Source organism: Nostoc sp. (assembly GCF_036918015.1).
Lineage (GTDB): Bacteria > Cyanobacteriota > Cyanobacteriia > Cyanobacteriales > Nostocaceae > Nostoc.
The window spans coordinates 115,343-173,013 of the sequence record NZ_JBALEO010000069.1 but is presented as its reverse complement, the minus strand read 5'-3'; the positions used below and the strand labels follow the sequence as shown (position 1 = coordinate 173,013).

Below are 57,671 nucleotides of genomic sequence, written 5' to 3'. Positions count from 1 at the left end.
AAGTATTTAATTCAAATCCCTGGATGACTCCCTCAAACTTGTTTCTCAATAAAGAATTAATTACAGGGCTGCCATCTCCTGAACCAAACTCCACAATAGATTCAGAATTTTGGCAATTTCTGATCACAAAACTTTCTAAGCAATTTGAGTAGAAATTAGATTCTTCAGGACAAAAAAAGATATCTTTCATTTGACTAAAATTCAAAGTGTAAGGTATAATCAATTTACTAGGAGGTTATTTATTACCTTGCATTCAGGCAATAAAAACTGTTCCTTTAGCAAAGGGTTGCTAAAGAAATTTGTTTGCAGGAGAATTAGCAATAAAATGACTTAAAATGTCAAATTAAAATGCTAAGAATAACCTGCTATTTATAATTTTTGGGATTGCTCATAGGAGTAAAGCGGCTTATTCTGCTTCGCGTATCGATCGCACAACAGCACCAGACGCGCGATCGCCCATTTGTTTCTCCTGGTCATAGCCAAGCAGCAGTTCCCACGCATCATTGGGATACCGTTCTGCCAAAGACAAAGCTACATCATCTAACATCCAACGACCGTGCCGTTCATCTTCCTTAATGTGTAGTTCCCAATAACCCATCGCCGCCTCTGATAGTTCCAATCGTTGCGCCGCCGTCAGATAGTTTTTATAAGTCGCAGGGCCAGCCACCTCAAAATATGTCAACGCGCCACTGTAACGTAGGAAATAGCGTTTGCGATCGGTAGTTAGAAAGTTATGATTATCGCAAGCTAAGACTTCCCAAGGCACTAAATCGAAGTATCCTTCCGGTTCAGTGTTCATTCCAAACTCAGCCAACATTTGAGCAAAAAATGTCGAGTGCTTGCGGGCTAAACGACCATTGCCGTACTCTTCTAGTAGTACTCGCACCAGCGTACACTGGATTTCATTAGCAGCACCACCCAATACGTAGCAAAGACGACTACCTTCAACCAAACCATCAAAGGAGCCGATCGCTAGCAAGTGACGATAACCAGCTTCAGTCATTTCCTCACGAATGTAGCGGCTATTCTCCGACAAAGGCGGATTTAAATCGGCAGATGCACGCTCAATTAAAGCTTGTTTTACATCCAATTGTTGCAGTGCAGCCACATCGATTTGTGCTAGTTCCCACTGTTGCCAAGCAGCTTCAATTTTGTCACGGCAAGAGTGCAAATATAGCGATCGCTCATTGGTATAATGCTGCAAATCGTCGTACCAAAACAGCTTCAGTCGATTAATTCGATAAAGTATCCGTTGCAGAAAACGGTGAGCCTGTTCATCAGAGCGATCGTTTTTATAAGCAGCCTCAATTGCCATAGAGAGTGATTGTTCAAACTCACCAGCTATTGAAGGTTTTGCATTCAATTTATTATCCAAATCCTCCATTGCGAGCAATTCTATAAATTGCTCCTCAGCACGGTCGTACTTAGTAATTGTTCTTTCTTTAGTTTGCGTGCTATTTTTCGCAGCCTCAGTCTTAGGAAATATAACTAAATTGCTTTGCATGGAATCTTCGGTACTTTGGAAAAGTGAGAAATTATTTTCACCCCTAATATCTAGGTTTCCACACCAGTAGCTTTCTGTACCTCTTTCCCTGGTTATAAAGAAAAATTAAGTTTCTAAGGAATGGGCAGTGGGAAGAGGCAGTGTTTCGACTACGCTCAACAACCGAGCAATGAAGCAGAGGGGAAAAAGTAATTTTTTATTCTCCCCCTGCTCCCCTACTCCCCTGCTTCCCCTGCTTCCCCTGCTTCCCCTGCTTCCCCTGGTTCCTCTGCTCCCCTGCTCCCCTGCTCCCACTACGGCACTCCCTTCTGTTCCTCAATCGCCTTACTGGGCGGAATCTGCTCAAGAGGAATCAGTGCTTCGATCACCGACTTCACAATTGGCGCGGCGACAGTAGAACCATAAGCACTTTCTCCTTTTGGCTCATCCACCAGTGCAAACACTACATAGCGAGGAGATTCCACGGGTAAAATAGCCACGAAACTAGTCATTCTCGCACCTTTGATGTATCCGCCATTGGGACTAGCTTTTTGGGCTGTACCAGTTTTACCAGCAATGCGATATCCCGGAATTTGTGCCGGCTTACCGCTGCCTTGAGTAACAACAGTTTCCATCATTTCCACAACCTTTTGAGTTGTTGCGGTTGAAAAAATTTGGCGGGGGATAGTATGAGTAGGTGAATCATGCATCTGCCCTTTGCTATCAATCAACCCGCGAACTACATGGGGTGTAACTAACTTACCGCCATTAGCTAAAGCACCGTGCATTTGCACTAGCTGCAAGGGTGTCATCGAAAAGCCTTGTCCAAAGGAAGTAGTAGCTGCTTCAATTGGCGAAGCGATAAATTCTTCTTGACTTTTGAGCCTTCCGCCGACTTCAAAAGGTAAATCTGTATCAACTTTTTGTCCTAGCCCTAAGCGTTCTAACCAGTTGTAGTAAATTGAAGGCTTTAAACGTTGGATAATTTGCACCATGCCAATATTGCTAGAATATTGCAAAATCTGAGCGATGCTGATTCGCCCATTACCATTATTCATCGCATTTTTGATGGTGTAATTAGCGACTCGAATCGAACCGGAGTCATTAAACATATCATCTGGTTTGATGATGCCATTTTCCAGAGCGATCGCCACATTCAAAGGCTTAAAAGTCGATCCCGGTTCATAAAGATCCGCTACTGTCCAGTTTTTAAATAGTGAAATATTAGCTTTAGCATATTCATTAGGATTATAAGTAGGCTGAGAAACGAGGGCGAGTAAGGAACCATCCAATGCATCCATGACAATTACCGCTCCACGTTTGGCGTCAAACTTCTCCATCTGTTGTTTGAGCGCAATCCGAGCAATTCGTTGTAGACGGCTATCGATAGTGAGTTGTAATCGCAAATCGTCAAAATGCAAAAAACCTTCGGGCGCCCGATCCGGCATCAAGACCCCATTTCCCGACCGACTGAGCCGCACCGTTTGCACGGGACGTTCTAGCAACTTCTCTTGAGAGTATTCCACACCAGCTTGACCACGGCGGTCAACATTCACATAGCCCACCACATCAGCAACCAAATCGTCTGGTGGGTAAAATCGGGAGTATTTTTGAGTCCACTCCAGGCCATTTAAGCGCAAAGAGATGACGCGATCGATAATTTCTTCTGGTAAGGCTGGCGCAAGTATAATTCCGCTTCTTTTGCTTTGAAAAGTTTTCACCAATTCAGCAGTATCTTTTGCCAAAATTGGCGCAAGTCGCTCTGCCATATCTTCATTAGACTTATCAAACAGCTTGGGATGAGCGTACAAAGTATATACAGGACGGTCAATAGCCAACAAATCGCTATTGCGATCTACCACTGGGCGACGGGGCATAAAAGGTCGCACACTCACCATTTGCTGGTTGCGTGCATACTCAGTTAACTTTGGCCCCTTGACAATTTGGAGATTATACAAGTTAATAGTCAACCCCAACCCTGAAACCATTAATATGCCCCAAACAATGAACAGTCGGGACTTAGTGTTGGATGTTTGGTCTTGTATACTAGAGGCTAATTTTTCCAAAAGCCCTCGTTTATCACCCTTGTCTTTGTGTCGCCCTGTAAATTTTGAATTCCGAAACTTTCGGAATTTTGTTTTCTTTGGTGACTTCTGCATTAGGTTTGTCCTTTGTCCTTTGTCTGTTGCCTTTTGTGATTAACCAGAAGTCTCAGTCCTAATGACTAATGACAAATGACAAATGACTCTTAGAGATTAGTATCCCAGTGGCGAGAGTGTTTGCGGTAGCGTTTCAGAATTTGGCGTTGTGTTAGGCGATGCTGGTTTAGGACTCTGAGATGCTGGAGGCAAGAAAATCATTCCTTCAGGAGTTGGCGATACCAGCCCTGCTGTTGGTTGTTCTGCTTCATTAGCCATTTTATTTTTCAGCGTCGCGTTGGTTGTCGTTAGCAGCCGTTCATGACGTTGGAGGTTTTGCAGTCTGCGATATGACTGACCCCAAAGCTCTTGAGAATAGACTGTCCAAGCATAAACAGCAAGTGTCGATGCTACTAACAAGAACGCCACAACTGACGAATAACGATGAAAGGTATACAAGCGCAGCAACCACAAAGGTAAGGCTCCAGAATTAGGCATTGTGGGAAGCCCAAGAAAACCTACCCCCAGAGTCTTTTGGTTCCCATTCAACTGCTCATTGAGATTTGGTAATTGTTGTCTACCCAACTGTTTCCCTGATTTGGCTATAACTGCCTCATTTGTGGGAGAAACCGCTAATTTTTTTGAGGAACGCTGTTGTTTTTGAGAGGATAATGGTGTAGAAGCGCTCTGTGCTGCTGACTCCATACGCGGAGACCGTCGCCTTCCTAAAGAAAGGATAGAATCTCGCCGGAACCAATTACCCCTTGTAGAAACAGTAGATTTACGAGCAACTACCATAAATTTTTAAATTTTTTTAGATGGGAAATACTGCACTTTAGATTGATTGTCTGTTTTTGCTCAGGTTTAAATCACCTTCTGTGCAACAAGCACACATAACAGACTATACCCTTTTAACTTTTCTGAGAGTTAGCTGTATCAATGTTTGCAATCAGCGATTAGAAACTGGACAGCCTACCTTTTAGGTATCGCACCTAAAGTATGGCAACCTCACGTAGCAAGATGCAATACTCTGTGAAAAAAATAAAATTTTTTGCTATCATAGCTCCGTTTGCTAAATAAGTTGGTATTTTTCGTTTTGCTCCTGAGTTAAGAGAAACTAATCAGGATACGTAATTCCAAAAACAATACCCCAAAGGATTGTTTTTTTTTAATATGTAATCTCGCAGAATTTAAAAAAAGCAATAAATACGGTATCGTATTCAACAGGCGAAAAATTGTTCTAGCCACAATTGGTGAAAGAGGAGTTATGAAAACAAAAATCTTTGGTTTTGCTCTAATGTTAAGTCTGGCTGCAATTCTTGGGGCCTGTGAAGGTGGTGGTGATGGTGCTGGTACTGCTACCCCAGCTGCTACAGGTGAACCAACTGATGCACCTGCTAAGACTACTCCTGCCGCTACCCCCGCAGCGACTCCCGCAACTACTCCCGCAGCGACTCCTAAATAAGGCATCTTAAACTTTAGTTTAAATCGCACCCAGAACTACTTAGTGACAACATTCCTCACTACATAGCTCGAATTAATTGGGTTCGCGAAAAAGCCTCATTTTTATGCTGGTTTATCAGAGCCTAGAGTTTGCTCGAAATATCAACGAAGTAGGGCAGGAAGTAGAGGACACTGGTAAAGAGGGTTATGTCCTCTACCAAGTGTCCTTCTGAAAGTCCCGCCCGCTCAAACCTTGTTCTCAGTCCAAGGGAGTTGAGTGAATCTAAGCTATATTGTAGGCAGATACTTCCCTCATTTAGCATTTTAAATTACTTATATTACTGAGTTTTGAGAGGGTAAAATAATTTATCGCGATCGCTGGCAATTGCTCTTGAGCATTCCTGTAGTCTATTCCGTATCAGGAAAGACCTGGTTATCTCCCTTGATGTTGCCAGATTTTTATTGGGAAAATTTGGGCATGAGAAAAACAGATTTTCATCCTGCGTTGTGAAGGTAGTTCGGGAAATGAGGAGAGTTAAAACGAGAAAATCTATAAAGTTACTGAGCTTAATTGTAATTACTGTAACTTCGATTGTTTTAAGTAGCTATTGGAGATCGGCAGCAATAGCATTACCGCCACCAGAAGATACACCAGAAGAAATATTACGGACAAAGATTATTATAGAAGCGCGATCGCCTATTGATGGAAGACTCCTAACAGCTGCCGAGTATATCCAATTGCAAGCCCAGCTGCAAGAAGTCCCGCCACCAAAACTAGACCCCAAAATTCGAGAACAAATTTTCTTGCTTCGCTTACGTAAAACCTTATTCCAGTTTTTTCCATTTTTAAATTTTTGATAAATTCGTCATTAGTCATTTGTCATTCATCCTCTGCCCAATACCCTTCAATAGTCACCAGTTATGTTAGCGGATAGCTAACGGAACTCGTAACTGTTTTGCCCTATGCCCAATGCCTCATGCTCAATACCCCATTCTGATGTAGGATAACGGTGGCGACAAAATTGCAAATAAATGTAAAGAATATATATAGATATTAAAAAAGTAGATTTAGTCAATCACGTTATTTCACTTAGGTAGCTTCATGTCCATGACCACGATCGCCCCTGAACAGGTTAACAGCATCGTTTGGAATCAGCATAACGATCCCTTTGAAATACTAGGTTCTCATCCCATAGAACAAGACGGCAAAACTGTCTGGGCTGTGCGGGCCTACTTACCAAATGCAAGTGCAGCATGGGTCGTTCTTCCTGAACAACGTAAAGAATACCCAATGCAAACGGTGCACGATCCTCACTTTTTTGAATGCACCATTGAAACTGCCGAACTGGCAAACTACCAGTTACGGATTAAAGAAGGAGAACATGAGCGTGTCATTTATGACCCTTACGCTTTCCGTTCTCCCCGCTTGACAGACTTTGACTTGCATTTGTTTAGTGAAGGCAACCATCACCGGATATATGAAAAATTGGGAGCGCACCCCACGGAAATAGACGGTGTTAAAGGTGTTTATTTTGCCGTTTGGGCACCTAACGCTCGTAATGTTTCATTGTTGGGAGATTTTAATCTCTGGGATGGACGTAAAAACCAGATGCGTAAAGGCCCCACCGGAGTTTGGGAATTGTTTATTCCTGAAATTGGTGTAGGAGAGTCTTACAAATATGAAATCAAAAATTTTGAAGGACACATTTACGAAAAATCCGATCCCTACGGTTTCCAGCAGGAACCCCGTCCAAAAACAGCATCCATTGTCACTGATTTAGATACTTACAGTTGGAGTGATGAAGAGTGGATGGAAAAGCGGCGTCGCACTGAACCGCTAACTCAGCCAGTTTCAGTTTACGAAGTGCATTTAGGCTCTTGGTTACACGCTTCGAGTGCAGAACCAGCGAAACTCCCCAATGGTGAAACGGAACCTGTAGTTGTTGTTTCGGAACTGAAACCGGGCGCACGCTTCCTTACCTACCGAGAACTAGCTGACCGACTCATTCCTTATGTCAAAGAATTAGGATACACCCACATAGAAATGTTGCCCATTGCGGAGCATCCCTTTGATGGTTCTTGGGGTTATCAAGTAACTGGTTACTATGCCCCTACCTCCCGTTTTGGCAGCCCCGAAGATTTCATGTATTTTGTTGACAAATGTCACGAAAACGATCTAGGGGTAATTGTAGATTGGGTTCCTGGTCACTTCCCCAAAGATGGCCATGGTTTAGCTTTCTTTGATGGTAGCCACCTGTACGAACACTCTGACCCCCGCAAAGGCGAACACAAAGGATGGGGTACTTTGGTGTTTAACTACGGTCGCCATGAAGTCTGTAATTTCTTAGCAGCAAATGCCCTTTTCTGGTTTGATAAGTACCACATTGACGGGATTCGTGTCGATGCTGTTGCCTCGATGCTCTATAACGATTATTGCCGCGAACCAGGAGAATGGCTACCCAATCAGTACGGTGGCAGAGAAAACCTAGAAGCAGCAGATTTTCTGCGTCAGGTAAATCACATTATCTTTAGTTATTTCCCCGGTATTCTCTCAATTGCGGAAGAATCTACTTCCTGGCCAATGGTATCTTGGCCCACCTATACAGGCGGACTGGGCTTTAACTTGAAGTGGGATATGGGGTGGATGCACGATATGCTGGATTACTTCAGCATGGACCCTTGGTTCCGTCAGTTCCACCAAAACAATATCACCTTTAGTATGTGGTACAACCACAGCGAGAACTTCATGCTGGCTTTGTCTCACGATGAAGTGGTGCATGGTAAGAGCAATATCATCGGCAAAATGCCGGGGGATACATGGCAGAAGTTAGCTAATGTGCGTTGTTTATTTAGCTATATGTTTGCTCACCCAGGCAAGAAAACCATGTTTATGAGCATGGAGTTTGGGCAGTGGAGTGAGTGGAATGCTTGGGCAGATTTGGAGTGGCATTTATTACAGCATGAAGCCCACCAAAAGTTAAAAACGTTTTTCCAAGAGTTGAACCATCTCTATCGTTCTGAGCCAGTTTTGTATACCCAGGATTTTGCTGAACCGGGGTTTGAGTGGATTGATTGTAGCGACAATCGCCATAGTGTAGTTTCCTTCATGCGTCGCGACAAGGATTCTGATGATTTTGCGATCGTAGTTTGTAATTTTACACCACAACCCCATTCTCACTACCGTATCGGTGTACCGCAAAAGGGATTTTATACCGAGTTGTTCAATAGTGATGCGCGTCAGTATGGCGGCAGTAATATGGGCAACTTAGGTGGTAAATGGACAGATGATTGGTCTTTGCACAGTCGTCCTTATTCTCTGGATTTATGTTTGCCACCTTTGGGTGTGTTGATTCTGAAGTTGGATAAGAAGAAGACTGCTGAGGTAATTGGATAACAATTTGGGGTGGGGTAATGCCCATAGGTGTCAACTTAACGCTAAACCCGCTTGGTGACAACGTTTTGCCCTCACCCCCAGCCCCTCTCCCCAAGGGAGAGGGGAGCTAGACATTCAATTCCCCTTCTCCCTTGGGAGAAGGAAGGGATTAGGGGATGAGGGCGTGAGGGATTTGCAAAATGCCTGTCCGGTATAGTTTTCGGCTTGAGTTGACACCAATGGTAATGCCCACCCTACACAAAATTTCACCTATTCACAGTTACTCAACCCGGTTCTCTAATAGACTCTGTTGAAATTAAATATGCATTATTACCCTTGTAGAGATGTAGCAGTGCTACCATCTCTACATTCTTTTATATAGCGATTTATTAACTTGCGATCGCTCTGCATTTCCCCGTGGAATTATACTTAGTACTCAGAGTAAGCACAACTACTGAAGGCTGACAGTAGCTAGTTGCTAAGTAATAATAAATCCATCTGTCGATAGATGCACTTTTCTACTGAGACAAAGTTTTGCGATGCGATCGCGCTATGCAAGTATTGGGTAGCGGGGGATATGGCTCAAAAGCCAAAATTTTGTATAGTACAAATGTATGATTTGTTAGCCCTAATCCTAGATATTTTATAATAATTCTCATGACACAGATTAAGCCTGAAGTAAAGCGCACAGAAGAATTGCGCCAGTTATTGCAACAAGCAAGCTATGCTTATTACGTCCTAGATGCTCCAATCATGGAGGATGCAGTCTATGACCAGCTATATCGAGAATTGCAACAACTAGAAACTCAATATCCAGAATTGACAGCACCCGATAGTCCGACTCAGCGCGTGGGTGAGAGGCCAGCAACACAGTTTACCTCGGTGCGGCACAATATCCCCTTGTACAGTCTAGAGAATGCATTCAATATTGATGAGTTACAAGCATGGGATCAGCGTTGGCGGCGACAAGTACCGAAAATAGATGCAGTGGAATATGTCAGTGAACTGAAAATTGATGGTTCTGCTTTGGCTCTTACTTACCAAGATGGCATTCTAGTTAGAGGCACAACTAGAGGTGATGGGGTGACGGGTGAAGATATCACCCAAAATGTGCGGACAATTCGCTCAATTCCCTTACGTTTGAATTTTGAAGGGTTGGAAATTCTCGAAAGGGTGGAAGTGCGAGGTGAGGCGTTTTTGCCGTTGGAAGTATTTAAACAAATCAACGAGGAAAGGCAAAAAGCCAGCGAGCAATTATTTGCCAATCCCCGTAATGCCGCAGCTGGTACACTCAGACAACTAGACTCCCGCATTGTCGCTAAACGGCGGTTAGATTTCTTTGGCTACACCCTGCACATTCCTGGTAGAGATGACACCAGTATTGCTAATACGCAATGGGAAGCATTGGAGTTGTTGGAAAAGATGGGTTTTCGAGTCAACCCCAATCACAAACGCTGTGCTTCGATCGCAGAAGTGGCAAAATATTACGAATACTGGGATACGGAACGGCTGAATTTACCCTACATGACTGATGGGGTAGTGGTGAAGCTGAATTCTTTTAAACTTCAGGAACAGCTAGGGTTTACGCAAAAATTCCCCCGCTGGGCGATCGCTTTGAAGTATCCAGCCGAAGAAGCACCTACCCGTGTAGAAAATATTGCTGTAAATGTTGGCAGGACAGGGGCATTAACGCCATTAGCCGAGATGCGCCCGGTGCAACTAGCGGGAACAACAGTTTCCCGTGCGACTTTACATAATAGCGATCGCATTACTCAATTAGACATCCGCATTGGCGATACTGTCATCGTCCGCAAAGCTGGAGAAATCATTCCAGAAGTACTGAGGGTAATCAAAGAACTCCGTCCCGCTGACACCGAACCCTTCGTTATGCCCACTCATTGCCCAGTCTGCGGCCAATCGGTGGTGCGAGAATCAGGTGAGGCGGTGACTCGGTGCGTCAATGCTTCCTGTGCGGCGATTCTCAAAGGTTCCATTGAACATTGGGTAAGTCGTGATGCCTTAGATATTAAAGGCATGGGGGAAAAGCTGGTGTATCAACTCGTTGATAAAGGTTTGGTGCATTCCGTTGCCGATTTATATGACTTGACAGCAGAGAAATTATCTGCATTGGAAAGGATGGGGAAAAAATCGGCGGAGAAATTAGTGGATGCGATCGCTCAATCAAAAAATCAACCTTGGTCAAGGGTATTGTATGGTTTAGGCATCCGTCACGTTGGCAGTGTAAATGCTCAATTATTGACTCAGAAATATTTCACTGTAGACCAGTTAGCGGCAGCAAAGCAATCAGATATTGAAGGAATTTACGGTATTGGTGCTGAAATTGCCCAATCTGTGTACCAGTGGTTTCGGATTGATGCTAACCAAAGGTTGATAGAACGCTTGCAAGCAGAAGGATTGCAATTAACTGCCACCGAGGAAACAAAAATAGTTGGGGATGGTAATCAAAAGTTTGCAGGTAAAACTTTTGTAATTACGGGAACATTGCCAACCTTAAAGCGGGATGAAGCAAAAGCTTTGATTCAAAAAGCTGGGGGAAAAGTAACTGATTCAGTGAGTAAAAAAACAGATTATTTAGTTTTAGGAGAAGATGCCGGTTCCAAGTTAGAAAAAGCAATTTCCTTGGGAATTACGCAGTTAAGCGAGGCGCAATTCTTGGAGATGCTTGAAGATTGAAATAAGGTAAAAGCCTGGAAAGCATCGGATGATTCTCGTAAGGGCAATTTATCAATTGCCTCTACTAAAATTAGGGTAAGTTATTCGGGTCAATACCCTGTGATTGCAAATAAGCAATCAGTCGTTCTTTTTGCTGGCGTTCTTGTTCAGCGCGTTGGCGTTCTTGTTCGGCGCGTTGACGTTCTTGTTCAATCTGTTCTACAGCCCACGGTAACAAATTACCATCTCGATCCCACCAGCGCAACCAATAACCAGTGCGACCTTCTTTTGTTCCTTGCCAAGTTCCCAAAAATAAGCCCATTACATCAATCCAATTACGACCATTTTCATCTGGTTGCTTTAACTCATAGCGCTTATTTTCTAGTTGATAATATTCTAATAAGCCGCCATAAGGTTCAAAAATCACGTAGATGGGAATCTGCAAAATTTGCTCGTAGAAAAACCATTTTCCTGGTGGATAAGTTCGCTTGACCGAATATTCTCCACCCTCAGTATCAGATAGAAATTCGATAGCGATCGCCGGAATATCTCCTTCTAAATTGGGTGTATAACTTTTGCGGTTAGCCACCACTTCATTAACCGACGGCACATAAACCCAGTCTGGTGCTTTGGCAATAAATTGCTCGTTAATAGTGGCACAAAGACCAAAGTTTGAAGCTATCAACATCTGGGGTTGAATGAATCCACTGATTTCTAGGCTTTCACGCAAAGCACCAGCCAAAAGTGGTTGACCGGTATTCTCCACTGGTTCATCCTCTAGTTGAAAATCTTTGGGCAAGGCTTCCCAAGAGATTACCAGTTCTGTTGGTGATTTGGCTTGGCTGAGTTGGGTTGCCATAAACACAGCATGAATTTATTCTCGATCTTATCGCAGGCGATACTAGGAGCAAAAAAAGGGGCAGAAAACCCACCCCCCTATTTAACCCTACAGTTTACACACAAGTCTTTTAAAGTTGCTGTGTAAGTAAGGTAGGGTGGGTTAATTTTTGTAGATCAATGCAATAAAGGTGCAAGTCAATGCAACAAAGGTGCAGGTCGATGCAATAAAGGTGCAGGGCTATGCAACGAAGATGCAGGTCTATGCAACAAAGGTGCAGGGCTATGCAACAAAGGTGCAGGGCTATGCAACAAAGGTGCAGGGCTATGCAACAAAGGTGCAGGGCTATGCAACAAAGGTGCAGGTCGATGCAACAAAGGTGCAGGGCTATGCAACGAAGATGCAGGTCGATGCAACAAAGGTGCAGGGCTATGCATCAAAGGTGCAAATCAAGAGACTTGTGTGTATAGCGTTTACTAATCACATGAGGTACATCATAGTCCCCTCCTTGCTTGCGGGGAGGGGGTTGGGGGTGGGGTTCTTGTATCTCACACAACTGAGAACCGCTATACACCGTAGCTATTTAACTAGGAAACTGAAAATTCTCTAAAGCAGTACTTTAGCTAAAATCGGTTCCACACTCTTTGAAATCTCTGGCACATACACCTGTGAAACGTAGTCGGCAATCATTCTGTCAGTGTTGAATAATGGCGCATTAGTCTTAATGGATGTTTTCATCATCTGTACCCAACGGTGGGGAATGCCTTGGGCATCTTGGTCATAGTATAGAGGAACGATTTCTTCTTCTAACAGCTGATAAAGCGATCGCGAATCAATCCCATCTTGCAATTCTTGATCGCTAGTATGAGCATCTTCACCAATTGCCCAACCGTTAATTCCTTTACCATCGGGCCCTGTTTGGTAGCCTTCGCACCACCAGCCATCCAAAACGCTGCAATTAAGACCCCCGTTAAAACAGACTTTTTGTCCACTCGTCCCAGATGCTTCCAAAGGACGACGGGGATTATTTAACCAAACATCCACACCTTGCACCAATTTTTGACCAGTGTAAATGTCGTAATCTTCTATAAAGGCGACTCGGTTGATAATCCCAGAATTGTGACACCACTCCATCAAGCGTTGGATAATCCGCTTACCTTCTTCATCGGCTGGGTGCGCTTTCCCGGCAAAAATAATTTGTACTGGACGTTGGGCATTACCAAAAATCTTCAGTGCGCGCTGGGCATCACGCAAAATCAGATCGCCGCGTTTATAAGGGCTGAAGCGTCTGGCAAATCCAATGGTCAATACATTGGGATCGAGTAATTTTTCTGTTGCTTGAATGAGTTCATGATTTTCGCCACGCAACTCCCGTGATTTCTTCACCTTATAACGGGTGAAAGCAATCAATCGTTCTTTGAGGATGAGATGCCGCGACCACAATTCCTCGTCAGGAATCTCGTCAACTTTAGCCCACATTTTGGGATCGACGGCGCGATTTTGCCAGTCTTCGCCCAAATATTCGTTATATAAGTCACCTAACAAAGGTGCAGTCCAAGTTGGTGCATGAACGCCATTGGTAATGTAACCAATTGGTACTTTGTCTTCCGATCGCTGCGGATAGAGAACTGTCCACATTTTACGAGAAACTTGACCATGCAATTCACTCACGCCATTACAAGCACGCGACATCCGCAATGCTAAAACGGTCATGCCAAAGGGTTCCCAAGGATCGCCCAGTCGTCTTGCACCCAATGCCAAAAATTGCTCGCGAGAAAGTCGCAATTGCGGCCAATAGCTGGCAAAGAAAGAATCTATTAAATCGGGTGAGAAGACATCATGACCGGCGGGAACGGGGGTATGGGTGGTGAATACACAACTATTCCGCACCTTGGCTTCGATGTCGTAGAAGGATTTACCAGTCCGCTCAATTTCTAAGCGGGCAATTTCCAAGGTGCAGAATGCAGCGTGTCCTTCGTTGAGGTGATAGACAGAAGGTGCAATTCCCAAGGCGTGTAGGGCGCGAACACCGCCAATTCCCAAAACGACTTCTTGGGCGATGCGGGTTTCCAAGTTGCCGCCGTATAGGTGTCCCGTTAGCCAACGGTCAATGGGATCGTTATCATTGCGATCGCTATCTAATAAATATAAGGTGACTCGCCCAACTTGCACTCGCCAGATTTGCACTTTCACAACCCGTTGGCGAACTTGTAACTCGATAATTATCGATTCCCCTTGCTCATTTTTAATTAACTCCAAGGGCATATGGCCAAAGGGGTTGTCAATATAATAATCTTCCTGCCAACCTTGGCGGTTCAAGCGTTGCCGAAAATAACCTTGGCGATACAACAAGCCAACACCAACCAACGGCACACCCAAATCTGATGATGATTTTAGATGATCCCCGGCGAGAATTCCCAAGCCGCCAGAGTAGACGGGTAGAGATTCATGGATACCAAATTCGGCGCAAAAGTAAGCAATGGGGCGCAATGCAGATACTTGCGGTGCAACTCGACTGACCCAAGTATCTTGCTGGTTGATGTATTGGTCAAACTCACGCGCGAGGGCGGATATCTGCTTTAAGTAAAATGGGTCTTCTGCTAATTGCGTCAGACGCTCATAACTTGCCGACTCTAAAATCGCTACTGGGTTATGTCCACAGCGTTCCCATTCTTGGGGATCAATGCTTTGAAATAGGGAGATGCGATCGCCACTCCAACTCCACCAATAGTTATAAGCCAAATCTGCCAAACGCTTGAGCGGCAAAGGTAACTTTTCACTCAAGTGTCGTGCTGCGGTGATTGCACTGCTATTAGCCATACTAAATCTATGTCCTCGCGCTTAACTTTTTCTCTATGTATCGGGAACTGGGGAAGAAGCAAGGGAGCAGAGTTTTCTCTTCTGCAAGAGCAGCAACCTCCCTATCTCTTTTCAATGCCCAGTTCCCTTTATTTCCTCTTCAGGTTTATCAAGAAAAGCAGAGGGCAGTTCTTGCCTCACTTCTCTACGAGAGGCTGCACTTCTCTACGAGACGCTCCGCGAACGACTACGCTCAGTGACCACCTGCCACCTGCCTCCTGCCTCCTGCCTCCTTCAAAACACCGGAGCCTTCACTTGCTGAATTCTCCCCTGAAGTCGGAACAGTCTCTCGACATCAAACCTTATCCAAGTAAATGGTTTTTATTGTTTTCGTCTTTTAAAAATTATCTCTACTTTTGGGGAGATTTAATATTTTTTTCTATCAAATTCGTTGACATTATTTTACTTTTTTTATTTTATTGTAAATATTTATTTACAATTTTACAATCAGCAACTAAAGTTATTTATATGTCTTGATAATAGTCAATTTTTAATTACAGATATTTGCAGCATAATAATGCTTTTTATCCGACAATCACAGCAATGATGCCGTTATCCACGATAAAACTCATATCTGTTAACGAATAATTAAAAATGACTTATAAAGTGGCAAAATATGTATCTGAAGATTCACTTTTTGTAAAAGCTCTTAATTGCCCACCATCAATTAGAATAAATTTGAATATATAAAAATATTAAGATAATTCCGAGAAAAATTTTGTTTTGTTAACAAAAACAATGCAGTTGAATCGAAGTAATTTCCTCAAATTTCTGATCCAGTCAGAGCCAGGAAAACCAGCAATATCCAACGGCTTACGAGCTGCCTTCGCGTTTGGAGTTCCGATGCTAATTGGGCAACTCATTAACCAAAGAGAAAGCGGACTATTGGTTGGTTTAATGGCTCACTTTGTCAACTTAGCGAATGTTGGTGGCCCTTACCAAATTAAAGCTAAGGCGATGGTACAGGCTACTTTGGGAATAGCTGTTTCAGTATTTGTGGGTACTCTAGTCGCTCAAGTTCCGGTACTAGCTGTAGTGCTGACATTACTCTGGGGACTTGCTTCCGGTTTTGCGTCACTATATGGTAATGCTGGTGCCAATGTCGGCCTAGTGGTAGGGATATCATTTATTACCACGATCGCACAGCCAGGAAACTTGGAAGTTGCACTCGTGCGATCGCTGCTATGTCTAACCGCAGGTGGATGGGCGATGCTACTCTCCCTAGTAATGTGGCCTTTTAGACCTTACGATCCCATACGGCTAGCTTTGGCTGACTGCTTCAGTGCGATCGCCAACTACATTCACGCATTTGTAGGTAAAGTAGCAACAACTGAAAATATTCTCGAAATTAGAAAAGCATTAGAGACAGCACGCACTGCTTTAGGTACATTACGGATTGGACAGTCGTCTCGGAGTTGGGTGAATGAGCCATTTTTGCTGCTAATTCAGGATGGCGATCGCTTGCTTGGTTTAGTTATTGCCTTAACAGAATTACTAGAAACTCACTTCCAACAACAGCAATATCATACAGTCCAGCAATTAGTAGACGATGCACTCGCAGAAATATCAGTCATTCTTCAAGCCATAGCGAAAGTCATATCTCGCAAGCCTGCTAGCATCGACTTGGGAAATCTCAAGCGCATCTCTGAAGCACTGAAAGAACAAGAAAGTCTGCAAAGAAAAGCAATTGCTGGGAGTGAAACCGACTACACAACCCTCGTTGCTTTCACTAACTTGGTGCTGACGCTCAAAAAGCTGATCGAACAATTGCAATACACGGCTCAGACAGCTAAATCTCTGGCAGATCGCAGCAAAATGAGTCAACGAGATATAGATAGACTGCTTTTATTTGAAGAAGAACAGCGATCGCTCTTAAGTTTACTCAAAGAAAACCTCACCTTAGACTCAGCAATCTTTCGCCATGCTCTCCGCATTGGTGTGAGTCTAACTGTAGGCGTGATATTATACAGCGTTACCAATTTACCAATGGGCTATTGGGTAACACTGACAATTATATTAGTCCTGAAACCAAACTTGGGTGCAACTTTCAAACGGTTTTTCCAGCGAGTTGGCGGCACAATCTTAGGAGCTGTCTTAGCTGCTATCTTACTTGCAACCATCACGAGTAAGCCTGTATTAGACATCATTATTCTGCTGACAGTATTTTTTGGTGTTTCCCTAATCGCTTTCAACTATGGGTATTCAGTGATTTTCTTCTCAATATTTGTCTTACTGATTATCGATATTGGTCATCCTATTAGTTGGCAACTTGCTGGCTTTCGGGTGTTGAATACATTAATTGGGGCAGGACTGGCTTTTGCGAGTCATTACTTTTTATGGCCAAACTGGGAACGCGATCGTTTACCCAGTCAAATCGCCACAGGGCTACGAGAATGTCACAAATACTTTCAGGATGTGATGGCTGTTTACCAAGGTATAAAGGAGCGTGACTCTAGTATTATCAGTCAACGGCGACAAACTGGACTAGCAATTGGCAATGCCCAAGCCTCCTTCCAAGGATTGCTGCGCGAACCCCAAATGCACCAAGAATTAGTAGAACCAGTAATGACGCTACTGCTGTATATGGGACGTTTTACTAACGCCGTAACAGTTCTGGCAGTACATCTCGAACATTTCCGAGGAACAGTGCCACTCCCGGAATTAGAAACCTTTGTCCGCCAAATTTCACTAGTGTTAGAGCAGTTAGCTGATTCAGTACAGCAGGAAATTCCGCCACCGCCTTTACCTGACTTGGAAGAAACACTGCAAAAAATCCAGCCGCACCTGCAAGCACTGCGTACAGCCAGGATAGAAGAGTTAGCCGTCAATCAAGGACATACACCGATTCGTCAGGCAGTCATTGATTACAGCATATTAGATTTGGAGATTGACCAGATTGTGCGACGGTTGACTGCTATGCACTCAGCGATGGTACGGCTAACATTAGCTAATTAAATTTCAATATTTCTTTGTTTCCAGTAATTCGGTTTGCGCTTACCATGCGCGATTGCAATAACCCAAATCACTTCTTCAAGCACGGTATAAAAAATCAGATAGGGAAAACGTTGAATAGCATAACGACGTATTCCTTCAATCTTGTGTGGGGTTCCTAAATTGGGGTTTTGCTGAATTTTAAGAATAACTTTTTCCACTTCCGATAGTAAATCTAGTCCCAAGCCTACTTTTTGAGCTTCATAGTAAGCTATTGCAGCATCAAGCTCCTTACTAGCTTCGGTGTGGATAACAATAAACTTCACGAATACTTTTCTCGTAACTCAGAAAAAACTTGAGATGATGGTTGTCCAATAGCTGTTTTGCGATTAATATCCTCCAACCGTTGGGTTAATTCCGTATCCCAAGCACTTTCTAGATTATCATCTATACCCTCATCTAGAGAATGAATTAAAAAGTAGGCAATTTCAGCACGTTCTTTTGCAGAAAGCTGAGAAAGTTCGAGTTTAAGTTTTTCCGCAGTTTCACTCATGCTTTGGAGTCTCCCCAATAATTCTAATTATAGGTTCAACTCTAAGATCGCAACTGCTTTGTCAGCACGTAAGCACTTAATGCAAGTGGTCATAGCAGTCAAGTGTTCGGTAGAAAAAGACGATAGGATTCGCTATCCATCAAAATTCTGAAACCTAGCCACATCAGCACGAAGGGGAAAATCTTGCCAGCATAACGGCTGAGTACTAAAGCGATACCAGGCAGACGAGTCAGATTATAGGACATAAACAGCCAGCAGCAAACAATGAAATAGCAAACTGGTACGATCACAGTAAGATTTTGGATTGAGCTAGTCGCAAACAGGGGGATATAGATCCCAAGATTGTTGCCACCGTTGGCAATTGTTACCGAGGAGACGCGATAGGTTTGGGGATCGCGAATTACGTCCCAGAGCGATCGCTTTCTGGAATCAAATCCTTTAAATTTAGAGTTTCTTTTCAGATTGGCTGACTTATCTTCGGCTGAATCATCCTTATTCAGGTTGAACAAATTGTTTAAGCCAATGAGTATCGGCAGAATCCCCAGTAAACCAGTCCAAGTTGACGGAATTGCTAGACCCAGGAAGAAACCAACGAAACTTACTGCCACTAATGCCGTGAACCCGATAATTTCACCAACCACAACATGCTGAGGACGAAAAGTCCGATTAACCTCACTGAAGAAGGCAGTCAGATAAATATTGTCGTCAAACGTTGTTGCCACAGCCGTAGCTAGCCCAATCTGAATTGTTGCAAGTAACCAATCCATCACCACTCCTCACTCAACACCTAATCTGATGAACGAAACTAGCGATCGCCTAACCTAATAAATCAGCGCCACAAAATCGAGAAAGATTAATCTGATAACGCGAGTTTCGCGCATCAAGTGTGACTCTACTTCTTATTTATTCAACTTAGTTATAATACAAGAATTACGTAGCAAAATTACTAATAGTGGCGCTGGAACATTATGCTACGCTTCTCTTAAATGCCTCAATCTATACATATAAAATATTTGTGTAAGTCCTAATAATATATAATAGGAATTACGCCTTGACAAGAAATACCAAATAGGTGTGATTTTAAAAACCATACTGTAGGAGTAATTCATGAATTCCCCCCTAAAGTGTGGGTGTATTCATCATCAAAAAATGATGAATAAAAGCCTGAAAAAAACTATTTTAGGAAATGCATACCACGATCAATTTGTACAGTGCGTAAGTAATATATAGTAAATAACCCCAAAAAGTCTAACATTCTGGTTGTATTCTCGTATATAACGCGCCATTCATTGCAAGCATCAACAAAGGAGTAATTATGATTAGCCGTTTGATTGACTTTGTGCGTAGATGCACAGGTCAAAACATCTTACGGTCGTTCAGATCAGCCACTCGTAGCTCGGCTACCTACAGGTTTACAGTTCGATTTTTCCTCGGACTTGTCTCGATTTTGGTGTTAGCTCTAGTTTTTAACGGTCATGCTGTTGCCAGTTCTGAATCTAGCAATCAGCTCTCCACTCTCATGAATCAGTTTAAACTACCCAAAAGCTCCACAATCCAGTTAATGGAAACCGTGGGACTGTTTACGGGGGGCATAATTTTCTGTGTAGTTTTGGATCGCTGGTTTTCTAACCGTTCCGATCGCTCTAACAATACGCCCTTAGCAGAGCAAGCGCGGCGGCTCAAGCAACTCAAAATCGGATATCCAGAAGGGATGACAAATCTGGAAGTTCTCCGCGCTCAAGGCTTGCTCGAAACGCGTTTGCAACCTTATGGGCTGAGTGTCACCTGGACAAGCTTTTTATCAGCCTCTTCTCTGATAGAAGCACTCAGTAACGGCACGATTGACTTCTGCGGTGGCGGCGGCACGGCCAGCATCTTCTCTCAAGCGGCAGATCATGTATTTGTGCGGGTGGCTAAGGAAAAATATACCGCTCCCAAAGGTCAGGCGATTCTAGTACCGGAAGATTCGCCGATTCAGACGCTAGCAGACCTCAAGGGTAAAAAAATTGCTTTTGACAAAGGCTCAAGTGCCCATTATGTGCTTGTGCGATCGCTGGCAAAAGTCGGCCTCGATTTTAGTGATATTGAGCCAGTTTATTTAACACAACCGGAAGCGCTACCGCGATTTAGCCGGGGTGAAATCGATGCTTGGGTGGTTTGGGTTCCCTACACAGCTACTCTTGCTCGAAGCGCTTATCCAGGGCGATCGATTGCAGACCTAGAGAGCATATTTGGTGACAAAGCCTCTGTGGAAGTTCCAACCTATTACTACGCGATTCCAGAGCTGGTACGCGACTATCCCGACCTGCTCAAGGTGATTTTAGAAGAAGTAAACGAAGCTGGAGCTTGGGCTAAGAGACAGGAATTAGAAGCAGTTCAACGAATGGCAGAACACCATGAAATCGATCCATCCATCGTTGGAACTTTACAGCAACGTAGTGCCGAACGCGCTATTATCCCGATTGACGACCAATCGCTGACTGCTCTACAGCATCAGGCAAATATATTTAGAGATTTAAATCTGATTCCTGAGCGGGTGAATGTGAAAGATGGAACTTACAGTTTGCAGACTAAGCAGAATTGGACTTATTAATCTGACACTGACAATAATCGTTACGTTTTTAAACGCAAAGGGACGCTAAGGAAAGCGCAGAGGTACGCAGAGTTTTTTTAAGCGAATTCTATTTTTGCTTGCTCGATGAGAGAGTTTATCTGAGCCGAATGCTTACCTTGTAAACCTAAATTTAAAGTTCTTGACGTGTTGGACGGATGATGATTTCATTCACATCAACATCATCGGGTTGCTCAATGGCGTAGGCGATCGCCCGGGCAATAGCATCTGCATCAATGGCGATCGCATAAAGTTGATTAATTCCTGCTGCTGTGTCTTTATCGGTAATCGTGGTAGTCAGTTCGGTGGCAACGGCTCCTGGTGAGATATTAGTCGAACGGATTTCACCATTTGACTCTAGCCGCAGCCCTTCAGAGATCGCCCGCACTGCGTACTTGGTAGCACAGTAGACTGCCGATCCCGCAAACACCTTATGTCCGGCCACTGACGATAGGTTAATGACGTGACCAGACTTTTGCTGACGCATAGTCGGCAACACGGCAGCAATGCCATAGAGGACACCCTTAATATTCACATCGATCATCCGATCCCACTCCTCCACCTTTACTTGGTCGAGGGGAGAAAGCGGCATCAACCCGGCATTATTGATTAGCACGTCGATCCTGCCATAAGTACTCAAAGTTTCCTTCGCTAAGGCTTCCACCTGTGCGCGATCTGCTACATCCGTTACTTGATAGGTTGCAGTCCCTCCTGATTTAGCGATCGCTCCAACCAATTCTTTGAGACGATCTTCGCGTCTGGCAGCCAGCATCAGTTTGGCTCCACTAGCAGCAAGTCGCTTGGCAGTTGCCTCACCTAACCCACTGCTGGCTCCGGTGATGATTACCACTTTGTTTTGAATAAGAGACATATTTATTCCTGGGGATTATTGAGTATAGATCGTGAAATATCGGGTGCTGTTTCAGATGAACTCATACCATTTCTTTATGAGGCTGCGCCAAACCCTTTTGACTTCTTTCTTTCTTCCTTTGTGTCCTTTGCGTCCTTTGCGGTTCGTTTTTCTTTCTTCTTTCTTGTACTTAAATATGGTTTAGCGCATCTTCATACAGAATTGGTATCAGCATTATTTAACCATATCAACTAGTTTGTATACTCGATCGATGTTTTTGTGTTGGCAACGTTACTAATTCAAACCGCTATCATCACGCCATTTGAGTTCTGTCCGTTAAAACTTCAGTTGGTGAGTTGAGACCATCTCATAAACTTAATCTTTATCTACATACCAACAGGTATTACTTCACCGTTCTTTGCCGCTTTTGCGAGTAAGTCGCTGACTTCTTCATCGGTAGTTTGAGGAAAGCTTTCGTACCAAAGACCAACGCTGTGGAAAGGGCTGGGTGTGGAGATACAAACGATTTCGTCTACTTCAGTTTCTAGCTCTTGGTAAGTTTCAGGTGCAGCTACAGGCACAGCAATCACAATCTGAGCAGGTTGCTGTTTTCGCACAGTTACAACAGCAGCCCACATCGTTGCACCTGTGGCTAAACCATCATCTACCAAGATAACTGTACGTCCTTGTAAATCTCTTAAGGGGCGATTTTGGCGATAAAGCTGTTCTCGGCGCTCTAACTCCCGTTCTTCTTGCACCGCCACTCTGGCAATTACTTCATCAGATATCTTTTCCAGGTTGATAATATATTTATTGACTATCCGCACACCACCAGAAGCGATCGCTCCCATAGCTAGTTCTTCTCGATCGGGTACACCCAATTTACGTACCACTAAAACATCTAAGGGGGCATTTAACGTTTTGGCAACTTCAAAGGCGACGGGTACACCACCCCTTGGTAGCCCTAATACCAGAACATTTGGATCGTTAGCATAAGTGCTTAATTCCTTAGCCAAAACTTGACCCGCAAATCTCCGATCTTTAAATAACATGGTGTGATATTCCTAATTGAGTTTCCAAAAAAAAATAAATAATAAATAATAAATAATAAATATTTACATAAGTATAAGTTTGTTATTGGCTATCAACCTCAAAAAATGGAGCAATTGAGCAAATTCCAAACTTGTTGTTATAGTTCAAATGTTCTGAATCGATCTTAGAAAGCTAAATATTCCCTGTCCTCCACTAACGGAGCGACATCTTCAATCTACAGTTCTATCAAACGGATGAGTTCGCTTTAATGCAACAAGATTTCTGCATCTTGTGCTGAGACTATTTTACTACTCCACACTCAATATCCCTCCCCAAATGGCCTGTTGAGAAGACACAGTGACGCGGGTGAACTCTAGCTGTAGGGGGTTTACTGCTGTAGATAACTGGTGTTAGCGTGAAGCAAAGTTATAGTGCGACCACAAAAGAAGGGTGACATGGAAAACCTAATGTTTAAGTAGGGGTGCATTTGAAAACTACTATAAGTTTTGCCACTTGCTAACATTTACTGTTAGACTTTTACCGAGCATTTTTTTTACTGTGGCTTAACAAAAAATTACTTACTTGCTAGCAGATGCAAAAATCTATGAAAATCCAGTGATAACTCAATTGTTAATTCTTCGCTTGTCCCCTATTACTGACATTGTGTTGATATTATCTTTACATTATCCCTTAATTGTGAATATGAGATAATGCACCATCTGCTTGTTCGTTATATAATGCTTAATATTACAGAGACAAGTCATCAAAGTTACCCAATTAACACTTTTAAATCAAAATTAATAGGGTAGAATCACTGAATATGTTTGAAAATCAAAAGAAGGGTGTTTTTAATGATCGGCTTAACTAATTCAGAAAACGGCACAGTTAGCAGCACAGCAGCCACTAAGAGACTGGCAAGGGCGATGATGGTTTCTGGTGGACAGTTTTCACTGTTATTGGCGTGTTGCAACTGTGTTCAAAGGCAGCAGCAAGTGTTAAATTTGTTAACAGAATTTTCATCAGCAGATATCCACGAAATTTTGCTCTCACCTAGTGCTGACAAATTGTATACAGCGATTACAAATGAAATTGGTACTACTCAACCCGAAGCTTTGATGGTACGAGGCTTAGAATCTGTAGTAGCAATTAACCAACTGATTATTAGTACCAATATCATGCGAGATGAGTTTCGGAAACAGTTTCAGTTTCCCTTGGTGTTGTGGGTCAATGATGAAATTCTGCGTAAGCTAGTCTGGCTAGCACCCGATTTCAAAGACTGGGCAGCTAGTACTATTAGATTTGATGTACCTAATAATCAGTTAATTGAATCTGAACAACAACCCATCAGCGCCTAATATTGCCCGAAATTACTTTCAAAATCTTATATATACTAGGTTGAGCCAAGCAAAACCGAAGCTCAGGTTCTATCACATTCTTTTCTAAAATTACTTTTATTTAACCCTCCCTTACCCAAGTGAGCTAAAACCTCCTGGAAGCTATTTTCAAAATTAGCATAAATCAAAAATAATCAAGAACCCCACCCCCTCCCGAAGAGCGGGGAACTCGGGGCCCCCTCTGGGGATTAGGGGCAGGGAGACAAATCGCAGCTTTGGCGGGGTGGGGTTCTTGGGGTTTAGTAAGTAATCAAGCGGACATGATATCACCCTTACTTACAATTTTCTGGCTAACCATCTTGACAAATCCTGTTTGAAATGGGATGAATCAGCCCTGCCACTCAATAGGGATTTGAATCAATTCGTCCCCTTTTGACACTCCTGAGATAGTACCCAGAAGTTGGTCTATTTCTTAAGTTGAAGGTGTCGCCACTGCGAACTTTCCAAATTTTGTAATTGGAAAAGGTCAAAGGCTTTCGGGGTTCGCATACTTCTGGCAGATGATTACCAAGTACAAAGTATGCTGCACCCCTACCCATAACTTTCACCAAACCGTTTTTATCCACAAGAACCGCCGTACTTTCACTAACCGCTATACCTAAAACACTGCTAGATACACCATCCTTAATTTGACGGGCAATGAAAGTCATAATTCGACCCATTCTTTCCCGCCTGTCAAAGTGTGTATCTACGATAGTTCCCTTCAAATTACTCCAATTGAAAAAGTTGTAAGTAAAAGTAATGTCTCGGTAGGGATCTTCAAGTGCGTCTCTAGTTTCAATGCCTTTTTCGGAAGAAGCGCAAGCATCATAAACACAATCACTTTGGATCATTGCACCCGCACTAGTGCCACCAATACCACCTCCTTTAAGATAAACTGACTTAACGGCAGCCTCAACCTTGGTATCTTTCCAATTGCGGATGTATTGACATTGATCCCCGCCAGCAAAGAAAACTACATCAGCATTTCGGATTTTTTCATAAATCTCAGCTTTGTTTGCCTCTTGTCTATCCCTAACCAAAAGAGTTTCCACAAAATTTACACCCTTCATGGCATAAATTAGCCGATTGTAATCGTGATTACCATTAGTGCGGATAACTACAACATTAACTTTAGTGCTGGAGTTACTACCTCCTCTAACTTGGTTAATCATCCACTGGATAGCATCATCGACATCTGGGCCTCCCCCACCCAAACTCAGGACTGGGCCCGCTAAGGAGGGACGGACATCAAAGGAGGGAGAGGTAGAGGGGCGAACATCAACAGTGTCACCCAGAAAGAAGCGTTTCCAGCTTGCAATAAAACGGGTTATTAGGAAGGTTCCCATTTTCAACAACTTGATTCCTGTACTTTTCAAGCGCCTTGCTATGCTTGGGAATGCCTTTGTCATACTAAACTTCTAGAGCAAACTGCAATTATTGCTAGGCTATGACGCATTTTAATTGCTTATTTATTCGTAAAATTTGTCCTTTGTCATTAGTCATTTATCTGTTGTTGTGAATAACCAATTGACTTAGGACAGTCTTAACGAAAAATGTGCAATTGAGACGCGCACTAGCTTAACTGTGGCACTAGATTGGGTAGAATTTCCAGCGTACAGGTCTTGTACTGTTTGTTAACGCAAAATAACGCAGAGCGATCATTAATTCTCTGTGCTACTGTGCGAAAATATCTACATTGCTTGTAGCGTTTAATTCTGACCAGATAAAATTTAAAATAGATTAGGTATTGATTGTCCAGATACTTCCGTAATTACTGGGAATAAACCTCATGTATGTTGAAACCTAGAGTTTTTTAAAAGATATATAGGACTCATATTTGATTTTTGAAATATACATAGGGTGCGTTATGCCTCTGGCTAACGCACCATCCGAAGGCTTTGGTGCGTTACGCTACGCGGTAACACACCCTACGCATACTTAGATTTTTTCATAAATCAAATCGGATTCCTATATTTATGTAGGTTGGGTGGAGTGAAACGCAACCCAACATTACCAACTTATTTATGTTGGGTTACGCTATCGCTGCACCCAACCTACAAAACTACGGTTCTCAAGGTAGACGAGGTTTAGTTACCCAATATGCTGAATAACTGGGAACGCCGATTAAATTATTTTCACTATTTAGTTCTTCCTGATAATTGCCAGCGATTGAAAACTAGAAGCGTAAACCCAAGGTATAAATAGTCCACAATAAACAATATCATTAGCTTCTTTAGCTCATAATTTATCCCAAAAGAGCAGTTTATTTTATATAGTCATAAATGTTGGGTTTCGTTCCTCAACTCAATTTACACAACTTCAGAAATTGAGGCAGTGCCAGCTATGGATTTATTAAAAGCTGATTAAGGATTTATGCAAGTTCAAATAAAATTTTAGATCCCCGAATTCTTGAAGAAATCGGGGATCTATATTACCACGGTATTTGCGATCGCTCTTGTACAACTTGCTGATATACTTGCTCAGTTTGCTTGGCTAGTTTCGGCCAGCTAAATCGTCGCTCTAAATCCTCATAAGCGTTATCCACCAGCCATTGGCGATATCCTGGATTTTTCAACACTTCCAAAATTCCCCAAGCTAAAGAATCGGGATTGTTCACCCAAGTGACAATGCCTGTTTTGGTATGTTGCACCACTTCAGGAAAACCACCAGTATCAGAAACTACTACAGGTACACGAGAAGCAAAGCTTTCTAAAGCCACAATCCCAAAGGGTTCGTAAAGACTCGGAAAAACCGCGCAGTCTGCGACAGTTTGAAATTTATCTAAGTATTCATCGGAGAGAAAACCGGTAAAATAACAATGATGCCAAATTCCCAAATCCCAGGCTTGGCGCTTGAGATGGTCAGTATTGCCGCCACCAACGATTACAAATTTTACATTACCTCCCATTTGGGAAAGGATTTTGGGTGCGGCATTAAGTAATATAGGTACACCTTTTTCGTAGGTCATACGACCGAGGTAATAAACGATTTTCTCATCGTCTGCGGCAAATTGGCGGCGAAAATCCAGAGCATGAAAATCGATGTGATGCTGTTTCTTTTCGGCTCGGATACCGTTATAAATGACATCAATTTTGTCCCAAGGACTGTAGAGCGCTCGTTCTACTTCTTGGCGCATATAGTCGCTACAAACAATAATCCGCCAAGCATTGTAAGCTAACAAGGTTTCTTTACCATTTATATAACCTTGGATATCTGTGTGAATCCCGTTATATCGTCCGTATTCAGTAGCATGAATTGTGGCAATTAGTGGTATTTTAAAATTATGCTTGAGAGCGATCGCAGCATCTCCGACTAACCAATCATGGGCATGAATTAAATCAAATGGCCCTTCTTCTAAAATCAACTTACCACCGTGATCTCCCATACTCAAGTTGAGATTCACTACCCAGTGGAAAAAGTCGTTGCTATATGCCACTGGTACTCGATGTATCTTTACTCCTTCAACAACCTCATACATCGATGCGTGACCAAACTCCGCTGTAATCAGGTGGATTTCATGTCCTAGCTTTACCAGTTCCGGGTACAACTCCGCCACATGCCGCGCAATTCCCCCAATAATCCTTGGTGGAAACTCCCAACTCAGTACCAATATCTTCATCTACTAGACTCCCCAACACTTTATAAATATCTAACAAACTACATTTACCTAAAAATACAAGTCTGGACAACGCAGTGAGTACTTTTACTAAAATGTTTAGATTTTTTAACAGTGATTTTGTTAAAGGTTATCAGCTGTAGGCTAAGGATAGAAAGCAAGGTATACTAATAATTCGTAATTAAAACAATTGAGTCTGGCCTTCGCAACTCAGGTATCAAGAAGGGATAACGACGCAAACGGCATGAACTCGATCGCGTCCTTGCTGTTTGGCTACATAAAGTGCTTTATCTGCTGCATTAATCAAGTCTGGCGGCGAAATTTCAGAATTTGGCACAATGCTAACAACGCCTAGACTAACGGTAACACGATCGCACACGCGAGACTGAGCATGAGGAATGGCTAAGTCGCGGATTGCTTGTCCAATAGTTTGAGCTACATAGATTGCTCCTTGAATCTCTGTATTAGGCAGAATGATAGCAAATTCTTCCCCACCGTAACGAGCAACTAAATCGGCTGGACGCTTAACAATATTTTTGAGGGCACTTGCTAATTGCCGCAAACAATCATCCCCTCCTAAATGACCATAAGTATCATTGTAGAGTTTAAAAAAATCGACATCTAACAAAATTAAAGACAGTGACAGTTGCTCGCGTTTGAGTCGCTGCCACTCAGCTTCCAGATACTGATCGAATCGGCGGCGATTGGCTATTTGAGTCAAGCCATCTAGGGTAGCTAATCTTTGTAGTTCTTCATTGGCAGCTTGCACTTGCTGGTAGAGTACTGATTGATGAATAGCGATCGCTACTTGACTAGCCAATTGCTGCAACAAATTCACTTCAAATGCTTGCCAATAACGAGGTGCAGTACACTGGTGAGCAATAAGTAAACCCCACAAATGCTCCCCATTCAAAATCGGCACTATTATAGCAGCTTTAATCTGATAGAGTTCTAATAACTCAAAAAGATCGGCTGAAAAATCAGACTCCTGAATATTATGGAAGACTTTAGGTAATCCCTGGTAATAGTCGCTAAAATCTCGGTTGAGCGAAAATGGGTGCATTGCCAGTTCTAATCTCTGAGGATAGTCATCACTCACGGATTCCGCCGCAAAATTTCCACTTCCGTCAGATTCTAACTGGTAAATAGCTACGGAATCTGAACCCAAACACTGGCGAATACTGTTGACTGTTGTATTCAGAACCTCTTCCAAATTCAGTGATTGCCGAATATGTTGAGTTATTTTAGTAATTAGCCGTTCTCCCTCAGCCTGTTGTCGCAGCATTGCTTCGACTTGTTTGCGAGTGCTGATGTCTTCTACCGAACCAAGAATCTGCGTCGGATTACCGTTAGTATCTCTGGCAAATACGACTTCTCGCGTATTCAGCCAACGCCACTCCCCATTTTTGTGTCGGAATCGGTATTCAGTGGAAAGTACTTCATTGTCTTGAAGGTTAACAAAGCGACTTGGAATGTCATAGCAGAGGTGTTGATCGTCTGGATGAAAGCAATTTATAAACCACTGCGGATCTGCGTTACAAAATTCCTCTGGAGAGTAGCCTAAAATAGTTACACTTTTCTCATTCAGATAAATGCTTGTTCCTTTTAAGAGGTCAAACAAATACAAAATATGCGGTACGGTATTAGCAACCTTTTGTAGAAAGTCTTGACTTGAGCGTAATGCCTCTTCAGCTTTGTGGCGTTTCTGAAGCGCGACTTTATATTCAGTAATATCTCGTCCTTCAGAAATGAGTAGTGTCACGCGCCCAGTTTCATCAAGTATGGGACGTAGTGAGAAATCAATCGCGATCGCTTGACCATCTCGACCTACAATGTCAACTTCATAGCGAATCGATTCACCATTAGCAGCAGATGCGATCGCAGTTTTTAATTGCTCTTGAGTATTTAGAGAATTTGTCCACCATTTTGCTTCCCAAAATCGCTTGCCAACGACTTCTTCTCGATTAATTCCAGCAAAGTCCAGTGCTGTTTGGTTGGCTTCTAATACAATTCCATTCGGCTGAAGCAATCCGATAAACTGAATAGTTTGATTGAAGATCGCCCGGAATTTTTGCTCGTTTTCACTTAAAGCTTGTTCTACCAGTTTGCGGTCAGTTATATCTCGTCCAACAGATTGAAGTTCTACAATCGTACCTTGGTCATCAAATATCCCTCGAATAATCCACTGCGTCCACCGCACCCCTTGGCAAGCTACGGCGCGATTTTCAATTGTGATAACGGGATTTTCTAAGCTGATAGAATTTACCAGACTAAACACACGTTCCCGATCTTCTTCAAACACAACAGGTTCGTAGTGCTGACCGATAATTTTGTCTTGCTCCAGTCCAAAAAATCGACAGTAAGCTTCATTAACAAAGGTAAAAGTGCCATCTGGTAAGCCTCTAGCAATCAATTCTGTTTGGTCTTCGAGGATGGTACGATAAAGTTCTTCGCTCTCTTGTACCTGTTTGCGTAAACAAAGCTCGTCATAGACATCGCTAATATCAAACAATAAACCCTGAAGTACCTGAGTTTGTCCATCGGTATCAAGAACGAGATTAGCTTGATTTCGTACCCAAATTATTCTGCCATCCCGCCTAATCATCCGATACTCGATGCTCAAAGGCTCTCCGGTAGCAATCGTAGCGTTTACAGCTTGCCAAAGGCGATCGCGATCTTCTGGATGAGTGTAATCTAACCAACTATTAAAGAAACCAAAATTCGAGTCTTCAGGGGCAATGCCTAATAATTGTTGCAGTTGTGGACTAATATAAGCAACTTTTGTAGTGTCATTAATCGGTGAGACATAAACAACGCCGGGAATTTGTTCTACGAGAGTACGATACTTTTGCTCTGCCTCAGAGAGTTGTTCTTGGGGCTGCTTGCGGCTCATGACGTTTTGAATTTCTACAATAAATTATCATTTTTTCTGTTAGAAATCCCGCACTAGAGGCACACTCAAGGATTGTTTAACCTGCCAGCAGCAGCCTGGAACTCATTTGAGGCTGCTGTTGACAGCCTTTGTAATTAAAATTAAAGAATGTTGAAGAAGAATACAGAATACAGAATTCAGAATTCAGAATTCAGAATAAAAAATTTTGGTGGGGGATTGAAAATAGTAGATTCAGACGCTCTTGCTAGCTTGCTTCTTTGCAGGAGTATGCGGACTCGCTTTGCGTAGCGATATCCGCCACTCGGACTCAAATTCATTCTGAATTCTGAATTCTGACTTCTGACTCCTGAATTCTGACTCCTGACTCCTGAATTCTATTAGTTTTGATCCAACCGCAGTACTGCCATAAAGGCTTCCTGCGGTACATCTACAGTACCTACAGATTTCATCCGCTTTTTACCTTTTGCTTGCTTCTGCAAAAGTTTTTTCTTCCGACTGATGTCACCACCGTAGCATTTTGCTAGCACATCTTTCCGTAAAGCGGGGATATGTTCGCTGGCAATAACTTTACTGCCAATAGATGCCTGAATTGGCACTTTGAATTGATGGCGGGGAATTAGTTCCTTGAGTTTTTCTGCCATTGCCCGCCCGACGTTGTAAGCTTTATCTCGATGTACAATCATCGCCAAGGAATCCACGGGATCGCCGTTAATCATGATATCCAGCTTCACCAAAGGATTTTCACGGTAGCCGATGATGTGATATTCCATACTAGCGTAGCCGCGCGATCGCGATTTCATCTGGTCAAAAAAGTCAGTCACAACTTCCGCCAAGGGTAGCTCATAAGTAAGTGTGGTTCGTCCTTGGGCGAGATATTTCATATCTTTGAAGATGCCCCGGCGATTTTGTGACAACTCCATCAAGCTGCCAACATAAGTTTCCGGCGTAATCATCTCGACTTGGACGTAGGGTTCTTCAATTCTTTCGCGATCGTTGGGAGAAGGTAAACGGCTAGGATTATCGATGTACAGTTCCTCACCTTTTAAGGTAATCACCTTATAAACCACCGAGGGGGCTGTAATGATTAAATCTAGGTTATACTCTCGCTCTAGACGTTCTTGGACAATTTCCATGTGCAGCAAACCCAAGAAACCGCAACGGAAGCCAAACCCCATTGCGCTCGAAGTTTCTGGTTCGTAGTGCAGCGCTGCGTCATTGAGTTCCAGCTTTTCCAAGGCTTCCCGCAAATCTTCAAATTGGTCTGCATCAATGGGGAACATCCCGCAAAAAACCATCGGGTTCGCTTCTGCGTAGCCTGGTAAAGGTGACTCCGCTTTCGCCTTACTTAAGGTAATTGTGTCTCCTACCCGTGCATCAGCGACAGCTCTAATTGCCGCTCCCAAATAGCCTACTTCCCCAGCGTGCAGTTCATCAACTTGCTTTTGAGTTGGAGAAAGCACACCTAACTCATCAATTTCAAATTCTTTACCGGATGCCATTAAATGGATGCGATCGCCTTTTTTCACGGTGCCATCCATCACCCGGAAATACACAATTACTCCCCGGTAACTGTCGTAATAGCTATCAAATATTAACGCTCGTAAGCGTTCATTTATGGTATTTGGCGGTGGCGGTATCCGCTCAACAACTGCTTCTAAAATCTCATTAATCCCAATTCCTTCTTTAGCAGAAGCCAGAATCGCCCCACTGCAATCTAGACCGATAATTTCTTCAATTTCGCCAATTACCCGTTCTGGTTCAGCCCCCGGCAAATCGATTTTATTCAAAACCGGGATAATTTCCAGGTTACTCTCTAACGCTAAATATACATTTGCCAAAGTTTGCGCTTCCACACCTTGGGACGCATCTACTACCAATAGCGCTCCTTCGCAAGCAACAAGAGAGCGGGAGACTTCATAAGAGAAATCCACGTGTCCCGGAGTGTCAATCAAGTTCAGTACATACTGCTGACCATCCTTAGCTGTGTAATTCATCCGGGCAGCTTGCAGCTTAATCGTAATGCCGCGCTCCCGTTCCAAATCCATATTGTCGAGAAACTGTTCCTTCATCTGTCGGTCTTCAACAGTGCCAGTAGCTTGTAGCAAGCGATCGGCGAGGGTTGATTTCCCGTGGTCGATGTGAGCAATAATACAAAAATTGCGAATGCGAACTGCGGGAACGTCAGTCATATACTATCTTTGCCTTAGCAGCAACCAAAGTTAAAAGGGCAATTTACTTAATGTATTTTAATGCTTTCTTAGCCAAGACGCTCTGCTTTTAGTGCTGAGTGCTGAGTTCCGAGTGCTGAGTGGGGCAGAGGAGAGAATAACTCTTAACTCCTAACTCCTAACTCTTAACTCTTAACTCCTAACTCCTAACTCAGCACTCAGCACTCAGCACTCCTAACTCAGCACTCCCTTCACCCCATCTTCAACTTTCGATCTAAATAGGTGGACATTTAAGAATATTATGAAAGTCTATTTGTCGCTGCTAGTATTCAACAGCTAGGAGCGTACAATAAATGTAAATAAGTACATCTAGGGATCGTGTAGGGATCGTGGGCAATTGCGACTGGTAATTGCCCATAATTCCTGGTTTATCGGCAAAACTTCTACAGCCATTGTCTAGTCAGTTATATGAAAAATGCGATTTAAAACTTAAAGCTGTTACTTTGGTGCTATTTCAGGGAAGTATTTAACTGTGCCCTTGAAAATTTTTCAGCGAATTAGCCCAAATAATGAATATAACTACTTTACAAAGCTTTAGACAAAACCAATTCAAAGAATTCAGAGTATATAAACCTATGAATATGAGAGAGAAAACTACCAAAGCGGAAAATACACAAGCCGATAAGGTAGAAATTGCTGTCCGCCTAGACTCCGAGTTACTAGAGCAAATTCAGCATCTCACCAATGACCCAAGTAAAGTAATTGAGGTGGCAATTCGCCAGTGGTTACGGGGTGAACTCCTCAGAGATGATGAACTAACGCGCACGCCTGTGCGTACTCCTGTTCCTCCTCGCGGTGAATGGAACGATTGACGCCATTATTTAACTGTCAATGCAAGTTAAAAAAATTAAAGTTTGCCAATCTGGTTTTCAGAACACCAAAAAATACCCCATCAAACCCAAAAAAGCTGTAAAAATTTATGTATAAATTTCAGCGGCTTTAGTAAAATTACGGTCGGATACCCTTTGTCTATCCAACTCAATTAATGACTATTACTGCCAATTCCCAATTGTCGAATGTATTTTCCCAAAACCTGGAATCTATTACCAGTAAGACTGATGGCTTATTACCAACTCTAGGAGCCGAGTTGGTTTATACGCAAGATGGGGCAGGGCGCTATCTGACCTTTTGTTGGCAGTACAGCGAACTCCTGGGGTTAAGTACTGAAAAAATAGTTGACGATCTGAACCAGACTCAAACTTTTGTCCCGGTGGATAAGGTTACTTATTTGGAACGATTGCACCGAATTTTGACAAATTTGGTGCCAGAAAGGTTTCAATGTTGGTTTAGCTATCAGAAGGAATTATTTGAGTTGGACTTAGTGATTAGTCCGATTATGCCGAGTTTGGGAACCACTGCTACTACCGTTTTAGTGATGGGACGGTTAGTACAAGCGACACTCAACAAAAAACAAGCGCGTGTGGCATCAAAAACGCCCACACAAATAGAGTTGGCCTTACGTTCACAGCAACACCAAAAATTGGTAAATCGGATTACCAGAAATATTCGCCGGACATTGGATTTAGATATTATTTGGCAGCAAACAGTTGATAGTTTGGGGAAAGCACTGCGGCTAGAACGCTGCATTATTTGTCCTTATCAGCCCTCAAGTTCAAAAGTGCAGGTAAAAGCTGAGTATCGCCAGCCAGAACTCAAATCAATGCTTGGCTCAGATATAGATATAGCTTCTGAGCCTGCCTTTGCTCAAGCCTTGGCAACCCTAGAACCAGTGATGATGGAAGTGGCTGGATACAAAGAGTCTGGGCGGCAGAAAACTTTAGTAGTTGCGACTTGCTATCAAGATCAAGCTAATGGATTGGTTGCTTTAAATTGGCAAGATGAATGCTATACATTAACAGAATCAGAATTAGAACTGGCAAAAGAAGCAGCAGATCAATTGGGAACTGCGATCGCTCATGCTACTTTATATGAAGAATTAGAAATAGCGCGTCAAAAAGCCGAAGAAGCTTCCCGCCTCAAAAGTGAGTTTCTAGCCAATGTATCCCATGAAATTCGTACCCCCCTCAACGGGATGATTGGCTTTTTGAAGTTGATTTTAGAAGGTATGGCAGATGACCCAGAAGAACAAAACCAGTTTTTAGCAGAAGCTCATCACTTATCAATACATTTGCTGAATATCATCAACGACATTTTGGACATTGCCAAAATCGAAGCCGGCAAAATGGAGCTAACTTATGCGCCAGTCAAGCTAGATGAGCTATTCAGTCATGTAGAAGGTTTCATGCGTCCCCAAGCACAAATGAAAAACCTCAGCTTTCGGATGCAAATGCCTGCTACCTCTGATGAAATAATTGTCCAAAGTAACTATCAACGGTTGCTACAAGTGATGCTTAATTTGGTGAACAATGCCATCAAGTTCACCCATGAAGGTGGCGTTACTGTCAGCGCCGATTTAGTACTCAAAAAGGCGAACTTTCAAGATCAGCAATTTCCTGGCATGGTGAGAGTACGTGTAGCAGACACCGGCATTGGTGTTTCTTTAGACAAACAAGATAAACTGTTTCAATTATTCTCTCAGGTGGATGGCTCCCGCACTCGCCAGTACGGCGGCACAGGTTTGGGACTTGTAATATCGCAGAAGTTAGTGGAGGCTATGGGCGGTGAGGTACATTTTTATAGTTTGGGCGAAGGACTTGGCTCAACAGTCACATTCACCGTGCCACTATATCAACAACCAGTCATGGTTTCGTCTAATGATAGCGACTTAACAAGTAGTGCTGAATGCTGAGTGCTGAGTGCTGAGTGCTGAGTTTGGATACTTGGTAATAGTGGGTTTTGAGTTTTAAACTTTAAAGTTTTTTAGTAATTAACGCGATGTGCAACTTATTCTTGAAACCCCACTTCCATTCCTCTCCCCGAAAGGTCGAGAGGCTTTGATTCTTCCCAACGCTAGTAGGGAAGGGGTTGGGGGTTAGGTTTGAGAGAAAGTCGCACACAGCGTTAATTATTATTTAATAACCATATTAGGCATGGGGCAAAACAATTCCGAGTTCTGAGTAAGTAATCTTACTCATGACTCAGCACTCAGCACTCAGCACTCAGCACTCAGCACTCAGCACTCTTGAGGGGTATTGGGAAAAAACCTTCCTTGTCCTCACCTGCTTGTGTTCTCTTCAGTACTTTAAAGGCTAAAGTAGAGTAGGAGGGCTTGCACGAGAAATTGTTCAGCTAATCTAATATCAAGTTGCTAAAACCAGCAGTGGTTTAGTCAAAAGTCATAAAAAACTGACATCTGACGATCTAGCGGCAATTAGATTTAGGATCGATTTAACAAAGCTGGAAAATAAAACTTTGGATAATGGTTAATGAGTAAGGGTGCATTGGTTACAGGGATCGTTATTATTCAATGCCCCATGCCCCATTCCCCATGCCCATCCCTAACTTAGCAGGTCTAAACTATGGAACTTACAATTGACAACGTTGAAACAGTTTTAGATGAAATGCGCCCTTATCTTATGTCTGATGGCGGCAATGTGGAACTCGTAGAACTCGATGGCCCCGTTGTAAAACTGCGGCTGCAAGGTGCTTGTGGTTCTTGTCCCAGTTCTGCAATGACCCTGAGAATGGGTATTGAGCGCCGTCTTAAGGAAATGATTCCCGAAATTGCAGAAATTGAGCAAGTGGTGTAAAAGTTAGGAGTTAGGAGTTAGGAGTTATGAGTTTTCAATTAACTCCTAACTCCTCATTCTTAACTCCTAACTATTTCTATGTCCCATCCTCTCTACATTGCTTTTATCTGGCATCAACATCAGCCGCTGTACAAATCTCCTGGCAGCGGCGTTTCGCTATCTCCCAGTCAGCAGTACCGTCTACCTTGGGTACGTTTGCATGGAACTAAAGATTATTTGGATTTGGTATTGCTGTTAGAGCGATATCCTAAGTTACACCAAACGGTGAATTTAGTTCCATCGCTGATATTGCAACTAGAAGATTATATTGCTGGCACTGCTTTTGACCCTTATCTCACAGCCAGCTTGACACCGAATGAGCAACTCACCCAGCAACAGCGCGAATTTATTATCCAACACTTTTTTGATGCCAATCACCATACCCTGATCGATCCTCATCCCCGCTATGCCGAGTTGTACCAGCAAAGACAGGAAAAAGGCCAAGCTTGGTGTTTAGCAAACTGGGAATTGCCAGATTATGGTGATTTGCTAGCTTGGCACAATTTGGCTTGGATCGATCCGTTGTTTTGGGATGACCCAGAAATTGCTGCTTGGTTAAAACAGGGTCGAAATTTTACTTTAAGCGATCGCCAGCGCATTTATTCCAAACAGCGAGAAATTCTCAGCCGGATTATTCCCCAACATCGAAAAATGCAGGAGGCGGGGCAGCTAGAAGTTACCACCACGCCTTACACCCACCCGATTTTACCCTTGCTAGCTGATACTAACTCCGGTCGGGTAGCTGTGCCCAATATGACACTACCTAAGCAACGCTTTGAGTGGGCAGAAGATATTCCCCGCCACTTGCGAAAAGCTTGGGACTTTTATAAAGACCGCTTTGGACAGATACCTCGTGGTTTGTGGCCTTCGGAACAATCAGTAAGTCCGGCGGTACTCCCGCATATTATTAACCAAGGTTTTAAGTGGATATGCTCAGATGAAGCCGTCTTAGGGTGGACGCTGAAACACTTTTTTCATCGGGATGGGGCGGGGAATGTGGAGCAACCAGAACTACTGTACCGACCCTATCGCCTGCAAACCGCCGAGGGTGATTTGTCAATTGTGTTTCGTGACCACAGATTATCAGACTTGATTGGTTTTACCTACAGCGCCATGCCAGCAAAAAAAGCAGCCGCGGATTTAGTAGGACATTTGCAAGCGATCGCTAAAATGCAAAGAGATAGTCAAAGCGAACAACCTTGGCTAGTTACCATCGCCTTAGATGGGGAGAATTGCTGGGAATTTTATCCCCAAGATGGCAAACCTTTCTTAGAAGCTTTGTATCAAAGCTTGAGTGATGAACCCCGCCTCAAACTCGTTACCGTCTCCGAATTTCTGGAAGAATTTCCAGCCACAGCCACCATCCCCGGAGGGCAACTACATAGTGGTTCTTGGGTGGATGGCAGTTTCACCACTTGGATCGGCGATCCCGTCAAAAATCGTGCTTGGGATTACTTGACAGAAGCAAGAAAAATGCTCGCAAATCATCCCGAAGCGACAGAAGAAAACAACCCCGAAGCGTGGGAAGCATTGTATGCCGCAGAGGGTTCCGACTGGTTCTGGTGGTTTGGTACAGGACACTCCTCAAATCAGGATGCCATCTTTGATCGGTTGTTTCGAGAACATCTGTTTGGTATTTACAAGGCTTTAAATGAACCTGTACCGCCTTATCTTAAGCAACCACTGGAAAACCACGCAGCACAGGCTAACCACGCCCCACAAGGGTTTATTCACCCCGTCATCGATGGTAAGGGTGACGAACAAGATTGGGACAAAGCTGGACGCATAGAAATCGGCGGGGCGCGGGGGACGATGCACAATAGCAGCGTCATCCAGCGACTTTGGTATGGGGTCGATCACTTAAATTTCTATTTGCGGCTGGACTTTAAAGGTGGCGTTGCACCAGGGCAGGGTTTTCCAGCAGAGTTAAATTTGCTGTGGTTCTATCCAGAAAAAACAATGGTGAATAGTCCAGTTCCCTTGACAGATGTACCGGATGCAGCCCCACTGAATTACCTTTTCCACCATCTTTTAGAAGTTAACTTGCTGACGCAATCGATTCAGTTTCGGGAAGCTGGAGACAATCATCAATGGCATCCCCGTTTCAGTCGCGCTCAAGTAGCTTTAAATAATTGTTTAGAGTTGGCAGTGCCGTGGGCAGACTTGCAAGTTCCGCCAGATTATTCTCTGCGCCTGATTTTAGTGCTTGCAGATGAAGGGCGTTTTTCCAACTACTTGCCAGAAAATGCTTTGATTCCCATTGAAGTGCCTTAGAACTCAATACCCTTGGTTTTACGAAATACCGTATTAGGGGCGTACATCTGTACGCCCCTAAAGTCGATTTATTTGGAAATCATATTTAATTTTTTTAGTTCTAAACCTCGTCCATTTTGAAACCTGGAGTAGTGCGGGCATCTTGCCCGCTACTACCACCAGGGAGCAAGATGCTCCCACTAGGCATGAAAAACTATGGTTCTCAAAATAGATGTGGTTTAAATCTAAATAATCGAGCAGTATTGGGATGCGATCGCCTACGGTGGGGTAAAACGCGATCGTCGGTGGAAGATAGGCAATAATCGTAACATCCAGATTCAGGAGTTGGTGCATGACCGATAACGCAGATAGTACAGCGAACAGACACTTCAGTTCAGGTACTAAAAAAATCAAAGACAAAGCTTCTCGAAATCAACTGATCACGGCTCCATTACCAGACCCGATTGCAAAAAATATTGAAGCGATTATTTCACTTCATAACCAGGAAGTTCGAGATATTCCCGTCCACCAGCGGATACTAGAAGCGATCGCTACATTCTTTGGGCGATCGATATTTATGTATAGTTTGCTAGTCATACTGGCTATCTGGATTTTTAGCAGTTTTTTCGATCGCTTTTTGCCATTCAATCTCCCCTCATTTAGCTGGTCAGGTCAAGGCTTAGACGCAGCGTCATTGGTGATCTCAACCGGAGTACTGGTAAGACAAACTCGCCAAGAAAATTTTGCCGAACAACGGGCACAATTGATGCTACAGCTTAACCTGCTCTCCGAGCAAAAAATTGCCAAGATTATTGCTCTATTAGAAGAACTTCGTACCGATTTGCCTGATGTGATAAATCGGCTTGATTCGGAAGCAAAATCGATGCAGGAACCGGCTGACCCGATCGCAGTATTGGAAGCACTCCAGAAAAACCTGGCTGAAGAACTGTCACCCACAGAAGAAAACAATATGAGTTGAGCGCAGTTTTTTAGTAGATTTTTGTTTCTATTGAAAGACAAAAAATAAAACTTAATGTAGAGTCTTTGTGTCGCAAATCACAATTTATCGTAAATTTTATCAGAGGGATAGATATGGCTCAACTGAATGGTGTAATGATGCAGTACTTCCATTGGTATATCCCTCCAGATGGCAATCTTTGGAATGAATTTAAAGATAAAGTCAAAGAGTTAGCTGATGCAGGTGTTACATCTGTTTGGCTACCCCCAGCTTACAAAGGAACAGGGGGTGGCTACGATGTCGGCTATGGAGTCTATGATATATACGATCTAGGCGAGTTTGACCAGAAAGGCTCGGTTCGGACAAAGTACGGCACAAAAGACGAGTATATCGCTGCTGTTAAGGCGGCAAAAGCTGCTGGCATTCGAGTCTATGCTGATGTTGTCCTTAACCACAAGTTAGGTGCAGACAAAGAAGAAGAGGTGGAAGCAACGCCTTATAATCCAGACGATCGCACCCAGCCCATCGGTGAGATGCAAACAATTAAAGTGTGGACTCACTTTACCTTTCCAGGTCGCCAAGGCAAATACTCTGAAATGGAATGGCACTGGTGGCATTTCGACGCAGTTGATTACAACGTTTACAACGAAGGCGAGAACGCAGTTTATCTATTCAAAGATAAAAAATTTGATGATAACGTTGACCTGGAAAAAGGCGCTTTCGACTATCTCATGGGATGCGATCTGGATATGGAAAGTTCAGAAGTGCGTGAGGAGTTGAATCGCTGGGGTGAGTGGTTTGTAGAAACCACTGAAGTAGATGGCTTTCGTTTTGATGCCGTTAAACACGTTAGAGCAGGCTTTTTCCCAGAATGGCTGCAACACTGTCGCCAAAAGGCAGGTCGCGATCTTTTTGCCGTCGGTGAGTATTGGTCTTATGAAGTTGAGGCGCTGCACCATTTCATTAGCATCACCGGTGGCGATGTGTTGCTGTTTGATGCGCCATTGCACTATAACTTTAGCGCTGCCAGCAAACAAGGCAATGACTACGATATGCGGCAGATATTTGATAACACCTTGGTGCAACAGCAACCTGCTTTAGCCGTCACCTTAGTTGACAATCATGATTCTCAACCCTTGCAGTCATTGGAATCGGTAGTGGAAGGCTGGTTTAAACCGTTGGCTTATGCGTTGATTCTACTGCGAAGTGATGGTTATCCCTGTATCTTCTATGCGGATTACTATGGTGCTAATTATAAGGATACGGGCAGCGATGGCAATGAGCATGAGATTTGGCTCGATAGTCATAAATGGATAATTGATAAATTTTTGCACGTTCGTCAAACCTATGCCTATGGCGACCAATACGATTACTTCGATCACGCCAATACAATCGCCTGGACACGCTTAGGAGATGAAGAACATCCTGGCGGTATCGCGGTTGTTCTGAGTAATGGAGGAGAAGGGACTAAGTGGATGGAAGTTGGGCAACCCAACAGCACTTACATTGATATTACTGAACATATCAGCGAACCTGTGACAACGAATGATGAGGGCTGGGCTGATTTTCGATGCGATGCTGGTTCTGTTTCTGTGTGGGTTCCACAATCTTAGTTGAGGTTTTAGTAGCATTCACGCAGAAAGTTATGCACTGGAAAAAATACTGCTTAAGGGACTTCCAAATAAAAAAATATCCAATAACTCTTGTGGGGTGGGCGTCTCGCCATACGTGTCAACTTAACGCGAAACCGCTTGTCCGCCGGGAATTGAAATTCCCGTCTCATAGCTAAAGTCATCTGAAGATGACTAAATATCGGCAAAAATCTCCAGTCTACTTCAGTAGACTTAAGCTATTAGCCCGAAAATTTATTTCCGGGCGGGCATGGAAGCCAACAGATAAGCTATTTCCAGCTTAAGTTGACACCAATGGCGTCTCGCCCGCCCAGTTCATAGGGCACTCAATGTTGCCCACCCCACAATATTGGATAATTTATTTCTTGGAGTTCCCTAAAAGAGAACTTAAGCAGTATTTTGTGGATAAGCCACAACCCTTATTATTCCGTTACAAAGCAATTGAATATTGCCTAAAAAGATTCAATTTAGGCAATGTTTAGTCTAAATTTCAGATATGCTTCTTACTGAACCTGACTATTTGTAGAACTATGGTTCAAACTATATATTTAGAATTAGGTCTGAAAACGGAGAGGGGGGGATTCGAACCCCCGTTAAGTTTCCCTAAACAGACTTTCCAGGTCTGCGCCTTAAACCACTCGGCCACCTCTCCAGGTGTCACAAGTTACGATCATACTATAGAATCCCAGAAAATGCAAAGATAAAGAAAGATATTCTAGATTGAATCTGAAAGTCCCAATCCTAAAACGCAAATCCAGATGTCCCGTACATACACAATTAAAGTTCGCGATCGCGCCACTGACAAAACATACACCCTAGAAGTGCCAGAAGACCGCTACATCCTGCACACTGGCGAAAAACAAGGGGTAGAACTACCGTTTTCCTGTCGCAACGGAGCTTGCACCGCTTGTGCTGTGAGAGTATTGTCAGGAGAAATTTATCAACCAGAGGCGATCGGCTTGTCGCCAGATTTACGTCGCCAAGGTTATGCCTTGTTGTGTGTGAGTTACCCCCGTTCTGACTTGGAAGTGGAGACGCAAGACGAAGATGAAGTCTACGAACTCCAGTTTGGCCGCTATTTTGCTAGGGGGAAAATTAAAGCGGGTTTACCCTTAGATGAGGAATGAATTCAGAAGTCAGAATTCAGGAGTCAGGAGTCAGAATGAATTCTGTTTCGATAAACAATTCAAAATCACCGAATTTGTAATGGTTGTAAGTCTTGGTGACTGGTTACGAAAAATAGCTATTTTAGCTTGTTTATTGCTCTTGGTGAGTTGCCAAGCTAAAAACCAATTGCCGAACAGTGAAGCCCAGGTGAAAGTAGCGCGGGTAGTTAGTGGGCAAAGCTTGGAAGTTTTAGGCATGGCTGAACAACCAAATTTGATTTCCCAAGTGCGGTTAGTGGGTGTTGATGCACCAGATTTGCGACAGCGCCCTTGGGGGGAAGCAGCAAAAGAACAGTTAGAGAATCTAATTGGTGGTGTAGAACAATCGGTAACGCTGGAGTTTGATTTAGAAGCAAAAGACAAAATCGGACGAACTCTAGCTTATGTGTGGAAAAATAAGGTGTTGTTGAATGAAGAATTAGTCAAACAAGGGAATGCAATGTTTGTGGGGCGATCGCCTAACCACAAGTATGACCAGCGTTTAGAACGTGCCCAACAATGGGCTAGACTCATGGGCCAAGGAATCTGGAACCCAGAAAAGCCCATGCGCCTTACTCCCGCCGAGTTTCGCCGCCAAAATCTTTAATGAGTGCTGAGTGCTGAGTGCTGAGTGCTGAGGCGGAGAGTGGGGGAGTGAGTAAGTGAAGGAGAAGAATTAATAACCAATGACCAATGACAAATGACAAATGACTAATCTACAAATTTTTCTAGATATTGCTACAGAAGCGGCCTTGGCTGCTGGTGCGATTTTGCAAGGTTACTTGGGTAAGTTAGAAGACGCAATTATTGAAAAAGGACGCCCTGGTGATTTAGTCACGGCTGCTGATAAAGCCTCAGAGGAGTTGATTTTAGAAATTTTGCGTCGTCACTTTCCCCAGCACTCGATCCTCGCTGAAGAATCAGGGAAATTAGGTAATCAAGAAAATGAATATCTCTGGGCAATAGATCCTCTCGATGGCACAACCAACTACGCTCATCAATACCCATTTTTTGCCGTTTCCATCGGGCTTTTAATTAATGGCGTTCCCCAAGTTGGTGTAATTTATGACCCATTTCACAATGAGTTATTTAGTGCTGCTGCTGGCTTAGGAGCAACGCGTAACCGTCAGCCCATCAAGGTTTCAGCAACATCTGAACTGGGTAAAAGCTTACTAGTAACAGGATTTGCTTACGATCGCCGTGAAACTTCTGATAACAACTACGCAGAATTTAGTCACCTCACCCATCTTACCCAAGGAGTTAGACGTAGCGGTTCGGCATCGCTAGATTTGGCGTATGTTGCCTGTGGACGTGTCGATGGTTACTGGGAACGGGGACTTTCTCCTTGGGATATTGCCGCTGGGATAATTTTGGTACAAGAAGCCGGGGGCAAAATCACCGCCTATGATGGCACTGCTGTCAAAATTGAGTCTGGTAGAATTCTTGCTACAAATAGTTATATTCACGACTCCCTCAGTAACGAACTTTTACGGGTTCCACCACTGTCAGCTTGGGTGTAGCAGATGGGGGCTTTCTCTACGACTTTGGGTACACTAAAAGCAATCTAACTGCTCCTTTGGTGCAAAAACTCTATATGTCTTTCAAAATAGATCGTGGACTATTTAAATATGATTTCATAGATCATCACGCAGTGCTGTGCGTTCCAGTTGATGCCGATGTCAAAGAGATTCGCAAACGCTATCTCCAAGTCGCCCGCCGTTTGCACCCAGACAGTAGTCTTACGGAAACTGCTGCTCAAAAACATCTCGGTAATGAATTGTTATCAAAGCTGGTTAACCCAGCTTACGAAAAACTTGCTGGCGATCGCACTCGCACTGAATATATTCTAATTTTGTCGCAAATTGGCAAACGTCTGGTGCAAGAGTCTACTTCGGTAACTCTAAATACCGACTTGGCTAAACAGTTAGTTGAGGCGGCTAATGTCGATCATTTTTATAAAACTGCGATCGCGAAACTAGCCCAAACCCAATATGATTCTTTAGAACAAGCACTGCAAGTCATTGCCCAAGCTAGTGAGTTGAATTTAGTGTATTTAATGCGGAGCGCGGGTAAAGCATCCGCCGCCCCGCCATCTGCTCAAACCAAAGCCCAATCAGGTACACCTCAGCCAAATACACCAAAAAATACAGCACCAGCACCAGCACCAGCGCCACCAAAAGAAGACTTGATTGTAGAACAGTATGTTCGTCGCGCTCAATCTTTGATTGACAAAAATCAATTTGCCCAAGCCAAAGTAGAGTTGCAAGATGCTCTGAAGCTAGAACCGAAAAATAGTCGCTGTCATAGCTTAATTGCAATGGTGTATTTAAAGCAAAATCAGCTAAAAATGGCCAAAATCCACTTTGACAACGCTCTAAAATTAGACCCCAGTGACGAAACGGCTCTGCAATGGAAACCTAAAATAGATAAGGCTTTAGGACAACAACCCAACGATCATAAGGTGACTTCATCCCCCAATAATGGAGATAAGCAACCAGAGAAATCTGGTAGTGGTTTATTCGGTGGTTTGTTTGGTGGGAAGAAAAAATAATGGTGTATCAACCAGCAGCGGGAGCCAGGGATTTATTACCCTTGGATGTGGAGAAAAAACGCTGGATTGAAGAGCGGTTACAGCAGGTGTTTCACCGTTGGGGATATCACAGGATTATCACCTCGACTTTAGAACGGATGGATACCCTGATGGCGGGGGAAGCAATCCAGCGTCAGATGGTGATTCAACTACAACAAAATGGTGAAGATGATGAATTAGGGCTACGTCCAGAATTAACAGCATCTATTGCTCGTACTGTTGTGACTCGGATGGCTGGTGTCACTTATCCACAACGGTTGTATTACAACGCCAATGTGTTTCGCCGCACTTGGGAAAGTAGGCATAATCGCCAGCAAGAGTTTTATCAAGCTGGGGTGGAGTTGTTAGGTACTGGCGGATTGCTGGCTAATGCCGAAGTACTGCTGTTAGTAGCAGATTGTTTAGCAGCATTGGGTTTGCAGGAATGGCATTTAATTTTAGGTGAGGCGGGAATTACCCGATCGCTCCTGAGTGCCTTTCCTGCTAATTTACAAGATCGAGTTCGCAGTGCGATCGCTCATCTTGACCGCATCACCATAGATAATTTACCTCTAAGTGACAAACTCCGCGATCGCGCCCAAATCATCATGGATTTGCGTGGGCCAAGTGCAGACGTGTTGCAAAAAGTTAGTAGTCTGGATCTAGATGAAGAACAGCGAGAGGCAGTGAATAACCTCAAATCCCTAGTAGAATTACTAGAATCAGAGAAAAAATTTCCGTTAATCCTCGATCTGAGCCTGATCCAAACCATAGACTACTACACTGGTATTGTCTTTGAAGTTGTCAACGATACCGAATCCCAAGCCAGAGTTTTAGGGCGCGGTGGTCGCTATGACCAGCTTTTGGGGCTATATCATCCTCAAGGAGAAAACATTCCCGGAATTGGTTTTGGACTAAGTATCGAAGATTTATACCAAGTTCTGTTGTCTACCCAGCAATTACCACAGGAAACTCCAGCGAGTGACTGGTTGGTAGCACCAGAGACAGCTAGTGCCAACGCCGCCGCCTTTGTCTATGCGCAAAAACTCAGAGATTCTACTGATTTGGTGCGAGTAGAAATTGACTTGGGGGGAAGAGATGCAGAGGCGATTCGCCAATATGCAAGCGATCGCGGCATTGCCCAAATTGCCTGGATCAAAGCTGATGGTTCACCAAAAATAGAACCATTACGTTAATGTGTATGGGGAAAGAGGCAGAGGGGCAGAGAGGCAGAGGGGCAGAGGGGATAAAACTTACTGTAACTTCTCCTCTGCTCCCCTGCTCCCCTGCTCCCCTGCCCCTCTGCTCTCCCCTCCCCTGCTAGGCTAGAAATAGCCGATACAGAAGAGAGGGAATCGAGAACATGCCACATACAATTGTTACAGAAGTCTGTGAAGGCGTTGCAGACTGCGTAGATGCCTGTCCAGTAGCTTGTATTCATGATGGCCCAGGCAAAAATGCCAAGGGAACTGATTGGTACTGGATTGACTTCGCCACTTGCATCGACTGTGGTATCTGTCTCCAAGTTTGCCCTGTAGAAGGGGCGATTCTTGCAGAAGAACGACCAGAGTTGCAAAAAACTCCGTAATAGTCCATAGTCAACAGTCAATAGTTATGTTTGACTGTTGACCAATGACAAATGACCAATGACCAATGACCAATGACAAATGATTATTTATTAGAAGTTCAAAATGTTCACGCTGGATACATCAAAGATGTAGATATCCTGCAAGGTGTGAATTTTCAGGTTGCACCAGGGGAATTGGTGACAGTAATTGGCCCCAACGGTGCAGGTAAATCTACTTTGGCAAAAGCAATTTTTGGGCTTTTGATCCCCCACACAGGCACAATTACCTTCAAAGGTGAAAATATTGTGGGGCTAAAGTCCAATCAAATTGTCCAACGAGGAATGTGCTACGTACCGCAAATCGCCAATGTTTTCCCCTCTCTCAGTGTTGAAGAGAACTTGGAGATGGGCGCTTTTGTGCTTAACGTTCCCCTGAAACCAATTAAAGATAAAATATTTACTATGTTTCCGAGACTAAGCGATCGCCGTCGTCAACGCGCTGGTACTCTCTCTGGAGGAGAACGCCAGATGCTAGCGATGGGCAAAGCTTTGATGTTGGAACCTGGTTTGCTGATTTTAGATGAGCCATCTGCTGCTTTGTCGCCGATTTTGGTGACACAAGTGTTCGAGCAGATTAAACAAATTAATCAGGCAGGTACTGCGATCGTATTAGTAGAACAAAATGCTCGTAAAGCTTTAGAGATGGCTAATCGTGGATATGTATTAGAATCGGGACGTGATGCGATCTCCGGTTCTGGTGAAGAATTGTTGAATGACCCGAAAGTGGGTGAGCTATATCTGGGAGCAGGTAAGAGACATTAACCCTTTTTTATCACTCTTGCCCCATTCAACATAACACCAGCTTAATATCGGAGCTTCACCAGTCTATAGCGATGACTAGGTTGGGCTGCGCCGACGCTATCTATAACTAATACAAAAGCCATAATACTACCTGCCACTGCCGCGACCGTCGTTTTCGATGCTCAAAGAATTCTCCCTAATAATCCGTTTCTAATCACATCTACAGCTAGTCGAGATGCAAAACAGGACATTCATTTAGGAAAAACTGACAAAAATGTAAATTACCCGGATTTACCAAAATCTCCATTCGCAATTCGCTTCTGAATTACGTAATGGATGGGTATTTAGACCCAGCCCTTTGAACGCGAACAAATGAACTACTAAGGCAAAGGCTAAAACCCACCGCCAATATCAGTAGACCGGAAACTTTTGCGATCGCTAAAAAATAGTATTGTAAGATACAGTTTTGGGGGAAAATACAAAAGCTAATAGCTTAGGTTAATGATAAGTTTAGCTTATTGATAAGTCCCAAAAATCAACTAAAATCAACCAGATAATTTTTTCTAGCGATCGCCAGCACTAAAAGCAGACTATTGACCTCAGAATATTTTACGTGCTTCTAGATGAGCAAGAATATCTGAGCGATCGCGCCACACAGGACGCAACTTTTTGTTAGCGAACATCTGTAACTGGTCGCTAATGTGGGGCGATCCAGGTTGACTTGCATTACCATAGCTGGTAAGTGCCATTGCCCGTACAGGGTTGGAAAATTCAATCGCAGCCACATAGGAATCACCTGCAACGGCTTGGAACTGACCATTTGCTTCAGGAGCAAAATAGAGCGCACGAAAAATTCCCAGGCTGCCATCCCCACCATTAGCAGATACATCCATATCACCCAATCGTAGCCGAAAAACCTTGCCCCACGAGACATCAAGCGCCCCATAAGTCTTTTCTACCTCTGCTGCTACTGCTTGCAGAGTTGCAACTGCACTTTCAGGATTAGCTAAACCATCGGGTGTGGTGCGTGGAGAATTTTCATTCCAGGGTTTACTAAAGGTCTTATCTAAGTCCATCTGTTGTACCCAAAAGGCAAAGAGTACGGCCCCACGACTATCTGCATTGGCTTGCCGATCCCAGGCTTCTAAGACATTAGCTGCTTTTTGCCCTAAGTCTTGACCATATTTGCGGGCAGCCGGAATTAAATCATCCAAAATCCGATCGGCCAGTTCCATACGGGTAGAGTGCTTGTCTGCAATCATTTCATCAAAAGAGATTTTGTCATCCTCAGCCAACATCCTCACAGAACGTTGGGAGCGGAAATCCATGAAACGAGGTGCCATATAAGGCGGGTAATTATCTGCTTTAATCGCGGCTGGAAATGTAGTTGTCCAAGGTGGGTCATTTGTATTTTGCAACCAGCCACTCTTAGGGTCAACGATGCGCGGTAAATCTTTGTAAGGATGAATTTTTGTCCACAAGGTTTTAGATGTATTTCCTGGGATTATGCCTTGCCAGTATTTAAAATCACCTTCAGAGCGCACTGGAACTTGACCGTTGAATAGGTGCATAATATGCCCTTCTCTATCTGCATACATCACCGTAAACATTGGCAATTGCAAGCGCTTTAGTGTCTTTTCAAACTGGGCAAGGTTTTTTGCTCGTGCCATATCCCACCACTCCTGGAGTACACCTGGTCGGTCAAGACCTGCAACTCTCAGCGCCACGGCTTTACCATTTTTCTCAACGATCACAGGCCCGTGGATGGAACTTTTCACTACTAATGGTTGCTCTTGCAAGGAGCCATCTTTCTGCTTCACCTTTAAGGAGATGGTTTTTGTCTGAAAGTTACGAACTTTGTCATCAAACCGGTACCCATTACCTGCCAGTGTGAGTTCATAAACATCCCAACCATCATAAGTATTAACTGTGTGAGTCCAACCTAAGTTGTTGTTAAAGGCGATCGCTAATACGGGAATACCTACAAGTGTTGCTCCATAAGCATCAATTCCTGGTGCGGTGATTTGGGCTTCGTACCACAAAAATAAATCTGACCAAGGTAGATGTGGGTTGGCTAGCAACATGGCGTTTCCATCGGCAGAATGAGTTGGTGCGATCGCCCAACCATTAGATCCTGCTTGCAACTTTTTTTTGCTCAGGTCTAATACTTCCTCAGAATTGACCACAAAGGTGAAATTGAGTACCCGATGTAAGTGAGCCATGACATCTTCTGCCTTGACTGGTAGCACCACCTCAACTTGATCATCAATCAAGTTAGGATTTTGGGAAGCATAGGCATTAATTCCAGTAGCAAAAGCATCAAGATAACTACGAAAAGTTGGACTCTGTGCCTTGTACCAAGAACGAGCGCGTTCTGGTACTCCCGCAGTCTGTACCCAACGATCTGAATCTAGATATTTCTCTCCCCAATATTCGGCTGCGCGTCCCCGTGCTTGACCATAGAGACGCAAAAGTAAATCTCCATGACTTTGCATTTGTGCCCAACCAAAGGCATAAAATGCACTCTGGTCATCTTTGCCGTAAATATGCGGTACGCCATAAGTGTCCCATAATATCTCTGTGGATTTTGTTGGTACAGCTATAGTGCGGCTACCGAGAAAAAAAACCAGTATCAGACTGAGTATTAAGGGTAAAAAGCGTATTGATTTTCTCTTGTAAACTTTGAGTAAAATATCAATCCTCATTAACACCACCATCTATAGATGTAACGCTTGGGGATTGGGGACTAAGGATTGGGGAAAGACTTGTTGCAAGCTATCACTCAAATCCTCTTGTCTCTCTAGCTCCCTACTTTTAAGTCAGATTTAAGTTGATCTAACAATACCACTTTATTGAGAAACTATATCAAAGTTAGAAGGGTATCCTTTATTCCTTTTAAAAATGGGGGAAAGGCTACAAGATCGTGTAATCTATATATTTATCAAGAAAGATTATCAACTCTAATGATTAAAAAGCTCTTAAATATTGAGAGTGCTAATTAAAGTGATGGCAAGATTATGATAGAAGTCACTACATTGTCACCTAGAGGATTGAAAAAGCCACAAATGTCAGCCTTATTTGGTCTGGTGTTAGGACTGTGTATGCTGTTAATTTGCTTGGTGTACAGTGTGACGCTAGGTGCAGTAGAAATACCTCTAGGCAAGATTTTGACATCTTTTATAGCCTTTGATGGTTCCTACGATCATCTAGTTATTCAAACCGTGAGATTACCGCGATCGCTAATTGCTATCCTTGTAGGTTCATCTCTGGCTGTATCGGGAGCATTGATGCAGGGTTTAACGCGAAATCCCTTAGCAGATCCAGGTATTTTGGGTATTGAATCGGGAGCCGCTCTCTTTGTCGTTGTCGCAACTTTTATTTTTGGCAGCTCATCCCTAAGTGTTTACGCCCTTGTGGCCTTTCTGGGTGCGGGAGTAACAGCAGTATTAGTTTACATCCTTGGTTCTCTGGGACGGGGAGGAGCCACTCCACTGAATCTGACAGTAGCAGGAGCAGCGTTAACTGCTCTGATTTCTTCCTTTACCACCGGTATCCTGATTGTCAGTCAACAAACACTCGAAGAGGTGAGATTTTGGTTAGCTGGTTCATTATCTGGTCGAGATTTTAATTTATTCCTACAACTACTGCCTTTCGTCGGCATCGGATTAGTAGTAGCTTTTGCCCTCGGTAGACAAATTACCACTATGAGTTTAGGTGAAGATGTCGCCAAAGGCTTGGGTCAACAGACAGCTTGGATCAAAATATTTACCGCTATCAGCGTAGTTTTACTAGCAGGAAGTTCCGTCGCTCTTGCAGGGCCAATTGGCTTCATTGGTTTAGTCGTTCCCCATATAGTGAGATTTTACATTAAAGCCGATTATCGTTGGATTTTACCTTATTGTGCAGTTTTGGGTGCTATTTTACTCTTGGTCGCAGATATTGCCGCCCGTGTATTGCTCAAACCGCAGGAGTTACCTGTAGGTGTAATGACAGCAATAGTTGGCGCTCCCTTTTTTGTCTATCTGGCTAAGTCGAAGGTGAAAAAATGAGTTTTGATTGGCTAGTCATTCGTTCGCAGGCGATATCTTTCCGAATTGACCGACGTGTACCAATCATATTGCTATGTTTGGCAGTAGCGATCGCAGTGGTGATGGTGATGAATGTTGGGCGGGGTGAATATCCAATCTCGCCTTTAGATATCGTGAAAACTATATTGGGTTTAGATACAGGAAACCCAGACCATCAGTTCGTGATTCAAAATCTGCGTTTACCCCGCACCCTTGTAGCTTTTATGGTGGGAGTGGCGCTGGCAATTTCTGGCACTATCTTCCAAGGACTGACACGCAATCCATTGGCTGACCCAGGTATTATCGGCATCAATGCTGGGGCGAGTCTGGCGGCAGTTATAGTAATTGTACTATTTCCCTCAGCACCAATTTACACCTTGCCTTTGTCGGCTTTTGCTGGTGCATTGCTGATGGCGATTTTAATTTACTCACTGGCTTGGAATCAAGGTAGTTCTCCGATTCTATTAATTTTAATGGGTATTGGCTTGTCTGCGATCGCCAGTGCCATAACTAGCTTAATGATTACCTTTGGCGAAATTAATGACGTTAGTAATGCTTTGGTTTGGTTAGCTGGGAGCGTCTACGGCCGGACTTGGGAGCAAGTCTTTTCTCTGTTACCTTGGTTAATTGTTTTTGTCCCAATGGCTTTGACACTAGCAAGACATTTGAACGCTTTAAATTTAGGAGATGATGTCGCCAAAAGTTTAGGTAGTCAAGTGGAATGGCAACGTGGTTTACTCGTGCTGGTGGGTGTAGCCTTAGCAGGTGCAGGAGTCGCCACCGCCGGAAATATTGGTTTTATTGGTTTAATCGCACCTCATTTAGGACGACAGTTGGTAGGTGGAACCCATGAAGGCTTGATTCCTACTTCCGCACTCTTGGGGGGAGTGATTGTTGTGATGGCAGACTTGCTAGGAAGAACCCTGTTTGCACCTATCGAACTACCTTGTGGGGTCGTAACTGCTGCTATTGGCGCTCCTTATTTTCTTTATTTATTAATTCGTAACCGCAAAAAATAAGAAACTGGGGATTGGAGGAGATGTGGTTTGACTTTGCTCACCAACCGATAGATGAGGAGATGGGGGACGCAAATAAAAACAAGTGACAAGTGACAAATGACAAATCTAAAATGGTTTCACTTATGAAAGGACTCTCAACCAAAAGTCTATCTTTAGCTTACGATGGTGCTACGATTATCCGTGACCTAAATTTATCAATACCCACCGGACAAATTAGTGGTTTAGTTGGTGCTAATGGTTGTGGTAAATCAACTTTGTTACGAGGTCTGGCAAGATTGCTTAAACCCCGTGGCGGTACAGTATATCTTGATGGAACGTCTATTTTTAATCTTTCAACTAAAGAAGTCGCACAGCAATTAGGTATTTTGCCTCAAGGGCCAGTAGCACCAGAAGGGTTAACAGTGCGAGATTTAGTAGCACAAGGACGTTACCCTTATCAAAATTGGTTACAGCAATGGTCGGTAAAAGATGAAAAAATCGTGCAACAGGCACTAGAGATTACAGATTTATTGGAATTAGCAGATAGAGCATTAGATACTTTGTCTGGTGGACAACGACAAAGAGCTTGGATTGCAATGGCGTTGGCACAAGATACAGATATTTTACTTTTAGATGAACCGACTACTTTTTTAGATTTGGCGCACCAGATAGAGATTTTAGATTTGTTGTATGAGTTGAACCAAACTCAGGGACGAACAATTGTGATGGTACTACATGATTTAAATCAGGCGTGCCGTTATGCCGATTACTTAGTTGCAGTCAAAGATGGTCGAATTTTTGCTGCTGGAGAACCAAAGCTAGTAATGACTCAAGAAATGGTTCAAGAAGTTTTTGGGTTGGAATGTCGGATTATTCCTGACCCAGTGGTAGAGACGCCGATGTGTGTACCGATAGGACGCAAGGGAAAAGTAGTAAATAACAAACAAATGTAGTTAAATTCCTAATTCGATTTCTACTAAAAATATCGCCCCCATCAATCATCTAACTACAAACAATAAACAGTCGTGGCAATCACATCCAAATCTTCTACAGTATCTAAAAATCAGAGAAATTCAGCCCATCCTTTACAACGTTTGCTCAACTATGGTAGCCAAGATCACCAACAAATTTTGCAGGCAACATCATTTTCTATCATCAATACGATTTTAGATTTAGCTCCACCGTGGTTAATTGGGATTGCGGTAGATATTCTCGTAGAGCAGCAAAATTCTGTATTTGCCAAATTCGGTATAAAAGATATATTTTGGCAATTTTTACTACTTTCATTGATCACTATTATTGTCTGGATACTAGAATCGATTTCTGAGTACGCATATAATAGACTTTGGCGTAATTTAGCCCAAAATATCCAGCATCATTTACGCTTAGATGCCTACAATCATGTACAAGAATTAGATTCAGCTTACTTTGAAGAAAGCAGTACTGGCGGCTTGATGTCAATTTTGAATGATGATATCAACGAGCTAGAAGATTTTTTAAATTATGGAGCCAATGAGATTATCAGTATTATCACTTCACTGATCATTTTAACTAGTGGTGCATTCTTTATCTTACCCCCCTCCATCACCTTTGCCGCAATGTTACCAATGCCATTTATTGTTTGGGGTTCCTTTATTTATCAAAAGCGTCTGGAAGCTCGTTATGCTGAGGTACGGGAAAGGGTAGGCTTTCTCAACTCACGACTAGCAAATAATATTAGTGGTATTACCACAATTAAAAGTTTCACTGCTGAAGCTTATGAAAGCGCTAGATTGGCAGGAGATAGCGAAGCATATAGAAAAAGTAACACGAAAGCAATTAAACTTTCTGCTGCATTTGTGCCCTTAATCAGAATGCTAGTTTTAGCAGGGTTCACAGCTTTATTGTTTTGGGGAGGTATGGCAACACATGCTGGAAAAATATCTATTGGTAGTTACAGTGTTTTACTCGTTTTATTACAGAGATTATTGTGGCCTCTAGTAACATTAGGAGAAATATTTGACAAATATCAAAGGTCAATGGCTTCTACCAATCGGGTGATGAATTTATTAGATACTCCCATTAACATTGCTACGGGAGACAAATTTTTACCTATTGAGCAAGTTCGTGGTGAAATTGACTTCAAAGAAGTTACTTTTGCTTATCAAGATAGAGAACCAGTAATTAAAAAACTATCCTTACATATCCCCGCAGGTAAAACGATCGCAATTGTTGGTTCTACGGGTTCTGGCAAAAGCACTTTAGTTAAATTATTATTGCGATTATATGATATTTCTTCTGGGACAATTACTATTGATAATATTAATATCCAAAAATTAAATCTAGGTGATTTGCGTCGCACTATCGGCTTGGTCAGCCAAGACGTATTCTTATTTCATGGTACTATTGCTGAAAATATCGCCTATGGTACTTTTAATGCTACCGATGAACAAATAATTGAAGCTGCGAAAATTGCCGAAGCTGATAATTTTATTCTGCGGCTACCCCAAGGTTATGAGACAATAGTTGGGGAACGGGGTCAAAAATTATCTGGTGGACAACGCCAAAGAATTGCGATCGCTAGGGCTGTTTTAAAGAATCCCCCAATTTTGATATTAGATGAAGCCACTTCAGCGGTAGATAATGAAACTGAAGCTGCTATTCAGCATTCTTTGGAACGTATTACTGTTAATCGAACGACGATAGCCATAGCCCATCGTCTTTCCACTATCCGCAATGCTGATTGTATTTATGTGATGGAATATGGAGAATTAGTTGAGTCGGGAACACATGAAAAATTGTTGGGGAAGAATGGGATTTATGCTAGTTTATGGAACGTGCAGTCGGGGTTAAAATGAAAATTAGGGTGTTGCTGAATTTGGGTGTGAATCATCATTTTTTGAGTAAAGTGATAAGCTACTCGTACCAATTTAATATGAAGCTTAAAACGTATCGGCTCAATAGACCTCTTGCATAAATCAAAAATAAGAAAGAACCCCACCTCGCCAAAGCTACGCTTTGTCTCCCCTCCCCGCTTGCGGGGCTACGGTGTACACACAAGTCTGAAATAGCTTATTAACCAAGGTTTTACCCCACCCTAACCCTCCCCTTATAAAGGGGAGGGAACTAGATTTCTTGTTTCCCCCCAAAATATCGGGGGGATTAAGGGGGGTAATTCGACTTGTGTGTACACCGTAGGCTTGCGGGGAGGGGTGTTAGGGACTTTTGCAAGAGGTCTAATAAGTAGGGGACTTTTGGATTTCTCTGCTGTCATGAACCGAGGACATACGCAATTACTTGATAATGATGAAGGCCTTTTTTACCATAATTGGGTCAAACCTTTGCAGCACTTGGAATATGAGGTGCGTGTAGCCCCTTCAGGTATGGAACAACAAAGCATTCCTAGTAATATTTCTGTCTAATTACTTATTTTGAAATGATTTGAGGAGTGTCGATCAGGTATCTAAATAAGTCATCAATTATTGTATTGATTGCAAAGATATCGCCATCATGCCAGCGCAACCCGTCAACGAAATAAACTTGATTTCGTTGAACCGCTTTAAGTTGTCGCCACAAAGGTTTTTGTTGGAGCTTTTCTAAAGTCTCCTTAGCACTCTTACTTCCCCAGGATAAAAAGAAGAGAACATCACCGTCAATATCAGACAGACGCTCTTCAGAAATATTTTCTATATAGAAAAAATTCCCCCTTTGTGAGGGTGGGCGTTCTAGCCCAATATCATTGAGGACTGTACCAACAGGACTTTTTTCGCCATAAGACCAAATTCCAGAGAATGGTTTTATCGAAGCAACTGAAACCTGGATTTGGTGACGGCGATTACCCAAAGCTTGTTTAAGTTTTTCAATGCGCTGCCAATATTCTTTCATTAATTGATTGACAGCTTCTTCCTTATTCAAGGCCTTGCCAAGGTCTACCAAATCTTGATCCCAACGACGAGTGAGTAAATCGGGATGCCCTATTATGACCGTAGGCGAAATCGTAGATATCTGCTTGTAATAAACATTCAGAATATAAGGATGAGCCAAAATTAGGTCGGGTTTCAGGAGCAAAATCTTTTCGAGGTTTGGTTCATTTTCGCTTCCAATCAAATCAACTCCATCTACTTTGTCTCGAAGATATTCTGGAAAAGGTTCACTAGAATCATATCCTGTTGCAATTGGTTTAATCCCCAATGCTAAAATATCAGCCAAAAAACTTGACCATAGTGTGACAACTCGTTGCGGATGCAGAGGGATACAAGTCTTTCCCATCAAATGTTCTACCTTTCGGCAGTTTTGCGTTGGCTGTTTCAAGCTTGTAGCACTATAATTCAGATTTCTGGTACAAGCCGAAACAAGTACAAACATCAAAACTCCTAATAATAGTAGATAGATGAAGCGACGTAAAAACATTGAGCATAAGTATCAATAGGATAATTGCAACACGTTGTTCAGCCGATTACCAATACAACAGCGAGTTAAAGCTCCCAACGAATAGAGCCGATGATTGTCAAGGGCGCACCTCTTTCCAGACCTAAAGTGTAACCGTAACTAGAACTGAAATAGTCCGTATCAAACAGATTACGAATATTGATCGCAGCGTTAAGGCGATCTCTACGGTAGAAAATCGCCGCATCGGTACGCAAGTAATTGGGTAGTTCAACCGAGTTGTCTGAAAGTGCCGCCCGCTCACCCACATAAAAAAGCCCTAAACCAAATCCCAAACCTTTGAGATCGCCCTTCTGGATTTCATAGGTTGTCCAGAGGCTAGCTTGATTTTCTGGCACACCCAGCAATTTATTACCTACAGAAATGTCAATATCCTCGGTAACTTCTGCATCTGTATAGGCATAAGAACCGATCACCTTCCACCCTGGTAAAATCTCACCCGTGATATCTAACTCAATCCCTCGACTCCTTTGCTCCCCCACTTGAATCTGGGAATCACGATCATTTTGATCCTGTATCGTAATATTCGTCTTGGTGATTTGATAGGCTGCCAATGTTGTTGAAAGCTTTCCGTCTAGAAAGTCAGCTTTAATGCCTGCTTCATATTGGGTTCCTTTGGTGGGCTTAAACGCTCTACCATCAGGATTGAATCCAGAGGTAGGAAGAAAAGA

44 protein-coding genes and 1 tRNA gene (2 of these 45 running past the window's edge) are annotated in these 57,671 nt (G+C 43.1%); 25 read left to right on the top strand and 20 right to left on the bottom strand.

The genetic code is table 11. The annotated features are described in order from the left end of the window. The 4 genes from V7K61_RS17915 to V7K61_RS17900 form a co-directional block, all read right to left on the bottom strand. Window positions 1–190: the 5' end (the start) of an SAM-dependent methyltransferase gene (locus tag V7K61_RS17915; RefSeq protein WP_335055173.1), read on the bottom strand. It extends 506 nt beyond the left edge of the window; only the first 190 of its 696 coding nucleotides appear in the window; its start codon is at window positions 188–190; its stop codon lies beyond the left edge, outside the window. Window positions 191–406: 216 nt separating this feature from the next. Then, window positions 407–1,504, bottom strand: a complete 1,098-nt coding sequence (locus V7K61_RS17910; protein WP_335055171.1) for an iron-containing redox enzyme family protein — start codon at window positions 1,502–1,504, stop codon at window positions 407–409. A 293-nt stretch (window positions 1,505–1,797) separates the two neighbouring features. Then, window positions 1,798–3,642 carry a peptidoglycan D,D-transpeptidase FtsI family protein gene (locus tag V7K61_RS17905; protein ID WP_335055169.1) on the bottom strand — a complete coding sequence of 615 codons (1,845 nt, stop codon included), beginning with the start codon at window positions 3,640–3,642 and terminating at the stop codon, window positions 1,798–1,800. A 96-nt stretch (window positions 3,643–3,738) separates the two neighbouring features. Beyond that, window positions 3,739–4,419 carry a hypothetical protein gene (locus tag V7K61_RS17900; protein WP_335055167.1) on the bottom strand — a complete coding sequence of 227 codons (681 nt, stop codon included), beginning with the start codon at window positions 4,417–4,419 and terminating at the stop codon, window positions 3,739–3,741. Between the two features lie 469 nt (window positions 4,420–4,888). Between V7K61_RS17900 and V7K61_RS17895 the strand changes: the two genes are divergently transcribed. The 4 genes from V7K61_RS17895 to ligA all read left to right on the top strand — a co-directional run bounded on the left by V7K61_RS17895 (window position 4,889) and on the right by ligA (window position 11,131). Continuing rightward, window positions 4,889–5,086, top strand: coding sequence for a hypothetical protein (locus V7K61_RS17895; RefSeq protein ID WP_335055165.1), 198 nt, complete (start codon window positions 4,889–4,891; stop codon window positions 5,084–5,086). Between the two features lie 503 nt (window positions 5,087–5,589). Beyond that, a complete protein-coding gene (locus V7K61_RS17890) occupies window positions 5,590–5,922 on the top strand; it encodes a hypothetical protein (RefSeq protein WP_094351198.1) in 333 nt (110 codons plus the stop codon). A 244-nt stretch (window positions 5,923–6,166) separates the two neighbouring features. Beyond that, window positions 6,167–8,458, top strand: coding sequence for a 1,4-alpha-glucan branching enzyme (gene glgB, locus V7K61_RS17885; RefSeq protein ID WP_335055163.1), 2,292 nt, complete (start codon window positions 6,167–6,169; stop codon window positions 8,456–8,458). Between the two features lie 636 nt (window positions 8,459–9,094). Then, window positions 9,095–11,131: an NAD-dependent DNA ligase LigA gene (gene ligA, locus V7K61_RS17880; protein ID WP_335055161.1), complete on the top strand. Its 2,037-nt coding sequence runs from the start codon at window positions 9,095–9,097 to the stop codon at window positions 11,129–11,131. Between the two features lie 70 nt (window positions 11,132–11,201). On the opposite strand, the gene V7K61_RS17875 is transcribed toward ligA, so the two are convergent. The 3 genes from V7K61_RS17875 to glgP all read right to left on the bottom strand — a co-directional run bounded on the left by V7K61_RS17875 (window position 11,202) and on the right by glgP (window position 14,768). Beyond that, window positions 11,202–11,969: a Uma2 family endonuclease gene (locus V7K61_RS17875; protein ID WP_335055159.1), complete on the bottom strand. Its 768-nt coding sequence runs from the start codon at window positions 11,967–11,969 to the stop codon at window positions 11,202–11,204. Window positions 11,970–12,145: 176 nt separating this feature from the next. Further along, window positions 12,146–12,385 carry a hypothetical protein gene (locus V7K61_RS17870; protein WP_335055157.1) on the bottom strand — a complete coding sequence of 80 codons (240 nt, stop codon included), beginning with the start codon at window positions 12,383–12,385 and terminating at the stop codon, window positions 12,146–12,148. Window positions 12,386–12,554: 169 nt separating this feature from the next. Further along, window positions 12,555–14,768 (bottom strand): alpha-glucan family phosphorylase, encoded by a 2,214-nt coding sequence (gene glgP, locus V7K61_RS17865; RefSeq protein ID WP_335055155.1) that lies wholly within the window; start codon window positions 14,766–14,768, stop codon window positions 12,555–12,557. Window positions 14,769–15,545: 777 nt separating this feature from the next. Here glgP and V7K61_RS17860 point away from each other — a divergent pair. Beyond that, window positions 15,546–17,762, top strand: a complete 2,217-nt coding sequence (locus V7K61_RS17860) for an FUSC family protein (protein WP_335055154.1) — start codon at window positions 15,546–15,548, stop codon at window positions 17,760–17,762. Here the strand turns inward: V7K61_RS17860 and V7K61_RS17855 are convergent. From V7K61_RS17855 to V7K61_RS17845, 3 genes are all read right to left on the bottom strand, one after another. Further along, window positions 17,759–18,064, bottom strand: a complete 306-nt coding sequence (locus tag V7K61_RS17855) for a type II toxin-antitoxin system RelE/ParE family toxin (RefSeq protein ID WP_335055152.1) — start codon at window positions 18,062–18,064, stop codon at window positions 17,759–17,761. The two genes, V7K61_RS17860 and V7K61_RS17855, sit on opposite strands and share 4 nt — an antisense overlap. Beyond that, entirely contained in the window at window positions 18,061–18,291 is a 231-nt protein-coding gene (locus V7K61_RS17850; protein WP_335055150.1) for an addiction module protein, read from the bottom strand. The genes V7K61_RS17855 and V7K61_RS17850 overlap by 4 nt, the downstream gene beginning before the upstream one ends. A 98-nt stretch (window positions 18,292–18,389) precedes the next feature. Continuing rightward, a complete protein-coding gene (locus tag V7K61_RS17845) occupies window positions 18,390–19,058 on the bottom strand; it encodes a cadmium resistance transporter (RefSeq protein WP_335055149.1) in 669 nt (222 codons plus the stop codon). A 548-nt stretch (window positions 19,059–19,606) separates the two neighbouring features. On the opposite strand from V7K61_RS17845, the gene V7K61_RS17840 reads away from it, so the two are divergent. Then, complete coding sequence (locus V7K61_RS17840) at window positions 19,607–20,884, top strand: sulfonate ABC transporter substrate-binding protein (protein WP_335055147.1); 1,278 nt, start codon at window positions 19,607–19,609, stop codon at window positions 20,882–20,884. Between the two features lie 151 nt (window positions 20,885–21,035). On the opposite strand, the gene V7K61_RS17835 is transcribed toward V7K61_RS17840, so the two are convergent. Both V7K61_RS17835 and V7K61_RS17830 read right to left on the bottom strand, forming a co-directional pair. Then, entirely contained in the window at window positions 21,036–21,773 is a 738-nt protein-coding gene (locus V7K61_RS17835; protein ID WP_335055145.1) for an SDR family oxidoreductase, read from the bottom strand. 365 nt (window positions 21,774–22,138) lie between these two features. Beyond that, a complete protein-coding gene (locus tag V7K61_RS17830) occupies window positions 22,139–22,804 on the bottom strand; it encodes a phosphoribosyltransferase (protein WP_335055143.1) in 666 nt (221 codons plus the stop codon). A gap of 831 nt (window positions 22,805–23,635) precedes the next feature. Here V7K61_RS17830 and V7K61_RS17825 point away from each other — a divergent pair. Next, the gene (locus V7K61_RS17825) at window positions 23,636–24,139 is read left to right on the top strand and encodes a hypothetical protein (RefSeq protein ID WP_335055141.1); all 504 of its coding nucleotides are present in this window, start codon (window positions 23,636–23,638) and stop codon (window positions 24,137–24,139) included. A 380-nt stretch (window positions 24,140–24,519) separates the two neighbouring features. On the opposite strand, the gene V7K61_RS17820 is transcribed toward V7K61_RS17825, so the two are convergent. From V7K61_RS17820 to lepA, 4 genes are all read right to left on the bottom strand, one after another. Further along, window positions 24,520–25,569: a cyanophycinase gene (locus tag V7K61_RS17820; protein WP_335055140.1), complete on the bottom strand. Its 1,050-nt coding sequence runs from the start codon at window positions 25,567–25,569 to the stop codon at window positions 24,520–24,522. A 1,022-nt stretch (window positions 25,570–26,591) separates the two neighbouring features. Beyond that, window positions 26,592–27,779, bottom strand: a complete 1,188-nt coding sequence (locus tag V7K61_RS17815; protein WP_335055138.1) for a glycosyltransferase family 4 protein — start codon at window positions 27,777–27,779, stop codon at window positions 26,592–26,594. Window positions 27,780–27,993: 214 nt separating this feature from the next. Beyond that, the gene (locus tag V7K61_RS17810; RefSeq protein WP_335055136.1) at window positions 27,994–30,669 is read right to left on the bottom strand and encodes a PAS domain S-box protein; all 2,676 of its coding nucleotides are present in this window, start codon (window positions 30,667–30,669) and stop codon (window positions 27,994–27,996) included. A gap of 377 nt (window positions 30,670–31,046) precedes the next feature. Then, window positions 31,047–32,858, bottom strand: coding sequence for a translation elongation factor 4 (lepA, locus tag V7K61_RS17805; protein WP_335055134.1), 1,812 nt, complete (start codon window positions 32,856–32,858; stop codon window positions 31,047–31,049). Window positions 32,859–33,472: 614 nt separating this feature from the next. Here lepA and V7K61_RS17800 point away from each other — a divergent pair. From V7K61_RS17800 to V7K61_RS17770, 7 genes are all read left to right on the top strand, one after another. Further along, window positions 33,473–33,709, top strand: coding sequence for a hypothetical protein (locus V7K61_RS17800; RefSeq protein ID WP_334843966.1), 237 nt, complete (start codon window positions 33,473–33,475; stop codon window positions 33,707–33,709). Between the two features lie 173 nt (window positions 33,710–33,882). After that, window positions 33,883–35,646: a sensor histidine kinase gene (locus tag V7K61_RS17795; protein ID WP_335055132.1), complete on the top strand. Its 1,764-nt coding sequence runs from the start codon at window positions 33,883–33,885 to the stop codon at window positions 35,644–35,646. Between the two features lie 670 nt (window positions 35,647–36,316). Beyond that, window positions 36,317–36,547 (top strand): NifU family protein, encoded by a 231-nt coding sequence (locus V7K61_RS17790; RefSeq protein ID WP_012408256.1) that lies wholly within the window; start codon window positions 36,317–36,319, stop codon window positions 36,545–36,547. A 78-nt stretch (window positions 36,548–36,625) separates the two neighbouring features. Then, entirely contained in the window at window positions 36,626–38,860 is a 2,235-nt protein-coding gene (locus V7K61_RS17785; protein ID WP_335055130.1) for a glycoside hydrolase, read from the top strand. Between the two features lie 131 nt (window positions 38,861–38,991). Then, complete coding sequence (locus V7K61_RS17780) at window positions 38,992–39,162, top strand: hypothetical protein (protein WP_335055128.1); 171 nt, start codon at window positions 38,992–38,994, stop codon at window positions 39,160–39,162. A gap of 29 nt (window positions 39,163–39,191) precedes the next feature. Further along, window positions 39,192–39,818, top strand: a complete 627-nt coding sequence (locus V7K61_RS17775) for a DUF1003 domain-containing protein (RefSeq protein WP_335055126.1) — start codon at window positions 39,192–39,194, stop codon at window positions 39,816–39,818. A gap of 113 nt (window positions 39,819–39,931) precedes the next feature. After that, window positions 39,932–41,410, top strand: coding sequence for an alpha-amylase (locus tag V7K61_RS17770; protein WP_335055124.1), 1,479 nt, complete (start codon window positions 39,932–39,934; stop codon window positions 41,408–41,410). Between the two features lie 585 nt (window positions 41,411–41,995). Here V7K61_RS17770 and V7K61_RS17765 read toward each other — a convergent pair. After that, window positions 41,996–42,080, bottom strand: a tRNA-Ser gene (locus tag V7K61_RS17765). 106 nt (window positions 42,081–42,186) lie between these two features. Here V7K61_RS17765 and V7K61_RS17760 point away from each other — a divergent pair. From V7K61_RS17760 to V7K61_RS17730, 7 genes are all read left to right on the top strand, one after another. Then, a complete protein-coding gene (locus V7K61_RS17760; protein ID WP_292852510.1) occupies window positions 42,187–42,555 on the top strand; it encodes a 2Fe-2S iron-sulfur cluster-binding protein in 369 nt (122 codons plus the stop codon). A gap of 79 nt (window positions 42,556–42,634) precedes the next feature. Beyond that, window positions 42,635–43,180, top strand: coding sequence for a thermonuclease family protein (locus V7K61_RS17755; RefSeq protein ID WP_335055121.1), 546 nt, complete (start codon window positions 42,635–42,637; stop codon window positions 43,178–43,180). A 100-nt stretch (window positions 43,181–43,280) separates the two neighbouring features. Continuing rightward, a complete protein-coding gene (locus V7K61_RS17750) occupies window positions 43,281–44,093 on the top strand; it encodes an inositol monophosphatase family protein (protein ID WP_335055119.1) in 813 nt (270 codons plus the stop codon). A gap of 74 nt (window positions 44,094–44,167) precedes the next feature. Then, window positions 44,168–45,124, top strand: coding sequence for a J domain-containing protein (locus tag V7K61_RS17745; RefSeq protein ID WP_335055117.1), 957 nt, complete (start codon window positions 44,168–44,170; stop codon window positions 45,122–45,124). Further along, window positions 45,124–46,338 carry an ATP phosphoribosyltransferase regulatory subunit gene (locus V7K61_RS17740; RefSeq protein ID WP_335055115.1) on the top strand — a complete coding sequence of 405 codons (1,215 nt, stop codon included), beginning with the start codon at window positions 45,124–45,126 and terminating at the stop codon, window positions 46,336–46,338. The genes V7K61_RS17745 and V7K61_RS17740 overlap by 1 nt, the downstream gene beginning before the upstream one ends. A 167-nt stretch (window positions 46,339–46,505) precedes the next feature. Next, entirely contained in the window at window positions 46,506–46,730 is a 225-nt protein-coding gene (locus V7K61_RS17735; RefSeq protein ID WP_012407913.1) for an indolepyruvate ferredoxin oxidoreductase subunit alpha, read from the top strand. A 72-nt stretch (window positions 46,731–46,802) separates the two neighbouring features. Beyond that, window positions 46,803–47,531: an ABC transporter ATP-binding protein gene (locus V7K61_RS17730; RefSeq protein WP_335055113.1), complete on the top strand. Its 729-nt coding sequence runs from the start codon at window positions 46,803–46,805 to the stop codon at window positions 47,529–47,531. Between the two features lie 578 nt (window positions 47,532–48,109). On the opposite strand, the gene V7K61_RS17725 is transcribed toward V7K61_RS17730, so the two are convergent. Next, the gene (locus V7K61_RS17725) at window positions 48,110–50,215 is read right to left on the bottom strand and encodes an acylase (protein ID WP_335055111.1); all 2,106 of its coding nucleotides are present in this window, start codon (window positions 50,213–50,215) and stop codon (window positions 48,110–48,112) included. A 312-nt stretch (window positions 50,216–50,527) separates the two neighbouring features. On the opposite strand from V7K61_RS17725, the gene V7K61_RS17720 reads away from it, so the two are divergent. From V7K61_RS17720 to V7K61_RS17705, 4 genes are all read left to right on the top strand, one after another. After that, window positions 50,528–51,559 carry a FecCD family ABC transporter permease gene (locus tag V7K61_RS17720; RefSeq protein ID WP_335055109.1) on the top strand — a complete coding sequence of 344 codons (1,032 nt, stop codon included), beginning with the start codon at window positions 50,528–50,530 and terminating at the stop codon, window positions 51,557–51,559. Next, on the top strand, window positions 51,556–52,596 hold the full coding sequence (locus V7K61_RS17715; protein WP_335055107.1) for a FecCD family ABC transporter permease: 1,041 nt from the start codon (window positions 51,556–51,558) through the stop codon (window positions 52,594–52,596). Before V7K61_RS17720 ends, V7K61_RS17715 begins: the two co-directional genes overlap by 4 nt. Before the next feature lie 122 nt (window positions 52,597–52,718). Then, window positions 52,719–53,528, top strand: coding sequence for an ABC transporter ATP-binding protein (locus V7K61_RS17710; protein WP_335055105.1), 810 nt, complete (start codon window positions 52,719–52,721; stop codon window positions 53,526–53,528). 72 nt (window positions 53,529–53,600) lie between these two features. Continuing rightward, window positions 53,601–55,412: an ABC transporter ATP-binding protein gene (locus tag V7K61_RS17705; RefSeq protein WP_335055103.1), complete on the top strand. Its 1,812-nt coding sequence runs from the start codon at window positions 53,601–53,603 to the stop codon at window positions 55,410–55,412. A 568-nt stretch (window positions 55,413–55,980) separates the two neighbouring features. Here V7K61_RS17705 and V7K61_RS17700 read toward each other — a convergent pair. Both V7K61_RS17700 and V7K61_RS17695 read right to left on the bottom strand, forming a co-directional pair. Beyond that, the gene (locus V7K61_RS17700) at window positions 55,981–56,919 is read right to left on the bottom strand and encodes an iron-siderophore ABC transporter substrate-binding protein (RefSeq protein ID WP_335055101.1); all 939 of its coding nucleotides are present in this window, start codon (window positions 56,917–56,919) and stop codon (window positions 55,981–55,983) included. 110 nt (window positions 56,920–57,029) lie between these two features. Further along, window positions 57,030–57,671 carry the final stretch of a TonB-dependent siderophore receptor gene (locus V7K61_RS17695; RefSeq protein ID WP_335055099.1) on the bottom strand. It continues 2,058 nt past the right edge of the window, so the window shows 642 of its 2,700 coding nt (coding positions 2,059–2,700); the start codon falls outside the window, past its right edge — the gene reads right to left on this strand; it ends in the stop codon at window positions 57,030–57,032.

Bases quoted from the DNA above. Each gene is read 5' to 3' on its own strand.
- V7K61_RS17735 (WP_012407913.1), top strand. From the start codon at position 46,506: ATGCCACATACAATTGTTACAGAAGTCTGTGAAGGCGTTGCAGACTGC.
- V7K61_RS17760 (WP_292852510.1), top strand. From the start codon at position 42,187: ATGTCCCGTACATACACAATTAAAGTTCGCGATCGCGCCACTGACAAA.
- V7K61_RS17725 (WP_335055111.1), bottom strand. From the start codon at position 50,215: ATGAGGATTGATATTTTACTCAAAGTTTACAAGAGAAAATCAATACGC.
- V7K61_RS17815 (WP_335055138.1), bottom strand. From the start codon at position 27,779: ATGAAGATATTGGTACTGAGTTGGGAGTTTCCACCAAGGATTATTGGG.
- glgB (WP_335055163.1), top strand. From the start codon at position 6,167: ATGTCCATGACCACGATCGCCCCTGAACAGGTTAACAGCATCGTTTGG.
- V7K61_RS17845 (WP_335055149.1), bottom strand. From the start codon at position 19,058: ATGGATTGGTTACTTGCAACAATTCAGATTGGGCTAGCTACGGCTGTG.
- V7K61_RS17750 (WP_335055119.1), top strand. From the start codon at position 43,281: ATGACTAATCTACAAATTTTTCTAGATATTGCTACAGAAGCGGCCTTG.
- ligA (WP_335055161.1), top strand. From the start codon at position 9,095: ATGACACAGATTAAGCCTGAAGTAAAGCGCACAGAAGAATTGCGCCAG.
- V7K61_RS17860 (WP_335055154.1), top strand. From the start codon at position 15,546: ATGCAGTTGAATCGAAGTAATTTCCTCAAATTTCTGATCCAGTCAGAG.
- V7K61_RS17820 (WP_335055140.1), bottom strand. From the start codon at position 25,569: ATGACAAAGGCATTCCCAAGCATAGCAAGGCGCTTGAAAAGTACAGGA.
- V7K61_RS17720 (WP_335055109.1), top strand. From the start codon at position 50,528: ATGATAGAAGTCACTACATTGTCACCTAGAGGATTGAAAAAGCCACAA.
- V7K61_RS17870 (WP_335055157.1), bottom strand. From the start codon at position 12,385: ATGCATAGCCCTGCACCTTTGTTGCATCGACCTGCATCTTCGTTGCAT.
- V7K61_RS17745 (WP_335055117.1), top strand. From the start codon at position 44,168: ATGTCTTTCAAAATAGATCGTGGACTATTTAAATATGATTTCATAGAT.
- V7K61_RS17910 (WP_335055171.1), bottom strand. From the start codon at position 1,504: ATGCAAAGCAATTTAGTTATATTTCCTAAGACTGAGGCTGCGAAAAAT.
- V7K61_RS17905 (WP_335055169.1), bottom strand. From the start codon at position 3,642: ATGCAGAAGTCACCAAAGAAAACAAAATTCCGAAAGTTTCGGAATTCA.
- V7K61_RS17825 (WP_335055141.1), top strand. From the start codon at position 23,636: ATGATCGGCTTAACTAATTCAGAAAACGGCACAGTTAGCAGCACAGCA.
- V7K61_RS17810 (WP_335055136.1), bottom strand. From the start codon at position 30,669: ATGAGCCGCAAGCAGCCCCAAGAACAACTCTCTGAGGCAGAGCAAAAG.
- lepA (WP_335055134.1), bottom strand. From the start codon at position 32,858: ATGACTGACGTTCCCGCAGTTCGCATTCGCAATTTTTGTATTATTGCT.
- V7K61_RS17740 (WP_335055115.1), top strand. From the start codon at position 45,124: ATGGTGTATCAACCAGCAGCGGGAGCCAGGGATTTATTACCCTTGGAT.
- V7K61_RS17900 (WP_335055167.1), bottom strand. From the start codon at position 4,419: ATGGTAGTTGCTCGTAAATCTACTGTTTCTACAAGGGGTAATTGGTTC.
- V7K61_RS17730 (WP_335055113.1), top strand. From the start codon at position 46,803: ATGACAAATGATTATTTATTAGAAGTTCAAAATGTTCACGCTGGATAC.
- V7K61_RS17770 (WP_335055124.1), top strand. From the start codon at position 39,932: ATGGCTCAACTGAATGGTGTAATGATGCAGTACTTCCATTGGTATATC.
- V7K61_RS17895 (WP_335055165.1), top strand. From the start codon at position 4,889: ATGAAAACAAAAATCTTTGGTTTTGCTCTAATGTTAAGTCTGGCTGCA.
- V7K61_RS17850 (WP_335055150.1), bottom strand. From the start codon at position 18,291: ATGAGTGAAACTGCGGAAAAACTTAAACTCGAACTTTCTCAGCTTTCT.
- V7K61_RS17755 (WP_335055121.1), top strand. From the start codon at position 42,635: ATGGTTGTAAGTCTTGGTGACTGGTTACGAAAAATAGCTATTTTAGCT.
- V7K61_RS17785 (WP_335055130.1), top strand. From the start codon at position 36,626: ATGTCCCATCCTCTCTACATTGCTTTTATCTGGCATCAACATCAGCCG.
- glgP (WP_335055155.1), bottom strand. From the start codon at position 14,768: ATGGCTAATAGCAGTGCAATCACCGCAGCACGACACTTGAGTGAAAAG.
- V7K61_RS17875 (WP_335055159.1), bottom strand. From the start codon at position 11,969: ATGGCAACCCAACTCAGCCAAGCCAAATCACCAACAGAACTGGTAATC.
- V7K61_RS17830 (WP_335055143.1), bottom strand. From the start codon at position 22,804: ATGTTATTTAAAGATCGGAGATTTGCGGGTCAAGTTTTGGCTAAGGAA.
- V7K61_RS17775 (WP_335055126.1), top strand. From the start codon at position 39,192: ATGACCGATAACGCAGATAGTACAGCGAACAGACACTTCAGTTCAGGT.
- V7K61_RS17800 (WP_334843966.1), top strand. From the start codon at position 33,473: ATGAATATGAGAGAGAAAACTACCAAAGCGGAAAATACACAAGCCGAT.
- V7K61_RS17890 (WP_094351198.1), top strand. From the start codon at position 5,590: ATGAGGAGAGTTAAAACGAGAAAATCTATAAAGTTACTGAGCTTAATT.
- V7K61_RS17710 (WP_335055105.1), top strand. From the start codon at position 52,719: ATGAAAGGACTCTCAACCAAAAGTCTATCTTTAGCTTACGATGGTGCT.
- V7K61_RS17715 (WP_335055107.1), top strand. From the start codon at position 51,556: ATGAGTTTTGATTGGCTAGTCATTCGTTCGCAGGCGATATCTTTCCGA.
- V7K61_RS17835 (WP_335055145.1), bottom strand. From the start codon at position 21,773: ATGTCTCTTATTCAAAACAAAGTGGTAATCATCACCGGAGCCAGCAGT.
- V7K61_RS17700 (WP_335055101.1), bottom strand. From the start codon at position 56,919: ATGTTTGTACTTGTTTCGGCTTGTACCAGAAATCTGAATTATAGTGCT.
- V7K61_RS17790 (WP_012408256.1), top strand. From the start codon at position 36,317: ATGGAACTTACAATTGACAACGTTGAAACAGTTTTAGATGAAATGCGC.
- V7K61_RS17840 (WP_335055147.1), top strand. From the start codon at position 19,607: ATGATTAGCCGTTTGATTGACTTTGTGCGTAGATGCACAGGTCAAAAC.
- V7K61_RS17795 (WP_335055132.1), top strand. From the start codon at position 33,883: ATGACTATTACTGCCAATTCCCAATTGTCGAATGTATTTTCCCAAAAC.